At 40.7% G+C, this 53,006-nt stretch carries 48 protein-coding genes and 3 pseudogenes; 15 read left to right on the forward strand and 36 right to left on the reverse strand.

Annotation, left to right across the window (positions count from 1 at the left end; genetic code table 11):
• The first annotated feature begins 409 nt into the window (after positions 1-409).
• Complete coding sequence (locus A4S05_RS10445; RefSeq protein WP_069069766.1) at positions 410-1,789, forward strand: serine/threonine-protein kinase; 1,380 nt, start codon at positions 410-412, stop codon at positions 1,787-1,789.
• Between the two features lie 80 nt (positions 1,790-1,869).
• Here the strand turns inward: A4S05_RS10445 and A4S05_RS10450 are convergent, their stop codons facing one another.
• Complete coding sequence (locus A4S05_RS10450; protein ID WP_069069767.1) at positions 1,870-2,784, reverse strand: Tll0287-like domain-containing protein; 915 nt, start codon at positions 2,782-2,784, stop codon at positions 1,870-1,872.
• Positions 2,785-2,964: 180 nt separating this feature from the next.
• Between A4S05_RS10450 and A4S05_RS10455 the strand changes: the two genes are divergently transcribed.
• Positions 2,965-3,819 (forward strand): phosphate/phosphite/phosphonate ABC transporter substrate-binding protein, encoded by an 855-nt coding sequence (locus A4S05_RS10455; protein ID WP_069069768.1) that lies wholly within the window; start codon positions 2,965-2,967, stop codon positions 3,817-3,819.
• Positions 3,820-3,933: 114 nt separating this feature from the next.
• On the opposite strand, the gene A4S05_RS10460 is transcribed toward A4S05_RS10455, so the two are convergent.
• Positions 3,934-4,704: a hypothetical protein gene (locus A4S05_RS10460; protein ID WP_069069769.1), complete on the reverse strand. Its 771-nt coding sequence runs from the start codon at positions 4,702-4,704 to the stop codon at positions 3,934-3,936.
• An 809-nt stretch (positions 4,705-5,513) separates the two neighbouring features.
• Between A4S05_RS10460 and A4S05_RS10465 the strand changes: the two genes are divergently transcribed.
• The 4 genes from A4S05_RS10465 to A4S05_RS10480 all read left to right on the forward strand — a co-directional run bounded on the left by A4S05_RS10465 (position 5,514) and on the right by A4S05_RS10480 (position 10,598).
• The gene (locus A4S05_RS10465; protein ID WP_069069770.1) at positions 5,514-6,695 is read left to right on the forward strand and encodes an aldo/keto reductase; all 1,182 of its coding nucleotides are present in this window, start codon (positions 5,514-5,516) and stop codon (positions 6,693-6,695) included.
• A gap of 332 nt (positions 6,696-7,027) precedes the next feature.
• Positions 7,028-8,629, forward strand: a complete 1,602-nt coding sequence (locus tag A4S05_RS10470; RefSeq protein ID WP_069069771.1) for an alkaline phosphatase D family protein — start codon at positions 7,028-7,030, stop codon at positions 8,627-8,629.
• Between the two features lie 191 nt (positions 8,630-8,820).
• A complete protein-coding gene (locus tag A4S05_RS10475) occupies positions 8,821-10,065 on the forward strand; it encodes an AAA family ATPase (RefSeq protein WP_069069772.1) in 1,245 nt (414 codons plus the stop codon).
• Between the two features lie 8 nt (positions 10,066-10,073).
• Complete coding sequence (locus A4S05_RS10480) at positions 10,074-10,598, forward strand: hypothetical protein (protein WP_069069773.1); 525 nt, start codon at positions 10,074-10,076, stop codon at positions 10,596-10,598.
• A 45-nt stretch (positions 10,599-10,643) separates the two neighbouring features.
• Here the strand turns inward: A4S05_RS10480 and A4S05_RS10485 are convergent, their stop codons facing one another.
• Together A4S05_RS10485 and A4S05_RS10490 are read right to left on the reverse strand one after the other, a co-directional pair.
• A complete protein-coding gene (locus A4S05_RS10485; RefSeq protein WP_069069774.1) occupies positions 10,644-12,044 on the reverse strand; it encodes an ATP-binding protein in 1,401 nt (466 codons plus the stop codon).
• Between the two features lie 348 nt (positions 12,045-12,392).
• Positions 12,393-13,616 (reverse strand): sensor histidine kinase, encoded by a 1,224-nt coding sequence (locus tag A4S05_RS10490; protein WP_069069775.1) that lies wholly within the window; start codon positions 13,614-13,616, stop codon positions 12,393-12,395.
• Between the two features lie 698 nt (positions 13,617-14,314).
• Between A4S05_RS10490 and mutS the strand changes: the two genes are divergently transcribed.
• Entirely contained in the window at positions 14,315-16,933 is a 2,619-nt protein-coding gene (gene mutS / locus A4S05_RS10495; protein WP_069069776.1) for a DNA mismatch repair protein MutS, read from the forward strand.
• A gap of 324 nt (positions 16,934-17,257) precedes the next feature.
• Here the strand turns inward: mutS and A4S05_RS10500 are convergent, their stop codons facing one another.
• The 12 genes from A4S05_RS10500 to A4S05_RS10555 all read right to left on the reverse strand — a co-directional run bounded on the left by A4S05_RS10500 (position 17,258) and on the right by A4S05_RS10555 (position 30,939).
• Complete coding sequence (locus tag A4S05_RS10500) at positions 17,258-17,827, reverse strand: peptidylprolyl isomerase (RefSeq protein ID WP_069069777.1); 570 nt, start codon at positions 17,825-17,827, stop codon at positions 17,258-17,260.
• 120 nt (positions 17,828-17,947) lie between these two features.
• Positions 17,948-19,930, reverse strand: coding sequence for a primary-amine oxidase (locus A4S05_RS10505; protein WP_069069778.1), 1,983 nt, complete (start codon positions 19,928-19,930; stop codon positions 17,948-17,950).
• A 176-nt stretch (positions 19,931-20,106) separates the two neighbouring features.
• Complete coding sequence (locus A4S05_RS10510; protein ID WP_069069779.1) at positions 20,107-20,631, reverse strand: tetratricopeptide repeat protein; 525 nt, start codon at positions 20,629-20,631, stop codon at positions 20,107-20,109.
• An 83-nt stretch (positions 20,632-20,714) separates the two neighbouring features.
• Positions 20,715-21,530: a transporter substrate-binding domain-containing protein gene (locus A4S05_RS10515; protein WP_069069780.1), complete on the reverse strand. Its 816-nt coding sequence runs from the start codon at positions 21,528-21,530 to the stop codon at positions 20,715-20,717.
• 12 nt (positions 21,531-21,542) lie between these two features.
• Positions 21,543-21,899 (reverse strand): 50S ribosomal protein L20, encoded by a 357-nt coding sequence (rplT, locus tag A4S05_RS10520; protein WP_069069781.1) that lies wholly within the window; start codon positions 21,897-21,899, stop codon positions 21,543-21,545.
• 20 nt (positions 21,900-21,919) lie between these two features.
• Complete coding sequence (rpmI, locus tag A4S05_RS10525) at positions 21,920-22,117, reverse strand: 50S ribosomal protein L35 (RefSeq protein WP_069069782.1); 198 nt, start codon at positions 22,115-22,117, stop codon at positions 21,920-21,922.
• 382 nt (positions 22,118-22,499) lie between these two features.
• Positions 22,500-23,234 (reverse strand): hypothetical protein, encoded by a 735-nt coding sequence (locus tag A4S05_RS10530; RefSeq protein WP_069069783.1) that lies wholly within the window; start codon positions 23,232-23,234, stop codon positions 22,500-22,502.
• Between the two features lie 130 nt (positions 23,235-23,364).
• A complete protein-coding gene (locus A4S05_RS10535; protein WP_069069784.1) occupies positions 23,365-25,818 on the reverse strand; it encodes an ATP-dependent helicase in 2,454 nt (817 codons plus the stop codon).
• A gap of 356 nt (positions 25,819-26,174) precedes the next feature.
• Entirely contained in the window at positions 26,175-27,512 is a 1,338-nt protein-coding gene (locus A4S05_RS10540) for an SCP2 sterol-binding domain-containing protein (RefSeq protein ID WP_069069785.1), read from the reverse strand.
• 53 nt (positions 27,513-27,565) lie between these two features.
• Positions 27,566-28,024 carry a MarR family winged helix-turn-helix transcriptional regulator gene (locus A4S05_RS10545; protein WP_069069786.1) on the reverse strand — a complete coding sequence of 153 codons (459 nt, stop codon included), beginning with the start codon at positions 28,022-28,024 and terminating at the stop codon, positions 27,566-27,568.
• A gap of 592 nt (positions 28,025-28,616) precedes the next feature.
• A complete protein-coding gene (gene aqpZ, locus A4S05_RS10550; RefSeq protein WP_069069787.1) occupies positions 28,617-29,390 on the reverse strand; it encodes an aquaporin Z in 774 nt (257 codons plus the stop codon).
• A 460-nt stretch (positions 29,391-29,850) separates the two neighbouring features.
• Positions 29,851-30,939, reverse strand: a complete 1,089-nt coding sequence (locus tag A4S05_RS10555; protein ID WP_069069788.1) for a RuBisCO accumulation factor 1 — start codon at positions 30,937-30,939, stop codon at positions 29,851-29,853.
• A 342-nt stretch (positions 30,940-31,281) separates the two neighbouring features.
• Between A4S05_RS10555 and A4S05_RS10560 the strand changes: the two genes are divergently transcribed.
• Both A4S05_RS10560 and ubiE read left to right on the forward strand, forming a co-directional pair.
• The gene (locus tag A4S05_RS10560) at positions 31,282-32,226 is read left to right on the forward strand and encodes a response regulator (protein WP_069069789.1); all 945 of its coding nucleotides are present in this window, start codon (positions 31,282-31,284) and stop codon (positions 32,224-32,226) included.
• A gap of 88 nt (positions 32,227-32,314) precedes the next feature.
• On the forward strand, positions 32,315-33,007 hold the full coding sequence (ubiE, locus tag A4S05_RS10565) for a bifunctional demethylmenaquinone methyltransferase/2-methoxy-6-polyprenyl-1,4-benzoquinol methylase UbiE (RefSeq protein ID WP_069069790.1): 693 nt from the start codon (positions 32,315-32,317) through the stop codon (positions 33,005-33,007).
• 83 nt (positions 33,008-33,090) lie between these two features.
• Here the strand turns inward: ubiE and A4S05_RS41475 are convergent, their stop codons facing one another.
• The gene (locus tag A4S05_RS41475) at positions 33,091-33,237 is read right to left on the reverse strand and encodes a hypothetical protein (RefSeq protein WP_176726967.1); all 147 of its coding nucleotides are present in this window, start codon (positions 33,235-33,237) and stop codon (positions 33,091-33,093) included.
• Here A4S05_RS41475 and A4S05_RS10570 point away from each other — a divergent pair.
• Positions 33,223-34,458: a DUF445 domain-containing protein gene (locus A4S05_RS10570; protein ID WP_069069791.1), complete on the forward strand. Its 1,236-nt coding sequence runs from the start codon at positions 33,223-33,225 to the stop codon at positions 34,456-34,458. The genes A4S05_RS41475 and A4S05_RS10570 overlap by 15 nt on opposite strands.
• Positions 34,459-34,560: 102 nt before the next feature.
• On the opposite strand, the pseudogene A4S05_RS40175 reads toward A4S05_RS10570, so the two are convergent.
• Positions 34,561-34,674, reverse strand: a pseudogene (locus A4S05_RS40175) (flagellar assembly protein H); the annotation flags it as partial.
• A gap of 177 nt (positions 34,675-34,851) precedes the next feature.
• Between A4S05_RS40175 and A4S05_RS10575 the strand changes: the two are divergent.
• Entirely contained in the window at positions 34,852-35,322 is a 471-nt protein-coding gene (locus A4S05_RS10575; RefSeq protein WP_069069792.1) for a hydrogenase maturation protease, read from the forward strand.
• 26 nt (positions 35,323-35,348) lie between these two features.
• On the opposite strand, the gene A4S05_RS10580 is transcribed toward A4S05_RS10575, so the two are convergent.
• The 4 genes from A4S05_RS10580 to lysS all read right to left on the reverse strand — a co-directional run bounded on the left by A4S05_RS10580 (position 35,349) and on the right by lysS (position 38,946).
• On the reverse strand, positions 35,349-35,723 hold the full coding sequence (locus tag A4S05_RS10580) for a hypothetical protein (protein ID WP_069069793.1): 375 nt from the start codon (positions 35,721-35,723) through the stop codon (positions 35,349-35,351).
• An 18-nt stretch (positions 35,724-35,741) separates the two neighbouring features.
• Entirely contained in the window at positions 35,742-37,028 is a 1,287-nt protein-coding gene (locus tag A4S05_RS10585; protein ID WP_069069794.1) for a nitroreductase family protein, read from the reverse strand.
• Positions 36,991-37,479 (reverse strand): ankyrin repeat domain-containing protein, encoded by a 489-nt coding sequence (locus A4S05_RS10590; protein WP_069069795.1) that lies wholly within the window; start codon positions 37,477-37,479, stop codon positions 36,991-36,993. Before A4S05_RS10590 ends, A4S05_RS10585 begins: the two co-directional genes overlap by 38 nt.
• Before the next feature lie 327 nt (positions 37,480-37,806).
• Positions 37,807-38,946, reverse strand: coding sequence for a homocitrate synthase (lysS, locus tag A4S05_RS10595; RefSeq protein ID WP_069069796.1), 1,140 nt, complete (start codon positions 38,944-38,946; stop codon positions 37,807-37,809).
• A 420-nt stretch (positions 38,947-39,366) separates the two neighbouring features.
• Between lysS and A4S05_RS10600 the strand changes: the two genes are divergently transcribed.
• Positions 39,367-39,576, forward strand: a complete 210-nt coding sequence (locus A4S05_RS10600) for a TOBE domain-containing protein (protein ID WP_069069797.1) — start codon at positions 39,367-39,369, stop codon at positions 39,574-39,576.
• Positions 39,577-39,626: 50 nt separating this feature from the next.
• On the opposite strand, the gene A4S05_RS10605 is transcribed toward A4S05_RS10600, so the two are convergent.
• From A4S05_RS10605 to A4S05_RS44200, 14 genes and pseudogenes are all read right to left on the reverse strand, one after another.
• Entirely contained in the window at positions 39,627-39,887 is a 261-nt protein-coding gene (locus tag A4S05_RS10605) for a FeoA family protein (RefSeq protein WP_069069798.1), read from the reverse strand.
• Between the two features lie 103 nt (positions 39,888-39,990).
• Entirely contained in the window at positions 39,991-40,290 is a 300-nt protein-coding gene (locus tag A4S05_RS10610) for a 2Fe-2S iron-sulfur cluster-binding protein (RefSeq protein ID WP_069069799.1), read from the reverse strand.
• 234 nt (positions 40,291-40,524) lie between these two features.
• A complete protein-coding gene (locus A4S05_RS10615; protein ID WP_069069800.1) occupies positions 40,525-40,896 on the reverse strand; it encodes a HesB/IscA family protein in 372 nt (123 codons plus the stop codon).
• 124 nt (positions 40,897-41,020) lie between these two features.
• Positions 41,021-41,827 (reverse strand): HesA/MoeB/ThiF family protein, encoded by an 807-nt coding sequence (locus tag A4S05_RS10620; RefSeq protein ID WP_069069801.1) that lies wholly within the window; start codon positions 41,825-41,827, stop codon positions 41,021-41,023.
• Between the two features lie 10 nt (positions 41,828-41,837).
• Positions 41,838-42,155 (reverse strand): nitrogenase-stabilizing/protective protein NifW, encoded by a 318-nt coding sequence (nifW, locus tag A4S05_RS10625; RefSeq protein WP_069069802.1) that lies wholly within the window; start codon positions 42,153-42,155, stop codon positions 41,838-41,840.
• Positions 42,152-42,367, reverse strand: coding sequence for a CCE_0567 family metalloprotein (locus A4S05_RS10630; protein WP_069069812.1), 216 nt, complete (start codon positions 42,365-42,367; stop codon positions 42,152-42,154). The genes nifW and A4S05_RS10630 overlap by 4 nt, the downstream gene beginning before the upstream one ends.
• A 158-nt stretch (positions 42,368-42,525) precedes the next feature.
• Complete coding sequence (locus A4S05_RS10635; RefSeq protein WP_069069803.1) at positions 42,526-43,002, reverse strand: NifX-associated nitrogen fixation protein; 477 nt, start codon at positions 43,000-43,002, stop codon at positions 42,526-42,528.
• Complete coding sequence (nifX, locus tag A4S05_RS10640; RefSeq protein ID WP_069069804.1) at positions 42,999-43,412, reverse strand: nitrogen fixation protein NifX; 414 nt, start codon at positions 43,410-43,412, stop codon at positions 42,999-43,001. The genes A4S05_RS10635 and nifX overlap by 4 nt, the downstream gene beginning before the upstream one ends.
• A 302-nt stretch (positions 43,413-43,714) precedes the next feature.
• Entirely contained in the window at positions 43,715-45,052 is a 1,338-nt protein-coding gene (nifN, locus tag A4S05_RS10645) for a nitrogenase iron-molybdenum cofactor biosynthesis protein NifN (RefSeq protein ID WP_069069805.1), read from the reverse strand.
• Positions 45,052-45,210, reverse strand: coding sequence for a hypothetical protein (locus A4S05_RS41480; RefSeq protein WP_176726968.1), 159 nt, complete (start codon positions 45,208-45,210; stop codon positions 45,052-45,054). Before A4S05_RS41480 ends, nifN begins: the two co-directional genes overlap by 1 nt.
• On the reverse strand, positions 45,211-46,593 hold the full coding sequence (nifE, locus tag A4S05_RS10650; RefSeq protein WP_069069806.1) for a nitrogenase iron-molybdenum cofactor biosynthesis protein NifE: 1,383 nt from the start codon (positions 46,591-46,593) through the stop codon (positions 45,211-45,213).
• Positions 46,594-46,703: 110 nt separating this feature from the next.
• A complete protein-coding gene (locus A4S05_RS10655; RefSeq protein ID WP_069069807.1) occupies positions 46,704-47,051 on the reverse strand; it encodes a Mo-dependent nitrogenase C-terminal domain-containing protein in 348 nt (115 codons plus the stop codon).
• A 195-nt stretch (positions 47,052-47,246) separates the two neighbouring features.
• Entirely contained in the window at positions 47,247-48,782 is a 1,536-nt protein-coding gene (gene nifK / locus A4S05_RS10660; RefSeq protein WP_069069808.1) for a nitrogenase molybdenum-iron protein subunit beta, read from the reverse strand.
• Positions 48,783-49,024: 242 nt separating this feature from the next.
• A pseudogene (locus A4S05_RS44200) lies at positions 49,025-49,192 on the reverse strand (nitrogenase molybdenum-iron protein alpha chain); the annotation flags it as partial.
• Between the two features lie 490 nt (positions 49,193-49,682).
• Between A4S05_RS44200 and A4S05_RS10665 the strand changes: the two are divergent.
• From A4S05_RS10665 to A4S05_RS10675, 3 genes and pseudogenes are all read left to right on the forward strand, one after another.
• Positions 49,683-51,026: pseudogene (locus A4S05_RS10665) on the forward strand (site-specific integrase); the annotation flags it as partial.
• Positions 51,027-51,192: 166 nt separating this feature from the next.
• Entirely contained in the window at positions 51,193-51,990 is a 798-nt protein-coding gene (locus tag A4S05_RS10670) for a dienelactone hydrolase family protein (RefSeq protein ID WP_069069810.1), read from the forward strand.
• A 329-nt stretch (positions 51,991-52,319) separates the two neighbouring features.
• Positions 52,320-52,688 (forward strand): hypothetical protein, encoded by a 369-nt coding sequence (locus A4S05_RS10675; protein ID WP_069069811.1) that lies wholly within the window; start codon positions 52,320-52,322, stop codon positions 52,686-52,688.
• The last annotated feature ends 318 nt before the right edge of the window (positions 52,689-53,006 follow it).

Below are 53,006 nucleotides of genomic sequence, written 5' to 3' on the forward strand. Positions count from 1 at the left end.
CAATGCTCATTGGTGTCAACTTAACGCGAAACCGCACGTCCGCCAGGGATTGTAAATCCCTGTCTCATAGCTAAAGTCATCTGAAGATGACTAGATATCCCCAAAAATATTCAGTCTACTTCAGTAGACTTTAGCTATGAGCCAGAGAATTCATTCTCTGGCGGGTTATGAAGCCCGCATCGAAGCTATTTCTCGCTTAAGTTGACACCTATGAGCAATGTGCTTTACCCCTACGACAGACGTGCTTTTTCAAGCTCTAAATGCTTTGTCTTTGGTGTCAATGCGTAAGTCCTAAATTCTTAAAAAACTTGAAATCTCAGCACTACCTACCTACTTTCCCTCTCCACAAACCTTACTAAAGCTGGTAGTTGTGCCAAGATGAATTTGAGGAATTAAGGCTTGTGACACAATGTTAGGACAATTATTAGACGGTCGTTACCAAGTCCTACAGGTTTTAGGTGGAGGTGGATTTGGTCAAACCTACATAGCTCAAGATACTCATCGGCCAGGTTTCCCGAAATGCGTTGTCAAACACCTTAAGCCCGTCACTCGTAGCCCTGAATTTCTTGAAACTGCCAGACGGCTATTTAGCAATGAGGCAGAAACACTAGAACAACTGGGCAACCATGACCAGATTCCTCGGCTTTTAGCCTATTTTGAAGATAACCAAGAGTTTTTCTTGGTGCAAGAGTTCATTGAAGGGCAAACTCTGAAAGCAGAACTGTTCCCCAATCAACATTGGACGCAAGATCGAGTAATTCAACTCCTCCAACAGGTTTTGGGTATTCTGCAATTTATTCACAGCCACAATGTTATCCATCGAGATATCAAGCCGGATAATATAATCAGACGGCAACAAGACGGCAAGTTAGTGCTGATTGACTTTGGCGCAGTAAAACAAGTCCAAACTCAACTGCTTACAAGTCCAGGGCGCACGGGGGCTACTATTATCATTGGCACCCCAGGATATATGTCTACAGAACAAGGGCAAGGTAAGCCCCGCCCCAACAGTGATATTTATTCCTTGGGAATTATTGCTATTCAATCGCTGACGGGGTTACATCCTATAAATTTTGAGGAAGATCCAGATACAGGAGAAATTTCTTGGCAGCATCAAGCTAACGTCAGTTCTGAATTGGCATCTGTGCTATCTAAGATGGTGCTACACCACTTCAAACAGCGCTATCAGTCTGCGGCTGAAGTTCTACAGGCGCTTAAACATCTCGATACGAAAGTAGAAACGCCATTACCTCAACCAGCATTTTTTACACAGCCGCCTCAAGCTTCACTTTCTCAAGAAAACTCAATTGGGTATCAGTCTGCTTCTATCTTGTCTGCGGAAAACTACAACCGCCTAGAAAAAATTCTTTTAGAATTTGTTGGCCCTGTTGCCTCAAGATTACTACGACAAGTTGCGGCATCAGCGCCTAACCTTGAAGAATTAATTAATCAATTGGGTCTTCATCTCAGAGGAAATCAACAAATTGATTTTAAGAAGAAAACAACTTTCCTTCTAGAGAAACCTACTCTACTACAAGAATTTACTGTTAAATCTGAAATTAAGTCAAATATTTTACCAAGCCAAGAGCCTCAATTAATCAGTGACAGCTTTGTGCATCAGTGTGAGCGAGAGTTGGCTGATTTAATTGGCCCAATAGCTAAGTTCTTAGTGCAAAAAGCTGTTAAATCTTCTGGACAAATTTCTCGTGCAGAATTTGTAAAAATTTTAGCATCACAAATTCCCGAATCTCAAAAAGCTTTACAATTTCAGCAACGCTTAATCTCTTGATTTTTTAAATATTGCGTTTTTCTCTCAGTGAATTACGAATTACGAACTTGTACTGAGCGTAGCCGAAGTATTACGAATTATTAGCTCTGGTTATTCAACATCTCCATAGCTATTTTTAAGCTAGCTTTCATCCGATTAAATGCCTCTGCTAACCCACCAATTTCATCATTAGAGGTTTCTTCAAAATCAGCGCTCATATCACCAATACTAACCTTTTGGGCTATTTTCTCTATTCTTCTGATGCGCTGAATTACATATTTTTTGATTAAGAAGTTAATTAAGAAAACTACGATCGCAAAGATCGTAATTAAAAGTCCCATTATCAATATCCAAGTCCGTTTGGCATTGGCAAAAATTTCTTCAGAGGGAACAGAGATGATTTGAGCAGAAACAATCTGATTGAGTTGCCAGCCAAAACCATTTTCTGAGCCATAAGTTGCCAACTGACTCTTAGGAGCCTGATCTGGTGTAGAATGACATCGCAGACATTGCTGCTGTGTAATCTTTAGTGGTCGCGCAATGTAAAATACTTCGTTTTCTGACAAGTTACGAAAGCCCTTAATTTCTAGAGTGTTGGGTTCGTTGCGAAAACGCTCTACAAGTTGAGCTTCAAAACTATCAGCTTTATCCGCTAAGTTAGTGGGATTAAGTGTTGCATCTTTATGAAAAAAGTTTTTATATTCCGGCTTTTTCCGAAAATTTTCAAAAACCTCTTTAGAAGAAAAAGTTGGTACTACTTCAGGCATGAACGTTGGATTAGTTTCTAGTCTAGGCGATAATAATGGGTCTATGCGATTTTGTGTATAGTTTCTAACTGCGTTTACCATTTGGATGAGAATCTGCGCTTGAGAAACCACTTCATTTTGCGCTCTCCCTTGAAGTACACTGGATAAGGCAACGCCACTTCCTAAAATACTGACTATGAAAACTAATATTAAAAGTAAGTTAAATTTAGCACCTATTTTCAAGTTTCTTAACGTAATTTTGTTCAACATAACCTAACCAACGAAGGTGGTATCTGAGTTTGTATAATATTTATTTATACCTGTTAAAAAACAACTTAACAATATTTAAATAAATATTAATTTTTTGCCGTAATATAAGCTATTTAGGCAGTATTCAAACTTATCTAAATTAGTCCTGAAAGCCAATTTATTTTCTTACCATAATTAGTGATGTCTTTGCGATTTCCCCGTCGTTTCTTTCTGTTTAATCTGCTAGGCTTAACATTTACTGCCTGCCAATCACCCAAGAAATTTGAGGGTGCTTTAACTGTTGGTGTTATCAATTATGGTGGTGGTGAACAGATAATTAACCAATATGCTAGGTTTAATAATTACTTAGGTGAAAAAACAAAGTCATATATTCAGCTAGAGCCTGTTTTTAATGAAAATAAAGCAGTTGAGCGCCTTGCAGCTCGTGCTTGGTCATTGGTATTTGCGCCACCGGGTTTAGCGGCTATTGCGATCGCACGGTATCAATATCTTCCTCTATTTCCTTTAATCGGTATTAATAATCTGCGCTCAATTTTCGTTGTTCGCAAAGAGAGTCCGATCACCGAGTTGAAGCAGTTACAAGGTCAAATAGTGGCTTTAGGGCAGTTAGGTTCAGCTACAGGATATTATTTTCCACTTTACAATCTTTATGGTACAACACTAGCTGACATCCTGTTTGCACCCACACCCAAAGCTGCGCTGGAGTTGGTCGCCCAAGGAAAAGCGATCGCCTGTGCTGTCTCGGAGGCGGAATTGAGTCTCCATGCTTCGCAGTTGGCCCCAACCGAATTTCGCATACTATTTAAAGACCCTCACTATGTACCATTAGGCGTGGTCTTGATTGGGCCAAATGTAGAGCGGAACCGTCAAGAGTTTATTCGCAAAGTAATGAGTGATGCGCCTTCAGATTTAGCTCAAGAAGTGGGCTATGTACCCAATGGGCAAGTACCAGATTACAGATACATGATTTCTGTTGTTGATCGGGTAAGCTCGATTACTTCTCTACTAGAAAAAAAACCTGTGCGTTTATTTTAAGATTTGTCATTTGTTATTTGTCATTTGTCATTTGTCAATAAATGAAAATGATCATCTAGCATAATCCAATGCCCCATGCCCAATGCCCCATGCCCACAATACCTATCACCTTGCTCAAAAAAACAATTTAAATCGTGCTAGCTGGCTTTCAATTGTTCCTGTCAGGATTTTATTCAGTTCTGTGGTGTCTTGGAATTGCAAAATCTGCTGTGTGGGTAAGTCGAAGGGAAATTGCCCTTCAAAGTCTGGACGTTGCATTTGTGCTAGTAGAATCTGTTCAGAACGCTTACTTTGGATGGCATAGCCAATTTCAATACAGACATTCGGACTGGGAATTAATTGGGGGGTTTCTTTCCCATCAATACTAGCAATGGGGGTGGTGTCAGCGACAAATAATAAACTTTTACGGATTTTTCGCATGATCGTGCGGTTAATTCGGAAAGTAGCACCGCTGGGACGAGATGATTCTACCAATGTTAACGGAAGGCGCGATCGCAAGTTTAAACTGTCCAAACTTTCTCGCAGTTCTTCTCTAAGAACATTTGTCGCTTCGGCATACTCAGTTTGACAGGATAAAAAAATCGTTGGTTCTAACTGAGCCAACACCGCTTGCTTGGTAAAATAAATTTCATGACTAATTAAGTCAATATTAGAGACGCAATAACCACCACTACCTTCTACATAAAATTCAATATTTTCCCCTTCCAGATAGCGCCCAAACCAAGTTGATTTTTTAACTTCGTCACTTTCTTCCAAAAAGTCTGCTCGCAATGCTGATTTCAGCAGACTTTTTTTGCTTAAGCGAATGTCTGGCGGACGTTTTTCCAGTTCTGGAATCGGCTCATAATCCTGTAGATACCACGCTCTGAGCGCAATAATTGACATAAGGCGCTATTTAAACTGTTTCTCTTATTAAACTTAGTATAATCTTACACCAAGAGTAGTCACTATTTCAGACTTCTCTTTAAACACAACAACACCCAAACCTCTACTCGCTGAACCATCTCCTCTCATTGTTTATCATAGCCAGGGATGTACTAACTTTCATTGCTTGTGTAAACAAGTTATGAAAACCAGTCACAGCGCCCCCTAATCTTCCATATTTGAGGAAATAGCAGTTTTCGCGTTGGGTGTTGCTGTTTTTTGACGAGACAGATGTAAGTTAAACAGCGTCTTTTACCTCTTATTACATTCCATACGCAGCTGTTATATCTGCCAGGGAAGCTTATTTAGTAGCTTCAATAATTAAAATATCACTTTATAGATAGGAGGGATTCTTTTTGCAACTAAACTTTACGATGGGTGAGGAAGGTAAGTTTACTAGAATCCCTTTGATTCAAGAATCCCACGGCTTTCTTTCTAAATGAGGCTTGCGCTATATTTGGGCAGTCGTGGGAATGTCAATTGTGTAAATTCTAGCTAAGAACTTGGTTGTGATTGTTGAACAAAGGAGATTGACGTATTCTTTGTTCACTGCCCACGCAAGTAAATTCAGGAATTGTTATAGGATGAGATAATGACTCTGTGGAACTGGAATACTGATCACAGTCAAATAAACAAAAGACTTGACCGATTTAATGATGCGATGAATCTTGCTTGGTCACAGATTAAACAGAGGTAATTATTGTGCCACTAAAAGCTCGAATGACTGTCGTTTTTAGATTTGAAGTTGATAAGCAATCCACAATCCACTGATGTTATATAGACGATTTGGACGTACAGAATTACAGATGCCAGTGTTTTCCTGCGGTGGCATGAGATATCAGTTTAAATGGCAGGATGTTCCCAATGATGAAATTCCTGCCGATAACCAGGCGAATCTCGAAGCGACTATTAGAAGGGCTGTCGAGGTTGGGATTAATCATATTGAAACTGCTCGTGGTTATGGCACTTCCGAAATGCAATTGGGAAGGGTTTTACCTCAATTTCCCCGTGAAAAATTGATTGTTCAGACGAAAATCAGTCCAACGGCAGATGCGAAAGAATTTCGCCAGACGTTTGAACAATCATTGAAAAATCTCCAGCTAGATTATGTTGACCTTTTAGGGTTACACGGCATCAATCATGCGGAGTCGTTAGATTATAGCATTCGTCCTGGAGGTTGTTTAGAAGTAGCGCAGCAGTTGCAAGCTGAGGGAAAAGTTAGATTTATTGGTTTTTCTACACATGGCTCAACAGAGTTAATTGTGGAGACAATTAATACCAATCTATTTGATTACGTTAACCTGCACTGGTACTACATAAATCAATGGAATTGGGCGGCAATTGAAGCAGCTAAACGCCACGATATGGGGGTATTTATCATTAGCCCATCGAATAAAGGAGGTTTGTTGTATGAACCTCCACAAAAATTAGTAAATCTTTGCGCTCCTTTGAGTCCAATGGTGTTTAATGATTTGTTTTGTTTGAGTCATCAAGAGGTGCATACTCTAAGTTTGGGAGCAGCCAAACCACAAGATTTTGATGAACATCTGAAGACTTTAGAATTAATAGATCAGGCATCGTCAATTTTGCCACCAATTTTAGCAAGGTTGGAGTCAGAAGCGATCGCGACTTTGGGAGAAGATTGGGTAAAATCTTGGGAGACAAATCTACCAACCTTTAAGGAAACCCCTGGTGAGATAAATATTCGGGTGATTTTGTGGCTACGGAATCTAGCGATCGCTTACGACCTGGTAGATTATGCTAAAATGCGCTACAACCTGCTTGGCAACGGCAATCACTGGTTTCCTGGCAATAAAGCTGAAGGACTAGAAGAATTAGACTTGCGGCAATCTCTCGCCCGCAATCCCCACGCTGATAAAATACCAAAAGTTTTGGCACAAGCCCATCAGATGTTAGTGGGTGAAGAAGTGCGGCGTTTATCTCAGCAGTAAGTGTGAAGTTAGGGACTTTGAATGTTTTTATGCAATTCTATCCCTAACTTGACGGCTCATTACTGTACCTATCAATTAAATTGAGATTGTAGGTGGATTTACATCAATTATGCAAGACAAACACATCTAACTCTAGATGTGTTTGTCTTATTGGCAAAGCTTATAAATTATGCAGTCGAGAATAAACCAGACTAAGCAAAGTTTGATAAATATTTTCTAAGGTTAAATTGTTTTATTAACCCTTAGATAACTCAATCTTTACTTATTGCCATAACAGAATATGGTAAACACTTATCCTGTAATACCTTAGTTTAAGCTTGCTATTATTTAGTATGGAATCTCATCACCCATTAAAGCTAAACCGTCGTCAGTTTTTGCTACGTTCGGCTATCACAGCCGGTGGAATTATTTCCACAAATCTTGTATCAAAATCACCAGTTTTTGCCCAAGCACCTGCAATTATCACTTCTGATAAAATGCGTCCTGCCATACCTTATGGCGTAGCTAGCGGAGATATATCTAAGGATAGCATCGTCATTTGGAGTAGGAGCGATCGCCCTGCAAAAATGATCGTAGAATATTCTACCAGCGAATCTTTTCGCAATGTGCAGCGAGTTGTGGGGCCCAATGCTTTAAAAAATAGCGACTTTACAGCACGACTTTATCTGAAGAATCTACCCCCAGACCAAAAATTATTTTATCGGGTGATTTTCCAAGATTTAGATTATCAAGGTACTTACAGCGCTCCCTTTTATGGCACTTTCCGAACTCCCCCCAAATATGGACGAGATATATTCTTTGTTTGGGGTGGCGACACAGCCGGTCAAGGATGGGGGATTAATCCTGATTTTGGTGGGATGAAAATTTATGAAACTATGCGCCAACTTAATCCCGACTTTTTTATCCATTCTGGCGATAATATTTATGCCGATGGTCCAATTCAATCAGAAGTTATCCTAGACGACGGCACTATTTGGAGAAATATCACTACACCAGAAAAATCAAAAGTAGCAGAAACTCTCACCGAATTTCGTGGAAACTATATTTACAATTTGCTGGATGAAAACATCAAGCGTTTCAACGCTGAAGTTCCCATCTTGGCACAGTGGGACGACCACGAAACCACAAATAACTGGTATCCTGGTGAATTTCTTTTAAACGATAATCGCTACACAGTTAAGGATGTTAACTTGCTAGCCCAAAGAGGAAGACAAGCATTTTTAGAATATTTACCTATTGGGTATCCAACCAATAATCCAGAGCAAGCAAGAATTTATCGCTCTTTCAACTATGGCCCATTATTAGACATTTTCATGCTGGATGAGCGCACCTATCGGGGCCCAAATACTCCCAATCGTCAGCCAGTACCAAGTGAAGAAACAGAATTTTTAAGCAGAAAACAATTGCAATGGTTGAAAAGGCAATTGCTGTCATCAAAAGCAACATGGAAAGTGATTGCTAGTGATATGCCTTTGGGTTTGATAATTCGAGACGGTAGCACTGATTTTGAAGCTTGGGCGAATGGAGACGGCCCGGCTTTAGGAAGAGAATTAGAACTTGCCGATTTATTACGATTTATCAAAAACAAAAATATCCAGAATGTTGTTTGGTTAACTGCTGATGTACATTACGCAGCAGCCCACTATTACAACCCCGCCAAAGCACAGTTTACCGACTTCAAGCCTTTTTGGGAGTTCGTCGCTGGGCCTCTTAACTCTGGCACATTTGGCCCCAACCAATTGGAAAATACTTTTGGCCCACAATTAGTATTTCAAAGCCTTCCTCCAGGTACGAAAGCAAATCGACCTCCAAGTGAAGGTTTGCAATTTTTTGGAGGAGTCAAGATTAATGCAAATACAAAGGTGATGACGGTAACATTGCGTAACTTGGCAGGCGAAATTGTTTACAGCCTAGATTTACCGCCAGAAAAATAAATCGTCAAAATCACAGCAAAATATAGCCAGTTGGATAGAGTAATTACGCAATTTTTTACTCTGTCTGCTGGCTTTGCTGTTTTTTTCGGACATATTGAGGGATGAAAAGACTTTGTGCGATGCCTGGGGCGGGCTTTGCCAACGCCATTGATAGGAGGTAAATTTAAGTAGTTAGAGTTTTGGAGTTGATCATGCTTAAGCAACTCATCTTAGAAAATTGGAAAAGTTTCCGTTATGCCGAGCTTCCACTTGACCCATTGACTGTTTTGATTGGGACAAATGCGAGTGGTAAGTCTAATGTAGTTGAAGCTTTAGAATTTTTACAAATAACCTTTACAAGGCAGGACGTTAAACCAGCTTTAGTAGGTGATTCAATACTCACTTCAATTCGAGGAGGTGTAGAATGGGCTGCATTTAAACCTGAAAAAAAATTTACATTAAAGGCTGTTATACAAGGTCAAGATATTAATACTGATTATATTTATGCTATCACAGTAAAAACAAAACCTTCCCTTCAAGTTTTAGAAGAATCTATAATTTATCAAGAATATAAAATTAATTTCGAGGAAAATATTGTCAGAGATTTTGTCAAAGCTTTCTATTTGAACAAGAAAGAAATAGGTATTAATAACAGTTATAAAAATTATATTTCAATGGGTAACTTTTTGCCTACTCAAACATACCTAACTGATGTTCTATCTGTTGAGGCAGATATGAATTCATTTGAAATGAAACGTGAAAATATATATGATTTTTATCATTTTATTAGAAATATTTTTATTTTAAACCCCATTCCCTCTAAAATGCGATCTTACTCCCCAATTGGGGAAAAGCTAGAAACTGATGCTTCAAATATAGCTGGTATACTAGCTGGATTATCTAAGAAACGGAAAGCAGAAGTTGAAGCAGCTCTATCCAACTACATTAAAGAGCTACCAGAAGGTGATATACAAAAAGTCTGGGCGCAAAAAGTAGGTAGATTTCGTACTGATGCAATGCTCTACTCTCAAGAAGAATGGAAACCTGGTCACATTACAGAAATAGATGCTAGAAGTATGTCAGATGGAACTCTCCGCTTTCTAGCAATTATTACAGCATTACTTACTAGACCAGAAGGTAGTCAAATAGTAATTGAAGAAATAGATAATGGTCTTCATCCCTCGCGTGCAGGATTGCTGGTAAGAATACTACGAGAAATTGGTCAGAAAAGAAAAATTGATATTTTACTTACTACCCATAACCCAGCTTTACTTGATGCTTTAGGCCCAGAGATAGTTCCTTTTGTAGTTGTCGCGCACCGCGATAAAGAAACTGGAGAAAGCAAGCTTACTCTTTTAGAAGATATTGATAATTTTTCTAAGTTATTCGCATCATATTCTTTGGGTGATATGACAACTAAGGGTGCAATTGAAAGAAGCCTTTCTCATAATGAATAGTTACTAATATGAGAAAGGTGCTACTCATCGATACATCGCTTTTATGCGTTTGGTTAAAAGTTCCAGGTAGAGAAACTGCTGGTAATAATGAATGGAATTTTGAGCGTGTCGAACAAACAATTGAGTCAGAAAAGACCAAAGGAACAACGCTGGTACTTCCTTTAGCTGCTGTTATAGAAACAGGTAATCACACTGCACAGGCTAAAACAGCAAATTCAGAAAGTAAACGTATAGCGGCTCAAAAATTTGCCGAAATCATAACTTATGCCGCTGATGAAACAACACCTTGGGCTAAGTTTCGTGAGCAAATTGTTCTTTGGGAAGAGGAAGAATTGAAACAGTTAGCCGCTAAATTTCCCAATCAAGCTGTAGAAAAGACTTCTATGGGTGATGCCAGTATTGTAATCTTGGGTTGGCACTACCACCAAAAAGGTTTCTATGTGGAGTTTTTGACTGACGATGATAAGCTAAAATCTCAAGAACCGCCTCCACCACAGCCGCCTACACGTCGTAGCAGCCGAACAAAAGGGTAAAATATCCTTATTCATCTCTATTTAACCAATCAAAATAGAGCTTTTTCAACTAACTTGTGATGAATTAATTTGGACAGGAATTGTGATAATAAACTCAGTTCCTTCTTTTGCAGTAGATATACATTGCAGTTGACCACAATGTTTTTCTACAACAATTTGATAGCTGATAGATAGCCCCAATCCAGTACCCTTCCCGACGGGTTTTGTAGTGAAAAAGGGATCAAATAATCGCTTTTGTATATCCTTGGGAATTCCCATACCGTTATCGGCAATGCGAATAACTACTTGCTGATTATCTGTGACTTCAGTCTGAATACGAATTAAGGGTAATTTGAGAGTTGAAGAAGCTGATTCAGAACTCAAGCTTGACTCATCATCGCTCTCAAATATAGCATCAATTGCATTTGCTAAAATATTCATAAATACTTGATTTATTAATCCAGCGTAGCATTCTACTGGGGGGATATTTCCATATTGTTTATCAACAGTAATTTTTTGACCTGTTTGCTGATTTATTAAACGGCTTTGTAATATTATTAGAGTACTATCAATACCTTCATGAATATCAACTATTTTTTTCTCAGATTCATCGAGACGAGAAAAATTACGTAAAGAAAGAACTATCTCTTGGATACGCTCAGTACCAAATTTCATAGAATTAAGAAGGTTGAGGAAATCAGTAGTTAAAAAATCTAGTTCTATTTCTGCGATCGCAGCTTTAATTTCTGCTACTGGTGTAGGATAATGGTATTGGTATAGGCTAACTAATTCCAGTAAATCTTGAGTGTAGTTGATTGCATAAACAAGGTTGCCAGCAATAAAATTGACAGGGTTATTTATTTCATGTGCAATGCCAGCAACGAGTTGTCCCAAAGCAGCCATTTTTTCATTTTGAATTAATCGGGTATAGTTATTCTTAAGGTTACGAAAACCTTTTTTAGCAATTTTAGATTGTTCTTCTACTTGCTCTAATTGAGCTAGTGTTAAAATATGAATTTGGGAGTGGGCTAAAAGTAACTGATGAAAATCTAATAGTTTATAGGTACCTAACTGAGTTTCTATCAAAATTGGCTCATATACAAATTGAGGTTCTCGTTGCAAGGCTACTTTATTTGCTTCTACAATGAGCGTGTCTTCAGAAATTACACACACATCTGCCTGAAGAAAGTTAATCAAATTGATCACAGGTCGTTTAGAAAATAGTGGGAAACTATAGGGACGGCTCATGTGTTCAAAAAATCTTTGCCGGGAAATCATCCCTACATAGTTATGATTTTTCACCAGGATAATACCTGGTAGTAAAGGCTCTTGCTTAAAAAGTTTATTCAAATCATTTGCTGGACTATTTGCATCGAAGTAAACAGACCAGAGTGGTAATTCTTGCAAAGTAGACTCTAATCGCAAGTTCAGATTATTAGCATTTGTCATGCTATGTATAGCCAACATATTTTCAACCCTTAACCTTTAAATAACCTTTCTGCTAACACCCCGAATAAGCATTGCAATAATTACAAAGTCAACCAAACTTATATTTCCCTGATTACTGCTTAAAATCACAGTTGTGCTATAAAAATATTGGTATTAGGGCATCTCATAGTTTTCTAGACTGGAGAAGTGATACCAATTAAGAATTATGCAAAAATTGCTAAAAAGCTTTATTTATCAGCTTGAAAGGAAGTTTATGCACAGTTGAAGGAGGTTACAGAGGATAAACATTAAGGCACAAGCTTAGAAAAAAATATCCCACAGGATATTTTATTTTGTACAATGGAAATTATTACGATAATTGCTATTTTATACTTGTTTAATCGGGAGTCTAATATCGATTTTAGTTTCCTGGTTTACAATGGAAGTACATTTGATAGAGCCACCATGTTGCTCAACGATAATTTGATAGCTAATAGACAAACCTAAACCAGTTCCTTGCCCAACGGGCTTAGTAGTAAAAAAAGGTTTGAAAATACTCCGGCAAATCTCTTCACTCATGCCACAACCATTATCAACGATTGAGATAGTGATTTGATTTTCCTGAGAATGAAATGTGCGAATCAGAATAGTTGGTATTTCATCTGTAGTTTGACTGAGAGTAGCTGCTTTTTTAATCAATGCATCAATTGCATTATTAATTAAATTTAGAAATACTTGATTTAAACTACGAGGATTACAAAAAATCTTAGGAATATTTCCGTACTCTTTAATCACTGAAATAGGTTTGCTATCACTAGCAGAAGCATTAAGCCGATGCTGCAAAATCACTAGTGTACTATCAATCCCCTGATGAATGTCAGCTTTTTTATAGTCAGCTTCATTCAAACGTGAGAAATTTGAGAGCAATTCTACAATATCCCCAATACGAGTAGTGCCAACCTGCATCGAGTTCAGTAGCTTTGGCAAGTCACTCTGGATAAAGTTCAGGTCGCTGTTAGCAAGAGCTTTGACTATTTTTACATCTGGATTTGGATACACAGAAGCATAAGTTTCTAGAAGGTTTAGTAAGTCATGGCTATACTGATGCAGATATTTTAAATTCCCATGAATAAAACTCACTGGATTATTAATTTCGTGGGCAACTCCAGAAACCATTGTTCCCAAAGCTAACATAGTTTCGCGTTGAATTAATTGCATTTGAGCTTGCTGAGTTTCTTGTAATTTAAATAAAGCTGACTCTGCATTTTCTTTTGCTGTGCGGTATTTTTCCTGTATTAGAAACAATCGTTGCAGTGTGAGGTAGTAGATGGTAACGCTAAAAAAGACGAATAATGATCCGAAAAAGAAAACCATGCCAGTGAGCAATGGTATCCATTCAATCAGCCTCTCAATTGTTAAATAGATGCATAACAAATAACCACCAAGAAAAAACATCATTAGTAAAAACATGATTCTCCAACTCAGCTTCTCTGGTTCTGTCTTGAATAATTGGAGAATTTGTTGAGTCTTGAGAATTGATAGTCCCATTATCCAAGCACCAAGAGTAATCAGGATGATAATCAAAGATAGAAAAATTGGAGAACTTAACATGGTATTGAGCCAAAATAGACGTAAAAACTGATAAATGGTCTATAAAATGTTGCTATATCTACGTTTTATCATTTTTTGTGTCACAATTATTTTGTGCATTCATGCGCTGCCTCTTTTCACTCTATAATTGCTTTTTGTCTAGAAAGCAGAAGCCAACATACTGTTGAGTTGAATCTCTTGTACTTTTGAGGCATTCCATGCTTTTCTAGACTGGGTAAGTGTTACCAATTAAAAATTATGCAAAATTGCCAAAAAGCTTAGTTTGTTAATTTGTAAAGTGTGCATAAATCTTATATCAATTCTTTATGAACACTCATAAAAAGCTGACTTTTTACGGTATCTGGAAAACCTCTCTCTAAATCTCTCTCCTAAAAGGAGAGAGACTTTGAAATTTTTCCCCTTCCCTCTCTTCTCTACGAGAGGCTTCGCCAACGAGACGCTGCGCGAACGTAGGGAAGGGGGTTAGGTTTTTCGTGGCTTTTCCACATAACGTGAAAAGTCAGGAGAGGTTGGGAGGGGTGAAAATAAATAATATACAGCTTCATATAGAATTGCTATTAGTCCTAGCAATGTTAGGCAAATGTCTCAGCGCCATTTTTAAGATCAAGGTAAAATATCCTTGAGCGATCGCAATTCAACTTTCACATCACGTTATCATCGGATATTGTGGAATTTCTGTGCGTAACTCGATAGCATCTATGACCGCCTCTCACTCCGAAACTCCATCTACCAAGCCCGATGCAAGTACTTTTATTTCTGACCATCAACAGGTGGATCGCAGTAAGCTAAGTCAAATGTACTTGCATTATGTCGAGACGAAGGATAAATATCCTCACGCCGTATTGCTGTATCGGGTAGGAGATTTCTTTGAATGCTATTTCCAAGATGCTGTAAAACTCGCGCAAGAATTGGAATTAGTCCTCACTAGCAAGCAAGCTGGGGAACAGGGACGGGTGGCGATGTCTGGTGTTCCGCATCATGCTTGGGAACGCTACGCGACGATGCTGGTAGAAAAAGGCTACGCGGTGGTAATTTGCGACCAAGTGGAAGATGCTTCTGAAGCTGCTGGGAGATTGGTGCGGCGAGAAGTAACGCGCATTCTGACACCCGGCACTTTGCTAGAAGAAGGAATGCTCAAATCCAGTCGCAATAATTACTTAGCAGCAGTGGTAATTGCCGCAAATCATTGGGGTTTAGCCTATGCAGACATCTCTACAGGGGAATTTCTTACTACTCAAGGTAGTGATTTAGAACATTTGACACAGGAATTAATGCGTTTGCAACCATCAGAGGTGCTGGTTCCGACAAATGCGCCCGATTTGGGTAGTTTGCTGCGTCCGGGAGAAAGTTCGCCCCATCTCCCCCAGTGTTTACCACCATCATTTTGTTATAGTTTGCGATCGCAACTTCCATTTTCTCAAGGCGAAGCTAGACCTAGATTATTGCAGAAATTTAAGGTGCGATCGCTCGAAGGACTCGGTTGCGATCATCTTCCCCTCGCTGTCCGCGCCGCTGGTGGTCTTCTAGAATACTTGGAAGATACTCAAAAAGAAAACCCTGTCACCCTTCAAAGACTCCGCAGCTACACTGTCACCGACTACCTAATTGTTGACAATCAAACCCGCCGTAACCTAGAAATTACTCAAACCGTCCGGGATGGCACTTTTCACGGTTCCCTACTTTGGGCGTTAGATAAAACTAGTACAGCAATGGGTGGGCGGGCTTTACGGCGGTGGTTATTGCAACCGCTACTCGATATTAAAGGCATTCGGGCGCGGCAAGATACCATTCAAGAATTGATGGAAAATACGCCCCTGCGTCAAGATTTACGGCAGTTATTACGCCAAATTTATGATTTGGAACGCCTCACCGGAAGGGCGGGTTCTGGTACAGCTAATGCTAGAGATTTAGTAGCTTTGGCAGACTCCCTCTCACGCTTACCAGAATTATCCAATTTAGTAACTGAGACGCGTTCACCTTTCCTGAAAGCTTTGCAGAAAGTCCCAAGTGTATTGGAAGAATTGGCACAAAAGTTACACGCACATCTTGTAGAGTCGCCACCCATACTAATTAAAGAAGGCGGATTAATTCGCCCCAGTGTAAATCCCTTGTTGGATGAAAGGAAGGCGACTGTAGAAGCAGACCAGCAGTGGATTGCCAACTTGGAAGTTGATGAAAGAGCTAAGACGGGAATTTCCACACTGAAGGTAGGATTTAACAAAACTTTTGGTTATTATATCAGTATTTCCCGCAGTAAAGCTGACCAAGTACCCGCTAATTATATCCGCAAGCAAACCCTGACCAATGAGGAACGTTACATCACCCCAGATTTGAAGGAACGAGAAGCCCGGATTTTGACGGCGCGAGATGATTTAAATCAGTTGGAATATGAGATTTTTACGGCGTTGCGGGAAGAGGTAGCACAAGAGGCGGAAGTAATTCGCAATTTATCTCGTGCAGTGGCGGCGGCGGATGTGTTGTGTGGTTTGGCTGAGTTGGCGGTGCATCAAGGTTACTGTCGTCCAGAAATGTTGTCAGGACGAGAGATAAATATTGTTGACGGTCGTCATCCGGTGGTGGAACAGTCTTTACCTGCGGGTTTCTTTGTGCCGAATTCGACTCAATTAGGGAGTAGGGAATCGGGAGTAGGCAGTAGTGAAGAAGAAATTCCCCCACTCCCCACTCCCCACTCCCAATTCCCTGACTTAATCATCCTCACCGGGCCAAACGCAAGTGGCAAAAGTTGTTATTTGCGTCAGGTGGGATTGATTCAGTTAATGGCGCAGATTGGTAGTTTTGTACCAGCGAGGTTTGCTAGATTGGGAATATGCGATCGCATTTTCACCCGTGTCGGTGCAGTAGATGACCTTGCAACTGGTCAATCTACGTTCATGGTAGAAATGAATGAAACGGCAAATATTCTCAACCATGCCACATCTAGGTCATTAGTATTATTAGATGAAATTGGTCGCGGCACAGCGACATTTGATGGTCTTTCTATAGCTTGGGCGGTGGCGGAATATATAGCAGTTGATATTCGGTCACGCACAATTTTTGCCACCCATTACCACGAGTTAAATGAACTGGCTAGCATTATACCGAATGTGGCTAACTATCAGGTGACGGTGAAAGAATTACCCGACCAAATTATCTTTTTGCACCAAGTTCAACCAGGAGGTGCTGATAAGTCCTATGGAATTGAAGCGGGAAGATTGGCGGGTTTACCAGCCGTAGTTATTCAACGCGCAAAACAAGTTATGGGGCAAATTGAAAAACACAGCAAGATTGCGATGGGACTACAAAATCTTGATGGTTAAGCAAGTTCGTAGTAAGGACTTTAGTCCTTATTTTCTAAGAAGATGTTTTAAAAGTAGTTAGCTGTGATTTTAACCGAATTATTACCCCCCTTAGTCCCCCTTATAAAGGGGGGAAATAAGAAATCTCGTTCCCTCCCCTTTATAAGGGGGGAGGGTTAGGGTGGGGTAAAACTGACGCGAAAAAGCAGGTGAGTAAACTATTTCAGACTTGTGTATACACCGTAAATACATACGGGGAGGGTTAGGGAGGGGTATTTTTGTACTTCATTAACTTGCAATCTGTTGTATAAGAACTAAAGTCTTCACTACAAACCGAGATGTTAATTACTGGCGAAAAATTTCTACTTTTTGTAAAACTACCTCTTGATTCGGACGATCTCTAGTTGTACGCACATTAGCGATCTTGCTGACTATATCTAGACCTTCGACAACTTCACCAAAAACACTGTGTTTGTTGTCAAGGTGAGGCGTTGGTGCTTCTGTTATAAACCATTGCGAACCATTAGTACCGCGTCCAGCATTAGCCATCGACAGGATACCTGCACGAGTGTGTCTCAATTCAGGATGAAACTCATCCTCAAATTGATATCCTGGGCCACCAGTACCCCATCGGCTGGCTGTATCTAGATAACGACTTAGAGGATCGCCACACTGAATCATAAAATCAGGGATGACGCGGTGAAAACGAACCCCATCGTAAGCTGGAGTTCCCTTGCCAGATTCACCAGTTTTAGGGTCTTTCCAGTCGATTGTTCCGGTTGCTAGACCGACAAAGTTTTTAACGGTATTAGGAGTTCGTTCTTCCTCCAAACGAACTACAATTTCACCCAAGGAAGTAATTAAACGAGCGTGCAGCTTGCCATCACCGGGAATATTAATTTCTGGAAAGTTCATTAGATATCCTACTTTTAACAAGTGCCAGTATTTGAACTATATAAGTTTATCAGCATTCAAGTTACCGCCTTTAGACATAACAAAAAATCTGAAGTCAGGAAACTTGAGCCAACAAATATTTTATTCAGGCAAATTTATCGCTGGATTCCGGCTAAAGAATCCTCTAGGGACTAGCTTAAAGCCAACTCGGTGAACGGGCATCACCGGCCAATCTTCCGATCGCGGAATATGAGTTACGCCCATTGTGTACCACAGTACGATATCTTCACCCATCAAGGCTTCATCGTCTGCAATATATTTTGGTAAACCCTGCCCTGGTTGAGTTTGGTTGGGATAATCTCCCCCAGCATAAAGTTCAGTAGGTTTATATTTTGTTACCCAAACGTGATGAGTCGCAAATTCTGCCCTTTCCCGGATTTTCGAGCCTTCCACAGGGAAAAATATCGAATTTCCTTCAGGCATCAGCATATATCCAGGTGTAGCATCCAGAACATTCTTTTTGTCTGCACTAACAATCATCCATTCCCGACTGCTTTTCATATCCAAATCGCGCACAGCAGCCGTTTCTTTGGCTAATGGGGTTTCTGTAACTGCGATCGCATTTCCTAAAGGATTTTTCTCATCCATCGGCAAAGCTTTCACATTCATTTCCATCACAGAATTAGCCTGACCATCAACATCGAAATCTAGGCGATAGTTAAAAAAGTGTTGGTGATTTACTCCGAAGATATTCTTAGCAAGTAGCCGACCAGATGAATCATCGTCAGATTGCTTTTGGGAAGCCGTTCCCTGCGCCAATACGATACCCGTTAACTCATTTTGGACTTCCAAAGTCCCATCCTGGTGAAAGATCCAATTGATGCTGTAATCATAGTTATCAATGGCCGCATTCATCGTCATGATTAATTCTCGACTGCGACGGACATCATTACGCTGCGTACCATAGTCATAGTGCTTCCAGAGCATACCGTTATTTCGCTCGTATATGCCGATCGCTCCTGGCATCACATAAGGTTCTCCGTCACCATTAGCAAACACAGCATCCAGCAAAAGACCATTTTCAGGAATTTCTTTACCTAACTGCATCGTCGTTGCTAGGGAACCAAAATTGTATTCCCCAACATCAAAGGCATTTCTGAATGACCAAGTGGGATCTGGATCGCCGTAAGGTACTACCGTCTCTGATAGGCTAGCGCGGTACAGCACTGGTCGGATATTTTCCCCGTCGCTGTGTGTCACTTGGTACAACACTAATCCACTGCGGGGATGCATTACATAGCGAAATTGCCAACCTTGCCAGCTAATTTCATTGCCTTTGATCTGGAAACTTGCACCATTTGGTTGAAGAATTTTTAATGCTTTAAGTGGTGAAAGTAATTTACCCAAGGATTTTACATCATAGTTCCAGTTCTCTTGAGAAAAAGGAACTATCCCTCTATCCACGAAACTAGAAATTTTACCTGTGTTCAAATTAACAGTTGCCAGTATTCCTTCAATTGGACTGCCGTAAGAATTCCAGTGTTCGCCTTTGTAGTAAAATAAGCCCCGACAAAGACGGTTTCCTGCTGCTTCTTCCTGTTTACTCAGGATTCCGGGGGCCCAACAACTAATTTTGACTTGGTTGAAGTCTGTAATTCCCCGTTTTTGCATCGCTGTTTGCCATCGGGGATCGGATTTAAAAGCTTCAGTTGCCAATTGATATTCTGAAGCGACGATCGCAGGTTGAACAGAGGGTATTTCTTTCCAAGAACTTAAGGTATTGCTTGTCAGGTCAACGATACCCTCATAAGTTTTGTTTTGCGATCGCTCATAAATTACCAAAAAAGCTTTTCGCTGGAAAACTTTACCAGGTGTAAAATTTAGAACTTCTTTTTTATCTGGTTCTTGTAAAGCAATCAGTGGAAAAGCTGCCATTTCGCTCAAAGTTTTTTCTCTTTGGATGACCGAAACAGCTGTATTAATTTCTGCCTCAGTTAGCGAAGTGAGAGGATGGGAAATAGAAGGCTGTTGAGCCGTCAATGTTTCTATTAATCCGATTGAAATAGAAATGATGGAAATGATCGCAATAGATAGCCACAAAAAACGCTTTAGCCGCTTAATCATCTTTTACATTTTTACAAAAGACTTATAGTTATCTATTTCCAAGCCTAAGATTGAAAACCGATAAATTAAGAGGCTAAAGCTAAATTAATTTGTTAATCGTTGGGGACTGGGGACTGGGGACTGGGGAAGAGTTTTTCTAAAATTCAATTCCCAATCCCCAATTCCCAATATCCAATTTACGCAGAAACCAAACGGCGTAAAGACTCAGCACGACGTTTAGCAATAGGGTTATTTGGAGACAATTTGAGTGCTTCTTCGTAACTTTGTAACGCCTGAGTAGTTAATTTTTTCTTTTCGTAGGCGTGACCGAGATTATTCAATCCTGTCACGTAGTCTGGTTTCGATTTTAGAGCTTCTTTATACTGACGAATTGCTAAGTCATATTGCTCTTGGATAAAATAAATATAGCCCAGCCCGTTGTAAATGGGGGCGATATCTTCTTCTTCCTCTTCTTCAGCAGCTTTGAGAGCTTTTTGAAATAGCGCGGTCGCTTGGGAATACATTTTTTTTTCTGAATAAATACTGGCTAACTCATAATATTCTTGAGTCGTACCCTTTTCTTTCTCTAACTTCTTTCGCAACCTTGCAAAAGCGCCTTCAATCTTGCGAGTTTTGAAAATCTGGCGAAAAACACTCACGGCTGCAATTGTGAGTATAACCACCAAAATTGAGAGATAAACAACGGCTAGACTGTTATCCATTGGTGCAAATACAAATATTATAAAGTTTGTTATTTGTCATTTGTCATTTGTTATTCGTTAATGACCAATGACCAATGACTAATTTATGGTAAACCCCAGTATTGAGAGCGTTGCTGGAGCCAACCTTCTTCTAAATAACGAGCGATCGCTTGATTCACATTTCGTCTAAACTCATCGTACTGCAATCCCTTGGGCATTACTACAGACAATGGTTCAGTTGATAGCTTAGTTGGCAGTAGCCGATATTGAGGATATTGTTGCACCCAACCGCTTAGAACGCTAGCATCTGCGGCAAAGGCGGCGGCGGCATTATTTTCTATTTGCTCTCGCGCTTCTTGATATGAATTCACTCCTACTAACTCGGCATTTGGCACATAGTACCGTACTTGAGCAATAGTACTGGAGTTGTTGAGTACGGCAATTTTTTGTTTTGCCAAATCACTCAATTTCTGTACAGAGGCATCTTTTGTAACTAATACAGTGCCATCCAAATAGTAGGGAACACTGAAACTAACTATGCGGCTGCGAGATTCGGTTGCGGTGACTCTAGCGATCGCAAAATCAACTTTCTTGTCTAAGACTACAGATAGGCGATCGCGATTCGCTACAGGTTTTAATCTGATAGCCTCGGCTTTACCAACCAAGTCAGTTGCCAAACGCTTTGCCAAGTCAATTTCTAAGCCTTGCAAATCTCCGTTGGCATCTTTAAATCCCAAGGGACGCAAGTTATCTTTCACGGCAATATTTAAATATCCCCGCTGCTGAATTTCTGACATTTCGGCAGCAGATGCAGTTAATCCCGTCCCCACTATGGAAAAGCAAAAAATCAAAAAAATAGTGGCGGATAATACCAGATGTAACCGAGTAATTACTTGCCATCTGTTACATCTGTTATACATCCCTTACCACCTTTATCCTTTAGCTTGATTTGCCAATTCAGCAACTTTGCCGAAGCTAGCTGGATCGAGGACTGCCAATTGCGCCAACATCTTGCGATTTAGTTGGATATCAGCTTTTTTCAAGTTACCGATCAACTGGCTGTAGCTCAAGCCGTGTTGTCTTGAAGCAGCGTTGATGCGGGTGATCCAGAGGCGACGAAAATCGCGCTTTTTCTTTTTGCGATCGCGGTAGGCACTCCGTAGCGCCTTCATCACTTGTTGGTTGGCAGTTCTAAACAGAGTTGAATGGGAACCGCGAAAACCTTTAGCTAGTTTGAGAATTTTATTGCGGCGCTTCCGAGCTACATTACCGCGTTTTACCCGAGTCATATCTTAATTTCCTAAAATACTTACAAATATGGGAGCATCAAGCGAACGTTAAGTTCATCACGTTCATGTACAAGCGCACTTTGGCGCATACCACGCTTTTTGTCAGAAGATTTGTGTTCTAAAAGGTGGCTTTTGAACGCTTTACGACGGACGATTTTACCGGTGCCGGTGGCACGGAATCGCTTTGCCGCAGCTTTACGAGTCTTTAGTTTAGGCATGGGTCTAGCTTTGATTCGACACGATCCATTATTATATACTATTAAAATTGCTATAACTGCAATTAAATAAAGGATTTAATCAATCGCGATCGCTATTCAGGAGTCAGAATTCAGGAGTCAGAATTCAGGAGTCAGAATTTTGTACAAATGGTGGATACCGTAGCATAAAGCCTCTCTTCTCCTTTGGAGACGCTAGCGCGTAGCTTGCTTCTCCGTAGGAGTACGCTTAGAGTTAAGTCCGCGATCGCCTGAATAATCGGGTTTAAAATTTCACCAAATTTACGATTTGGTGTTACAACAATTCCCTGGCGAGTCTGAATACCCGACTGCTAGCGCAAACGTCTTGATTCTGAATTCTGAATTCTGAATTCTGAATTCTTCTTCAATAACTTTTTCCAGTGGCGCTGACTTTAGGATCTAAAACAATTTGCGAACCGGATTTATTCACATGGTAAGTCCAAGATTGCTCTTTAACCTTGACAATCACTTCCCAGCCTTCAACAGGGTCGTACTGCTGGGTGCAGACTTCGCCAAAGTTAAATTGACAGGGGTTTCCAAAGGTTTTTGATGTAGCTTGAGTGATTTTTAAATCGGAAATCCTCACCCCAGAACGCTTTGAGGCATCCTTTAAAACTGCATCTGCGATCGCTTTCGGCAATGTCTGTAAAGCACTCACCTGCGGATCTAAAACGATTTGCTTTCCAGATTTATCTACACGGTAAGTCCACGAATCTTTGCGGACTCTGACAACTACTTCCCAACCTTCAACGGGGTTATATTCCCTAGTACAAATTTCTCCAAAATTGAACTCACAAGGATTACCAAAGGTTTTCGATGTAACTTGAGTAATCCGTAATTGCCGTTTAGGTATGCCGGAACGCTTGGAAGCATCCTGTAAAATTTGATTAGCGATCGCCTTCGGTAACTTATTTCCTTGCGATTGGGGTCTTTGGGACAATTGAGTACTGTCTGGGCGAGGAATAGCCCCAGCGAAGTTGTTTTCAGCAAGCCCAAACCCACAAGAGAGCAAGCTTGTCAACGCCAGCGTCAATAAAACTCCTCTGGGTGACTGAAAGGTGCTTTTGAGTAAAGCAGATGCTTGGATGATTGATTTCATATATTTTTTTAAATTGAACAGTTTGTTTGACGTTGCACTCTCAATTCAGTTTCTTTGTAACAAGTGGGGACAAGGGGAACACCAAAGATTTCTTCCCAATGCCCAATGCCCCATGCCCCATGCCCAATCCCTATTTGATCATTGCCGCTAAATTCATCACACATTCAGGAAACTGGCGTTTTAATGCCGGAAACACGGGACAAGGCGCTTGTTCTTGTAAATTATCTGGTTTACTCCAAGTAAAGGGCGCTTTCTGCGCCGCAGACATCCACAAAAGAAGCTTCGCTCGTGTCATGGCAACATAGAGTAAACGATATTCTTCAGATGTTTTCAAATTCTTTGCCACCTCCCATGCCTGACTAACATCCGGTATGGTAGATTCTTCGTGGAGAGTAGCGCGAATTTGAGCGCGGGCTACTTCTGATAAGGTAAAGTCGCCTAAAAATTGACTTTGGGGAGGAACCCAAAACCTGCCAGGAATCAAGTTTTCGTGGAGAAAGGGAAGAAACACATAGTCCCAATCCAGCCCTTTGGCTTTGTGCATGGTAATAATTGTCAGTTGACCGCGACGAGTGTAACGTTCTTCCGAATCCTCGGTTTCCACTGGTTCAAACCGTTCAGAACTGACGATTTCACTTAAGGCTGAAAGCATCCCACTCATTGAACTATTGCCAGCTATCTGCTGGTTAACCCGTTCTGCGAGTTTGTCAGCAGTTGCCAATTCTGCTTGGTCGTAATTTAAGGTCAAGGCGAGAAAGGAAATTAGCTGATAAAGAGGCAGTTCTAGGCGAGCGCGAAGTAAATTGCGACACAAACGAGCAGCTTTTTGTACTGTTTCTGATTGGGGTGCTGCTAGTGGACTAGGATACAAAAATTCTTCTGGTAGACTAGCAAGGGCGTTGAGGTCTTGGGTAGGAATTAATTGGCGCTGGACTAAGGCTTCTAGGGCGGCTTTGAGATAATCGGGGGAGTGGGGGCGATCGCAAAATTGCAATAATGCCAAAATTTCTTGGGGGACATGGGAACGGCGATCGCGTTCTCCCACATCGTAAAGTGTAATATTATGCTCTTTGCACACAGGTGCTAAAGCCTCTCCTAGCCAGCGTCCTTGACGATTTTCTCTGACTAAAATCGCTGCACTATTTTTTGTTGGGTCTTCGCCAAATAACTCAATCACCCTTTGAGATAACAATTCAACGGTCTGATGAATATCACGCGGTGTATAAAGTTCTAAACCTCGTCCTACTGGTGCGGGGTTGGCGTTAGTTTGCGGATCACCAGCATTAACAGGGCGAATTGTCTGCAAGCGAAATGGGACTTGTCGGTTGTCAGGAATCTGTTGTCCGTTATTGGTTTTTGCTAACCACTGATTATTGATCCATGTGAGGGCAAAGTTAGCAGCTTCAATGATAATTCTAGTACTGCGACCAGCTTGATCCATCGTTGCCAATCGTTCGATGCGATCGCACTCTTCGCAAAATTGCCGGAAATAAATCGGATCGGCTGGAGTAAAGGTAGAGTTAATCGCCTGATTAGGGTCGCCAACTCGGACTAAGTTGAGTGGGGAGTTAGGAGAGACGCGATGAATCGCGTCTGTACAAGAGTCACCAGTAGAGACGCGATTCATCGCGTCTGTTAGGAGTGAAGAATTATCCGCATCACTCGCCAAAATTTCTAATAACTGCGTTTGAAGCGGGCTAGAATCTTGGGCTTCGTCTTCAAAGACGGCGAATACTTGATTTTGCTCGATGCGACGGGCGCTGTCATTTTCTAAAACCCGCAGTGCGGCTAAAATCATATCGTCGTAATCAATGAAGTCACGCGATCGCATTAAGTTTTGATATTGCTCATACAATCCCGCCGCTATACTCAAAATTGCATATTCGTCTGTGGTTTGTTGACTCCACTTCCGCAACAATTCTGGCGATATTCCAGAACTTTTGGCTTCATGAATTACCGTATTCGCTAATTCTGGCAAGACTTCTGTTCGCAGCACTGATTGACGACGTAACCTTTCTGTCTCTTCTCCGTCAAATTGATGACCTTCCAATAACCGCAAATATCTATCTTGATTATTTCCAATCCATTGTTCTACAGCAGTTCTGATAAAACGATGACTTTGGGTTGGTGTAATTAATGTGACATTTTCTAACTGCAAACCCGACAAATCAGAATGGCGGCTGGCAATGTTCAATGCTAGACCATGTAAGGTATAGACAAAAAAGCCCATCTGAGGTAGGGATAAATCATCTCGTAAGAATTTACGAATCTTGGCTTTAATATTGGCAGCAGCAGAGCGAGTAAAAGTAACGACTACCAATTGACGGCGCGAGGATGAACGTTCATATTGACGGGCGATCGCGATCGCTGCCGCCGCCGCCATACCTGTAGATTTTCCTGCACCAGGAACGGCGGAAATCGCCAAAGGGCCAGATTGCCAGTCAGCCATTTGCTGTTGTCCTGGGCGTAAACTGTCGCGGATTGCGAGAATTTTCTCTTTTAAAGAAGGAACTGGCGATCGCTCAGACAATTCTGAGTCAAGTAATTCTTGAACAACAGGAATAGTAAATTTAGAGTCGGACATATAAAATTTGAGATTTGAGATTTTGGATTTAATTCAAAAATCACATACATAAATAATTTTAGGTGATTATTAATCTCAAATTACTAAATTGTTGATAGTAGTCTGTCTAGTTTTATTGGATTAGTAAGTTATTTCGTAGTTAGAAGTTCAGGCATTATTTTTTAACTATAGAAATCCGCTTTGATTTCTGAACGAATTTGCGTAGACAGGCAATAGGCAATAGGCAATCTTGGTACAGTCAATAAGGCTTCTTAGTTGTACTGAGTTTTTTCAGAAATCAAATATTAGTCCTATACTAAAGTGCTTACTACAAACCCTGGAAAAAAATTTTGTAAATATTCGATTACAGTAATTCATCAGGGAAAACATTTTCCAAAAGCCTGAAGTAAACGTAACGATCCTCGAACGCGGATCTTCCTCCTGATTAGCGCCCAAACAATATTCTGTTCCTTGGCTAGAAACTGAAGCCAGGTGTGGCTGTCGGCAGAAATGTGAATATTGGCTGTTCCAATATGACTATTTTCCACCTGAATTGTCTTATCTTTAATTATGACTGTCGCCTGACATTGTTCCTTTCCAGTGAATGTGAAGTGGTAAATAGCATCCAGTCCTACTGATTGATTCCTTTGAAATACCAGAGGCAACCCGAAAAGAAACCCTTGAATAGAATTAGGGCGAAGGCTGTTGCTAACTTGCTTAACTTTTTTGTGTGGAAATCTTCTCGCTACGTAGTCTTGGGCATCGGAACCTGGAACAACATAAATAGTTTCTTCTTTATCTTGTAAGGGTCGGACTACTTCTTTAACAAAGCCTTTCTTATTCCTCAAAAATTGACCAATTACATCTTCCCCAGCTGGACAAGCAGCTACACAATAAGCTGCTTTATAGTTTGATTTGAAAGCAAGACTCTGCCACATTGATGCTGATTCCGAATCATTCACTTTTTGACGGTAGTCATGGGCACTTTTACTTTCGGCAATATCTTCTACCCAATCGGTGAATCCTCCCAAAAACTCTCGATAATTGTGAGTGTAACAAGCTGAGAAGTTGAAATGTCCATCACCACCAATAGCTCCTACTGGACAAGCTACTACACATAATTTGCACTCCAGGCAGGGGTTATAGTCAATTGGTTTGTTATATTTAATTACTTCAGCTTCGATCAAAATCGTCCCAAGTAAAATAAAGTTGCCAAATTTGGGATGAATAACGTTGCGGTGAATCCCCATGTGACCTAAACCTGCGGCTACAGCTACAGGTTTGTGGGAAACAACCCAAATTTTCCCTGGAAAGCGATCCATTTCCATTGGAAAACCCATTGCTGGATTTAAAGCTCGAATTCCTTTTTGTTCAAGGGTAGCAACAATCTCATGAGCAATTTGGTTGACTTCATCGCCTGTAGTGTGAAATTCTACGTTAGCTAGCGATCGCTCTGAACTACGAACATTCTCCCGATTCATGCGACACACAAAACTAACTAGTGTCTTCGTCGGTGGAAAAGCTACAAGAATATCCTGGCGTTGAGCAGCAATCTCTGGGCGATCAATCTCTACAAAGCCAACATCATCCGCTCCTAGCTCCAAGCACAGACTACGTAGCCAATCAGCATCTAAAGGAGAAGCGATCGTGGAATCATCGATAGTCCTTTGCTCGCGATACTGTCTGACTGTTGGATGATCGTCAAATTTAGACATAGAGGTTTCCTAATTCAGAAATATGTGTATATACACCTTTTTGAGAAAAAAAATTAGCCTTTATGCAGCAAGGATACAGTATCAGACAAACCTGATAACAAAGTACTCCATCGTTCTTGCCCTAATTGTTCTAATACACGAGTTTGGGCTACCTCCCATAAAGGTAAAGCCTCGGTCAAAGCGGCTTGTCCTTTATCTGTTAAACTGATCACCCGCATCCGTTGATCCTGTCCTGGCTGAATCTGGAGCAATCCCTGCTTTTCTAGTGGTTTGAGGTTACGTGTCAGAGTGGTTCGATCCATAACTAATTCTTGAGCTAGGCGCGTGATTGTTACTGAGCCAGCTAAGTTGATTGCAGTCAGCAAGGTAAACTGGTTAGCCAAAACCCCACTTGGTTGCAAAATCTCATCAAAAAGTTGTGTAACTGTGCGAGATGCTTTGCGGAGATTAAAACAGGTACAGGTAGCTGCAACTTTTTTAAGTAGAGCTAATTGAGTAGTTTGGTCTTGCATAAATTAAGTGTATATACACTTAATTATCCTGTCAAGCACTAAGACGGCGATCTAAGCGTTTCTGCTAGAAATAAAATTAATAATCCCCCGACAAAACAAACTTTGCTTGGTTCATTTGCTCTCTAAGTCGGAGGATTATTAAGGAATCTCAAAACGAAATGTCAACAAACAGGGACTAGGGAACAGGGAGTAGGGAGTAGGGAAGACGGCATTGGTCGGGGCTTGAAACCACAGGCCTTTGCTCTCGTCTTGAAAGACGGGGCTTGTAACGAAGCTGGTTGTTGGGGCTAGTTTTTCCCCTACTCCCTACTCCCTACTCCCGCCCCAACGGGGCTTGGTCACCCGCCAGGGAATAAATTTTCAAGCTAATAGCTTAAGTCTGCTGAAGTAGACTGGAGATTTTTGGCGATATTTAGTCATCTTCAGATGACTTTATCTATGAGGCGGGAAGTTCAATTTCCGACGGACGAGTTGTTTCGCGTTAAGTTGACACCAATATAATGTGGATTGCACCTACGCAACTTCAACTGAACATTGATGAACTGCCGATAAAAGCTAGAAATACCGGGGCAAATTGTACAGAAAATGACTTTTACACTAGTTCTTTGATAGTTTGCCGTTCATCCACAGTTGATTCACTAAAAACAGCTACATACAACCATCCGGCTAAAATCGCCCCCAAAATCGGAGCTATCCAGAACAGCCAGACTTGCGAAAAAAGTTTTACACCTGCAAATATAGCAACTCCCGTACTACGGGCGGGATTAACCGAGGTGTTGGTTACAGGAATGCTAATTAAGTGAATCAAGGTGAGTCCAAAACCAATTGCTAATGGTGCAAATCCTTTAGGAGCGCGGCTATCAGTCACACCCAGAATAATTAGCAGAAACATGAAAGTCATTACAACTTCTGTAATCAGGCAAGAAAATAGCGTGTAACCACCTGGAGAATGAGTACCGTAACCGTTGGTAGCCAATGGGTTGGAGCCACTTAGGGTAAATCCAGTTTTGCCGCTAGCAATCAGGTAGATAATGCCCGCAGCAACAACTGCACCGATTACTTGAGAGACGATGTAAGGTAGTAAGTCAGAGGCCGGAAAGCGCCTACCTGCCCACAATCCAAAAGAAACAGCTGGATTGAAATGCCCACCAGAAATATGACCAAGAGCATAAGCTCCGGTGAGGACGGTAAGCCCAAACGCCAAAGATACACCGACTAATCCAATACCCAATGGAAAAGAAGTATTTTCACTGATTTTTGCAGCATCCGCTGTATAGGCTGCGGCTAGAACAGCGCTACCACAACCACCTAAAACAAGCCAGAATGTACCAATAAATTCAGCCAAGCAACGTTTAGTGAGAGACATTTTCGGAAAACTCCTTGTTCAGCTACAAACGAGCGATCGCTATGTTGGGCAATGCTTGAGTTATTAATTTCAACAGGAAATGCATCGTGTTTGTTTCGTTATCAAACTAAATCGAAACAATAGGAAATTGTTTTTAATTCAATAATTGGGGTGATAAAATATGAAGATAGCGGAAAAGCGAAAATAACAAAAAAAATACTTAATTTCTTAAGAATTTTGCTTCCCTGATATATTGATTTATTAAGATTCTTGTTCTAGCTAATATAATCTTCAAGACTCCCACACCTTGCGGGTGCGGGAGTCTAAAAATTGAATCAATAGGGTTCGGTTAAGGTTTTTTGATGAAAATTATAAATCGCAAAGACGCGATAAATCGCCGTCAAGACAAAGGACTGAATTCTTGTAAAGACAGCGATTCATCGCGTCTCTTTCCTTAACCGAACAGTATTGAAAATTGAATTTATTCGTCAATCTGCCAGGAATCTTTAGTTAATTCTTCATCCAGAATTTTCTTAGGACGCACAATAATGATAATTTGTCCTAATAAAGGAATTTCTGGTTCAGTTTCAAACCACTGAAAATCTAATTCACCACCATTTTCAACAACAAAGTAGCTGGAGGCATCCCATTCTCGTTGGGCACGATCTATCACTACTACGACTGGCCCTATTTGGCTTTGAGTTTGGATGGGGAAGCGATCGCTATTCGCTAAAATCACAACTGGATCTTCTGCCGCTAACAGCACTTGCCAACCTGGTAAGGGAACCCAAGCTTGTTCTCCAGAAAACTTGACTAGGCGAAATGGTTCAATTTCTGTGAGTATAGGCACTGCTTGCAAGTCTTGGCGTGACAATGGCAACTCACCGACTACAGGCAAGATTCGGGGTAATTGTTCTTCAAACTCCAGGCGGTAAAAGGGTAAAATTGGCGCTGGACGTTGGGGAACAGTAGTAAAATCAGTCAGTAGTTGTTCAATTTTTTGCCTTGCTGCTGGCGTGTGAGCAAAACGCAAACCTTTGGCAATTAGGCGCGATCGTTGTTGTAAATCTGCATTTTGGCGTGCCAGTTTCCAAACTTGATGAGCAACAGCATCCCCAGGATGGGCAGAAAACCCTTCTGGTAAACTGCGGTAATAAGAGAACTCTTTCAGGGCTTTGGCTATTTCCCGTGCCTCATCGGCATCAACATTGTGGACGAAGATGAGTTCGGCGGCGGCGGCGCGTTCTTCTTGGGTGAGCAAACGCAGTTCGTATAAAACATCACTTCCACGTGTGGCGTAGTGCGATCGCGTTGCTTCCGATACTCCAAACTTTTCTAAAGAATTGTAAACTTGAGAACCAACAACCACCTGATTTTGTTGAATTGGCTCAAATCCAGTCGCCTCAAAAATGTCTTGGGGATTGTAACCGGCTTTTAGCAACGAGGCGATCGCCGTTCCCCATTCCACCCAGTTGCCTTGTTTTTGCCTCAGCCTTCGCAGTAACTCTTGTGCTACATCGTTAGTAGCATTGTCTTCGGGATTCTGAGCGTTGGGTGGTAGATCAGTCATAATCGGAGTGCGAACTTCAACTTGAGAGGTTGGTTAATACCTCATGAGCAAGTCTTATTCTAATCTATGAACTACCCCAGACAGACTGCCTTAAGTTCATCTGTGGAAACTTACAGCAGTTTTCTTTGACATGAAGTACAAAGCTACGGGTTTTGAGGCAGGAGGTGGGAGATAGGAAGCAGAAAGAAAGAATTCCGCAGCAAATTTACTCTGTAGCGCCCACTATTAGCGTTTTAAAATATGCAAAATAACTCCGTATAAACCCTTGGCAATTTTCGGCTATTCTCAACTAAACTTGGTATGGAATATAACAAGAGAGTAAATATTTAAAGGAAATATCTTATGGATAATCCCAGTGTTGAAATTGATAAAGTCCAATATCAAGTAATGACTCTCGAACGACCAAAAAAGCTGAAAATCCTGGTAGTTGACGATGAGCCAGATAATCTCGATCTGCTTTATCGCACATTTCGACGCGACTTTAATGTTCTAAAAGCTGATAGTGGAGTGAACGCCCTACAAGTTTTGGCAACAGAAGGGGAGGTAGCGGTAATTATCTCCGATCAACGGATGCCAGAGATGAAAGGGACTGAGTTTCTCAGTAAGACTGTACCTCAGTTTCCCGATACGGTGAGAATAATTCTCACTGGATTTACTGATATTGAAGACTTGGTAGAAGCGATTAATGCGGGGCAAGTCTACAAATATATCACCAAGCCTTGGGACCCAGGGGAACTGAAGGCAGTGGTGCAAAGAGCAGCAGAAACTTACGACTTGCTCAAGCAACGTACAGAAGAATTACGCCGCGCTCATGCTCAAATGGCGCTGCTGAGTGTTTTGGTACAGGTAACTCAAGCTGCTTCTAGCTTAGAGGAAACACTTGCTCCCATTGCTAGGGCTGTGAGTGAGACTTTTGGGGCAGAAGGCTGTATTTTACAACTTACAGATGGAAATACTCTGGTTGCGACTCAAGGAACTTACAGCGAAACAGGTACAATAGAAAATTGGTTATCTGAAGACCCGCTAACAAAAGAAGCGATCGCCACTGGGCAAATCCAAGTTTCTTTAAATGTAGTTAAAGACACTAAATTAGTTGATGCTATTCACTACCAAAATACGGGTGTGCAAGCACATTTAGTGATCCCGATTAGCTACCGGAACGAACTTTTGGGCGTATTATCACTACAGTGGAAGCAACCCTGCACTTTGCGGGAAGATGAATTAACCCTAATTAATTTATCAGCGCAACTGGTAGCGATCGCTCTCACTAGTAGCCGCTCTCATTAAACCATTGTGTAATTGTCATTAGTCATTAGTCAAAAACCAATGCCCAATGCCCAATGCCCAATGCCCCATGTCCAATGACCAATGACTAATGACTAACGAAATTAAGTCCATTTTTAACCGTATTGCTCCAGTTTATGACCAGTTGAACGATTGGTTGAGTCTGGGACAGCATCGAATCTGGAAGGAAATGGCAGTAAAATGGAGTGCAGTTAAACCGGGCGATACTGCATTAGATTTGTGTTGCGGCAGCGGTGATTTAGCCTTACGTTTGGCGAGGCGTGTGGGAGCGACAGGCAAGGTGTATGGAGTAGATTTTTCCCCAAACCTGCTAGAAACTGCTTCATTACGTTCCCAAAAGCAGTATCCCCAACCTGCGATCGCCTGGGTAGAAGCCGATGTGCTAAACTTACCCTTTGAAGATAACCAATTTGATGCCGCAACAATGGGCTATGGTTTAAGGAACGTTAAAGATATTCCTCGCAGTCTCCAAGAGTTACACCGCGTTTTGAAGCCGGGTGCTAAAGCCGCAATTTTAGACTTTCATCGACCGAGCAATCCTCAGCTACGCGCCTTTCAGCAGTTGTATCTGGACGGTTTCGTGGTGCCAGTTGCCAATTATTTAGGCTTAAAAGAAGAATATGCTTACATCAGTCCCAGCTTAGACCGTTTTCCCATCGGCAAAGAGCAAATAGAGTTAGCTCATCAAGTTGGTTTTGCTATTGCCACACACTACCCCATTGTGAACGGTATGATGGGAATGCTGGTAGTCAGCAAATTTTAGATTTGGGATTTTGGATTGGGGACTGCGGAATCGTTAATGGCTAATGGAAAATCGTTAGTAGTTAGTGGAAAAATAAATCATAACTAATAACCGCCAATTACCAATCCCCAATCCCTAATTTCTAATCTAAAATCCAAAATCCGTCTTGGTGCAGTCGCCTGCGGAGGGAAACCCGTCCGCAGCGCTGCACCGCAAAATCCAAAATCCAAAATCCTGTGGACTGGTTTCATCTTTGGTTTTATGTCGCTCCCCCGGTACTGGGTGGAATTATTGGCTATTTCACAAATGATATAGCCATTAAAATGTTGTTCCGTCCTTACCGAGCAATTTATATTGCTGGACGAAGAGTACCCTTCACCCCTGGATTGATTCCCCGCAACCAGGAACGTCTAGCTAAGAACATTTCCAATACAATCATGGGGTCACTGCTGACACCACAAGAATTGCAAAATCTGGCCCGGCGTTTGTTGCAAACAGAACGCGTGCAAGCAGCAATTATCTGGTTGTTGCGGCTGGCGATTGAACAAATCAAAACAGATAAAAATCAGAAAAGTACCAAAATTGTAGCCGGAATTTTGCGGGATTTACTAGGGGAATCCTTACCACGGTTACTCAAGGTTTTGGCGCGACGTGAAGACTTTTTAGAAGCGCAAATAAATCAGATTTTTGACCAGATATTGCTGGAATTTCAACTGAGTGAAGAACAAGCCACGCGGCTTGTTGATTGGTTGTTGGAGGTAGTTTTACCACCGGATCTGCTGCGCCAAGCGATAGTTGATTTTTTGACCGATCGCACGATTCAAATTATTGATGAAGGATTCCGCGAAAAAACCAGTGGGACTTATTGGGTAGTAGCAAATTTGTTTGGCTTACGTAACACTCTTACACGGCTACGGACTTTTTGCTTGGATGAAAAGGAGGCTACCAATACTCGCTTGCAGGAATTGACTCAAGAATTGCAGGTGCGCGATCGCATTCGGAAATTCTTGCAAAATTTATCATTACAAAACTTGCCAATTGGTACGGTGCGCCAACTAAGAAAAACCACCCGCGAAAGTGTCCGTCATTACCTGCAAAACAGTGGTAGCGATTTTTTACAAGGATTAACTGATTCTGTTGATTGGGAAAATATTGCTGTAGTACTGCTGAATCGCCTTAGTACTTCACCAGTTGTCAATACTTCTTTAGAAGTAATGAGTCAAGAATTGGCTCTAATTTTAGAGAAATATTTGGAAAAAGATTTAGAAGCAATTGTGGCACAGGTAATTCCAATTTTGTCAATAGATGAAGTGATAGTTGACCGTGTGAAATCAACTTCACCAGCTGATTTAGAAAATGCGATTGAGGGAATTGTCAAAAATGAATTGCAGGCAATTGTGACTTTAGGTGGTGTCCTGGGTTTTGTTATAGGGTTATTGCAGACAGTGTTTTTAATATTAAGTCAATCTTAATTGTCTGTTTTTGTCTGTAAATTTATCAAATTATAGTGAGAAATTACTTATATTTTGAAGCAACTGAAATTGAGCGATCGCCTTCTGAGAAAAGGTGTAAACCAACGAGAGTTCAGAAGGACTTAACTCCGTAAGGGAAATGGGTTCTCCCAACAGCCAAGTGGCAAAGTCAGTGGAAAAGTTTTCGGCGAGGAATTTGCAGATGTTATCAAACATCCAAAAATCCTACCATTCCAAAACTTCAAATTGGGTCATAGTCACTAAAAAACATTTTAATAACGTGGATTATTCAAGCCAGGGTTTACCAAAAGTAATATTACGTTAGCTTTTAAACCTCAAAGTGAATGTGCTTTAACTGAATTTACAACTGTTTAAATAATTAAATATCATCTTATGCTAACTATTATTGGTTGCGGAAATCTCAATCGCAGTGACGACGCAGTAGGTGTAATCATCGCCCAACGCTTACAAAAATATCTAGCTGAAAACCCTCACCCTGATGTGCGAGTTTATGACTGTGGCACCGCAGGGATGGAAGTAATGTTTCAAGCTAGAGGTAGTAAACAATTAGTAATTATTGATGCAAGTTCAACTGGTTCTGAACCTGGTGCTGTGTTTAAAGTTCCAGGAAAAGAACTGGAAGCTTTGCCCGAACCTAGTTATAACTTGCACGATTTTCGTTGGGATAATGCTTTAGCCGCCGGACGGAAAATCTTTCAAAATGACTTTCCCGAAGATGTGACAGTTTATTTAATTGAGGCGGCAAATCTTAGTTTGGGACTAGAGTTAAGTCCTGCTATTAAACATTCTGCTGATTTGGTTTTTGAAGATGTAGCTGCACTTATCAAACAGAATATTAACTAATCCAAAATCCAAAATCCAAAATTTAATTATGCCCAATCCCGATAAACAGAAAGTTCATCTACCCTCATTTCAAAAGGTATACCTTGACTTTCTGGGGGACAAACACGGATTTTCGCACTGCTGACAATTCCGTAGAGTAATGTCCCCATTGGCACAATTTTTTGTAAAATACGCCAATTAGTAACCTGATCGGGACATTCAATTACCAATGTTAGAGCATTAGCATGGGTTGTCACATACCACCGGCAATCAGATAGAAGATTTTGAATCGTGCGATCGCAAGCGTCATAAAAGTATCTGCTAATAGAATACTCTAGTTGCTGCCGCAGTATAATATCCGCAGATGTCGGTTGCATAGGATGTGAGTCATCACCATTTAAGTAATACATCTTTCTAGCCATCTCTCTTTAGCTTCCTGCTTATATTCCAATCACCATTCCATAAAGTACATCTTTATTTGTTTCTAATAATTCTTGGGTTTCATCATCATAATAAGCACCAATTCCACTACACTGAATTCCCAAATAATTACTAGTTAAATAAAGTCTCTGTCCGAGAAAACCAGCTATTTGCATAGCAGTTTGATAATTTAAATAATCTGACACAAAAAATAAAGTTACAGCGCTATCTTTAGCAATAGCCTGATTAATACATAAGTAACCTGTCTTTTCACTAAAATTACCTGTCTTAATCAGATTTGTTCCTTTATATAACCCAGGTGTCATTCCATTAACTCGATGCACCACTGAGTAAATTTCTATTTCTTCATAGTTTTCTGTCGGTATTGACTGTTGAAGTTGTTGCACTACATATAAATAATCTTCTTGAGAAATAGCCTCTTTCCGGAAACGTCTAATAGAACGTCTATCCCAAACAGTTTGATAAAATTTATCCTTGTCAAAATCAAATTGAGGATACTCTAATTTTTGCTGGCGACTCTTTTGTAGAGTAGTTGCTTGATAGGCATCTTCAATGAATTGATTGGATTCAAAATAATCAGTACCACAGACAAAAGGAATTTTCAGCCTTAAGTGTCTGATTTTCTTGTCTTGTACTTCTCCTGACACCACACAAGCGGTGATAAACTCTTTATTCTCAAATCCCAAATCGGAATTGAGGGTAAGTTTATCAAAGTCAAAAATTAGTTGTATATCTCGTTTGTGGAGAAAAGCTGAAGCTGCGATCGCACCTAAATGGTGTCCGCTATCTAATAAGCAATATCTTATGCTTCTGTTTTGATATTTCCAGCTAGACCTATAATAAACACAACTAATTAAAAAGATGAATCCGTTGATACTTTTACCCGGTATAATATAACTCTCTAACCCATCATCAATTAATTCATAGATGAGAGTTAGACAATTATTCTCAACTTCTAGATGGTATATACCATTTACTATTCCCTCAATGCCGCGAACCTGTACGTAAACTTCTGTAGGATACAGAGCGCCTGCTGATGGATTCACCCGTAATTTGTAAGGGCCATCTTTATATACTTTTTCCAGGGTTATCGCACTGGTTAATGAGATAAAAGAATGAACAGGATTATTGAGATTTAATTTCACTCTCCGATAAAACTTGGGATAAATTTTAAATGAAGATGGCTGTGTTGAAGCATCTACATAATTTGGATCAAGTTGTACCGATAAGTAAGAATGCTTGGTAGCGTTATGATAAGCTTTGCCCGATATCTGACTTGATGGCATTTTTAAGTAACCTTAAAACTTCTACGTTGCTAGCAAAATCTATCGCTTTATAATCGTCTAAGTTTTTTAAATATAAATTAGGATGGTGTTGCAAAAGTAACTTGACGACTTCTGTCTTTCCGGCTGATGCTGCGTACATTAAAACAGTTGCACCATTATCATTTTGATTATCAATGTTAATGTTGACAGCCAGCAGCAAATTAATTAAATCGTAGTGATTACCAAAACAAGCAAACCACAAAGCATTATTGCGATCGCTATTTCGAGCATTGATATCCACACCTGCATCAATTAGTTCTTTGACGACTACATAAACTCCTTCTCTTGTAGCTTTCATCAAAGCTGTATCGCCATTTTCACCTGTCTGATTTAAATCACCAGGATGATAGCCTTTTTCTATTAGCCATTGGGTTGTTACGTCACTCAATTTTTGACTGTTGCTTCGATTCATAACTACTCCTCAGTTAACTTTTTTACTAATATAAATTTGCTTGGCAAATAGAATGGTGAGCAATGCTCACCATTTTTGCAAAAATGTTATTTAAATCATTTTAACTTACATATATGCTATCAATTTTATAAGTTTAAATTATGAATCATTTATAAAGAACAGCAAACATTCTTCTTAAAAAAGCTTGAAAAATAATGGAAAAGCAGTAATTTTTACAGTTTTCTTCCATAAGATAGATTAATAGCAGATATAGATGGATTTAGATCCCCTACTTCTTCAAGAAGTCGGGGATCTGCACTTGGAGATTAAGTGCGTATATTTTAATATTTACTGGCAATGATAAGAATATAAAATATTGTCTACATCTTCGATGGTAAGACTTTGTTTATCAGCTAAAGCTTTCAACCTATGAGTAATATCTTTAAGCTGGGATAAATTAAAGGAAAGTCCTAATTCATTAGCTCGGTGATTAATCGCTTGTTTACCAGCTAATTTATGATTGATTAAAATTGAGCGAGTTACACCAAAACTCCGGGGGTTAATAGCTTCATAAGTCTCAGAACTATTGAGCATAGCTTTAGTATGAATACCAGCTTTATGACTAAAAGCACTCTCCCCAAAAATACAGTGATTAAAAGGAATAGAAATTCCAACTTTTCTCGCAACTAATTCATGCAAGTAAGCCAGTTCTTCCAAGCGATATTTACACTTAATCTGCTCCGGATTTGCAGCATATAACCTAGCGATAAATCCGGCTAGTGAGGTAATACCATTGCGTTCACCAATACCAAGCACACAAGTATCGATATGAGTTGCTCCTGCTTCCAGTGCTGTATAACTGTTAGCATTTGCACATTCTGTATCATTATGACCATGAAACTCAATATCTAAATTGGTGAATTGGCGCAAAGTCTTCACTAATTCAAATACTTGCATTGGGGTACTAATTCCTACTGTATCGGCAATTCCTATGCGTTTGACAACTCCTAATTTCTCAATCGCCGAGTAAATTTTTATTAAATCTTCTGTGGAAGTGCGTGACGAATCCTCAGCAGAAAAACGTAACTCAATATTGGGAGCTTGCTGATGAATAAAAGTTAAGACTTCCGATGCTAAATCAATAATTTGATTAATATTTTTACCATGACTGAACTGACGCATCAAAGAAGAACTACCTATAGTTAAATTAATCCCAGCTACACCTGTAGCTAAAGCAACTTTAGCATCTTCTAAGTGACAGCGAATGTGAGTTAAGATTTTGGAAGGTAATCCTAACCCAGCCAATCGTTCACAGTCTTGTCTAGATTGAGGTGAAGCAATTGGTGAAGTTAGCTCTATATATTCAACTCCAAATGCACCAAGCGCCTCAGCAATTTCGACTTTATCATCTGAGGAAAAATTGGCTTTTATAAATTGTTCACCTTCACGGAGAGTACTTTCTACAATTGCAAATTCAGATAGCGACATCGAGCAATCCTTGTGTTAATTATTGCTAAGGATATTTACTTGTTAATTTTTATATTAACAGATTTACATAATCGAGAAATAATTACTTTGGCTGATTATTGGGGACTGGCTATAGTATCAATTATAAGATAGCGATCGCTTGTATCCATCGCTTCTAAAATCTGTTTCCTAGGAACTGAATCATAATAATAACAGCTATACTAATATTGATAATAAGATCCATCAATATTAGTTTTGTTTAAATTGTTTTATTTTATGCTTTGCAGTAAATGACCACGCATTTTTGTAATACTCGTCAAGTAGAGGCATCAACATTAGATAAATGATAATTATTTCAAAAATATTAAGATATCTTAAAGAAAGCTAGTTTTAAAATCAAAGCTTGCTACTTTACTATAGTTAAGTTTGGTAAGTAAAAACATGGAAATTAGCGCTCGTAATTCTCTTAAGGGTACTGTCAAACAAGTTGTACATGGTTCAGTTAATACTGAGATAACTTTAGAACTAGCACCAGGAGTAGAGCTAGTGTCAATCATCACAAAATCATCGGCAGAAAAGCTAGGGCTTGCAGAAGGGAAACAAGCTTATGCCGTAATTAAAGCATCAGATGTAATAGTTGCTGTTGATTGAAAAATAGAGTGGCTTGTAGAGTAAGCCACTCTATTTTTAATATCCAAATGTTAATTAATTGTATTATCAACAATACGAACGTAAATGGCGCGAACACTTCCTATATCTAGTGCCAAATCTGTGTTTCCAATTGTGATAATCAAAGAGGGTAAGTTTTGTTTTAAAGTGATAGTAGCCCCTGATATTATTCCCATTGATATAAGTTGGCTTAAGATTTTTTTATCCTGACTTTTACAGAAAGTGACGATTCCTTGCTCTCCTATTCTTAATAATTCTAATGAACAGCCAGTTACACTAAAACGAGTAAACATTTTAATTATAAATTAGGAATTGGGAAGGGAAGAAGGAAGTATATTTTCATCCTTCATCCTTCATTTTTCTTTGGTCGCTAAAGGCAGCAACCAAAGTAATACTTTATACGAGATACGCTTCTTGATGTGTTTTGATTGTGCAATTAGAACGAGGATAAGTTACACAAAGTAGAGCGTATCCTTTAGAAACCTGATCGTCATCTAAAAAATTTTGATCGTCTTGATTCACTTCACCTTCGACAACTTTACCAACACAGCTAGAGCAGGAACCTGCATGACATGAAAAGGGCAACTCAATACCATTTTCTTCTGCTGCTTCCAAGATTGTCGTTTCTTCGTCAACTTCAATTGTGGTGTCGATGTCTTCTTTTTTGTTGATTAATCTAACTTGGTAGGAAGCCATTTTCCGATTCTCCTCAAACGTTATACAGTTGGTGTAATTTCTGAAGTTTTTGAGCAACCTATCCTACTTTTTGCTTCCCTTCTTCTTACAGAGATACTAAGTTTAGTCGGCTTCTCTATATGGGTAAGGGATACAATGCGAACTAGAAGCTACCTCAAGAGCATTGAAACTCTGCGGAGTGTGTCTATGAAAAATCTCTACAATTGACTTAGCACTAACGAAATGATATTAGCTTTAGCTGCAAGGTACACCAGTAGGCGTACCGTCGTCTGTTTTGAAGGATTTTCCACAACCGCAGGTATCAGTTGCATTGGGGTTGATGAATTTAAAACCGCTTTCCATCACTCCCTCAACGAAGTCAACAATAACTCCATCTAATAAGGGCGCACTTTTGGCATCAACGTAAACTAGCACTTTGCCTTGCTGGCTTACCAAATCATCTGGTTGGGGCTTGCTGGTGATATCGATCGCATATTCGTAGCCACTGCAACCACCATCTCTTACCGAGATGCGGACACCTTTAGTTGCGCCATTAGCGTCGGGTGCTGAACCTTTGAGGAATGCCCGCAGATGGAATTCTGCTTTTTCTGATAAGATAACGGCCATGAAGTCTCCTGATTTGTAGCGATTAGTTGTTCTGATTTCAGGTGGGGGTTGTCATTTGTCAGTTGTTATTTGTCCTTTGTTATTCACTAATACTTCGGCTTCGCTCAGTACAAGTGACCAATGACTAATGACTATTCTGTGTAATACCTGTGGGTTCCATCGAATTAGCTTGTGCGTGTCTCCAAGGCGCACTATTGCCGCATACTGGACAAGAGCGATCGCGGTGAGAACGGCGTTTAGCAAATTCCATCCGATTTAGGTCGATTGTCAGCAATTGCGATAATAGAGGCTGACTAAACCCGGTGATCAACTTGATAGCTTCCAGTGCTGTTAGACAAGCTAGGGTTCCAGAAACAGCGCCTAGAACTGAAAAGCCGCGCTGATCCCAATCAGGCTTTTCTGGAAACAGACAGGATAAACAAGGAGTCACACCAGGAATAATCGTTGTTAGGTAAGCCTCCATCCCATTCATTGCAGCTTCCACCATTGGCTTGCGCGATCGCACACAGGCTTCATTTAACAAATTGCGCTCTGTAAAATTGTGGGCGCAATCAAGAGCCATATCAGCAGATTGCACTAACGAATCTACATTTTCCGGGGTGATGTAATCATGAACAATTTCCACTTGGACATCAGGATTAATCGCATCCAGAGTTTCTTTAGCTTTGAATACCCTTGGCTTACCTACCCAATCATCAGTCATGAGAACCTGACGATTCATATCATCTAGCCGCAAGTCACCACCCCGGACTAGGATTAGCCGCCCAACGCCCGCTACTGCTAAGTAAAGCGCCGCTGTACCGCCTAATCCTCCCACACCTGTAACCAAAACTGTCGCTGACTTTAGGCGTTTCTGTGCTGTTTCGCCAAAATTTGGAAGCATCATTTGGCGACGATAGCGTTCTAATTCGGTAGGCGTTAGGTTAACCAATTTATACCTCCTAATCAGAAGTGATTTCTGTCAGTGTGACTACATTTTTCGGCTTGTCGTTAAACACTTTGAACAGCTTTTGTTCATAAGCTGTCGATTCGATAAATAGCTGATAAGCTTTTTGCAAAGCCAAAGAATATTGATTTAGTCTCTCTTCTTGACTCAAGTCAGGAGAATTATCATCAATTTCCTGCATGTGTTGAGAAAACTTTTTCAGAATATGTAGACGATGTACATTTACAACTTCTAAGTCGTAGGACATATTAAAGAATTGAAAAAATTCTTCTGCATCTACGAGCTTCTTGAATTCATCAATAGTTCCAGTCATTTAGCATTCTCCAATTGTTTAAGATGTTGCTTAAGTTCATCTAACTGGCGATAGATTTCATAAGTTGCGGCGGCAACATCCATTAGTTGTTTGTAATCTGTTGGCAGACCTTCAGCTAAATCATGCAGATCCATTTTCATTTGACCTGCTTTACTGTTGAGGCGTCTGATTTTTGCTTGTAGTTCCTCAATACTCGTTTCTTCTGCTTGCACAATCAGCCACTCCACATTGGATTTTGGACTTCGGCTACGCTCAGTCGAACGATTTTAAATTTTAGATTTTGGATTGGATGATATTGTTTTAATCAAATGGTGAAGAAGCTAATGATTAAAACTTGAATCCAAAATCCAAAATCCAAAATCTAAAATTGTTAGATTTTTCCAACTTCAGGAAAACGTTTCGCCAAATCAAGACCTTTTTTGACGTAGTTTTCTCCCTCTTCTGCTAATTTCTCTACTGAGTCAAAGCCAAAGCGATGGGCATCTCGCAGGGTTTTCACGGTTAGCAAAAGACGACCAGAAAAGACTAGCGCCCAGCCAAATCCTTCATGGCTCAAATCAACTACAACCTGGGATATTAAACCTGTTTCTTGTTCAATCCCAGCCGCTACAGCCCGAAAAAATGCCATAATCCGGGCTTGAGTTACCGGATCAACTTCGCCCTCAACGGAGATTTCCCGTTTCTTTTGTTTGGTGACAATAAAGGGTTTGAGAATCAACTCATCCGACCAAGTACGATAAACTCCATAACTGTCTTGACCACGGATTTGTTTGATTAATACCTTAAGAAAAGGTGAGTTCAAGACTTCAGTTGTAGCGGTTCCGTTCACACTGTTATTTGCGGTCATACTGTTGCTTCGTCTTCAATTTCATCAGCAAAGTTTGTGGTTTTGGGCTGCAAAGCTTTACGCAACCAAGGTGGAGGATTACCTTTGAGGGTTTTCACTAGCTTATTTAGCACTTCACTAATTTCTTCTTCTTCCGATCGCGCCTTCACTGGGGTGACACCTTTCTTGATTAACCGAGCGGCGGCACTACCACCAATTGCTGTTACGTAAATAATCGTACAGTCGCCTATTGACTCAAGTTTTGGGGTGATTTTGTCTTCGTTACCATCTTCTTTGAGTTCACCTTCAAAGGTGAGGGTTTCTACGAAGTGATATCCCTCATCGGTAATTTCGTAAACATCAATCATTTTTGCCCATCCGAAGTGAGCATTAATATGAACTCGGTCGCTCGTCGTGAAGGCTATTTTCATTGTAATTCTCCTCTCTAAAGTTTTGAATTTTGAAGCAATACGGTTCAGTTAGTGATATTTAGCCTCGGAAGATCCCCCTTGAAAAGCTACGATATACAAATCTGAAATAGCTGATTAACCAAGGTTTTACCCCACCCTAACCCTCCCCTTATAAAGGGGAGGGAACTAGATTTGATTTATTGTTTCCCCCTTTTATAAGGGGGGATTAAGGGGGGTAATTCGACTTGTATATACACGCCTTAAAAAGGAGGGTTAGGGAGGATCAACTCTTAACTGAACTGTTTTGAATTTCAAGTGTGAATTCAAAACTCTGCGCTCACAGTTCCGAACTCTTGGAACTGTTTAACTCTCGCTTCTTCTGCCTCTAAAAACAGGTTGCCTATGCCAAACAAAAGTTCCATCGTGCCTCGATAGCCAACTTTAGTAAATTGGCCGTTACCTAAGCGGTCATAAATGGGCAATCCTAGACGATAAAGAGGAATCGAGAGGCGTTTTGCGATCGCACCCACATTCGAGTTACCAATCAGCAAATCAGAACCACCCGCTAGACTCTCAAAGTCTTCCAAGTCGCCAATGGTGATGCTTTTAACCGGGAGTTTTTCTAAGAGAGGCGATCGCGTGGTTGTCACCACAGCATGAATTTGACTACCCATCGATTGCAGGAAATGCACTGTTGACCACAACAAGTCTGGTTCCAATGCTAAAGAAACTCGTTTTGCACCGAAGTAAAAGTGGGTGTCCAGCATCGCATCTTGCAACTGACGACGTTGGCGGCGGTATTTTTCGGGTACGCTGTTACCGCTCAGAATCGCCAATGCTTGGATAAATTCATCTACTGGTTCTAATCCAGTCAGTTCGCCAAACACCTCATAAGGTGTACCAAAGCGTTCTTCCAGAATCTTGGCAGCCCCCCGCATACTTTCACCCAATGCCAGGGTAAAGGCAGAACTACCGACTTCTCGTAGCTGTTTTAAGGTAGTTCCACTGACTGTAACCGCACTATAATTATCCTCTAAATGACCATCTAGAGAAGCGCCAAGGTCAGGTACAAAGATCGGCACTAATCCAAAGGACGTTACCATTTCCTTGATTTCCTGTACATCCCCAGGTGTGAAAGCAGAACCCGCCAAAATTGTGACTTGTTCAGTTCTGAGTCCACCCGCGCGAGGAATTTCCTTAACTATGCTTTCTACAGCAACGGCAAAGCCATCTTGCAACGCACCTTTAAAATCTGGGGTAGGTGCAAAAACGATCGCTAAATCATTCAATTCGGGATGGCGATCGCGGATTTCCTTCAGAAAACCCTCAATGTCATCGCCTCTGGTTTCAGTTAACCCAGTACTACATAAACCAATAATTTCTGGGTTAGCCTTTTCCACCAGAGTCAGAATTGCTTGCTCCACATTCTCTTCACCACCCAAAATAGTAGTGACTTCCGTCATCGCCGTCGTAGCTAGGGGAATCGCTTCCCGGAAATGCCGCACTAGGACAACTTTGGCGAAAGCAGTACAACCTTGAGAACCGTGGAATAAGGGCATTGTCCCTTTCAATCCCAAAAAGGCTAAGGTTGCGCCCAAAGCTTGACTTTGCTTGAGGGGATTAACTGTCAGTGCTTTGTTAGAAGCGGTAACGATCGCCATTAAACTTCCTCCTCATTCCACAGGGCGGACTTTCTCGTTCCCTGGCTCCGCCGGGGAATGCTGACAGTGAGGCTCTGCCTCATCTGCTCTATAAAGAAGGCAGAGCCTTCAGGAGTGCGTTCCCAGCCTGAGTCTGGGAACGAGGGTACAGCCGCCATTTAAACTTCCTCCTCTTCTTCCCAAGGAGCGGGTTTGCGTATTTGTTCCCAAATCGGGCTATACAAAGCTTCGTAAAGTTCCCGCGCCATCTCAATCATTCCCACATAACCTGCATAAGGATGATGGCGTTCTTGGTTGATATCAAGGAAAGGAATTCGAGCTTTCAAAGCCGTGTATTGGTTACGTCCACCAGCAATCAGCATATCTGCGCGAGTGTCTTTAACCAGTTGTAGCAATTCTTGAGCGTTGCCTTTCTCCAGCATGATGCCATCGTTGCCAATCAACTTCTTGATTTTGGCTTTATCTTCCTCAGTACTTTTCCGAGTACTGGTAGCAACAACTTCAATGCCTAAGTCTCTAGCAGCCGAGATAATCGACCAACTCTTGACACCACCTGTATACAACACAACCCGCTTACCTTTGAGTCGAGCGCGATAGGGAGCCAATGCCAAATCTAAAGCAGCCGTTTCTTCTGCAATTAGTTTTTCTGTCCGCTCCTGTAAATCAGGATCGCCTAATTTAGCGGCGATGTTTCGCAGACAGCGATTCATATCATCGATGCCGTAGAAAGACTCTTCAATGTAAGGGATGTTGTAACGCTCCTCCATCTTTCTCGCCATATTCAGCAACGCTCGTGAGCAGATCATGACGTTGAGCTTGGCGCGGTGGGCATAGCGAATTTCATCGTAGCGAGCATCGCCCGTAATTTTAGACAGAATACGGATGCCTAATTTTTCTAGCAGTGGTGTTACTCCCCACATTTCCCCGGCGATGTTGTATTCGCCGATTAAGTTAATATCATAGGGCGTTGTATGTTCCGGTTCTGCTGTTCCGACAACATATTCTAATAAAGCTTCACCACCGAAACGGTTGCCCAGATTTTTACTGCCAATGAATCCTGGGGCAATAACGGGAATAACAGGAATACCAATTTTCTCAGCCGCCGCTTTGCAGACAGCATCCATATCATCGCCAATTAAGGCTGTAACGCAAGTGGCGTAAACGAATACTGCTGCTGGTTGGTAACGCTCTTTGAGTTCTAGAATCGCTTTGTAGAGTTTCTTTTCGCCACCAAAGATAACATCATTTTCACCCAAGTCAGTCGTAAAGCCCATTTTGTAGAGTTGCGGGCCAGACGACAGACTACCACGACTGCCCCAGGAATTACCAGCACAGGCGATCGGCCCGTGGACTAGATGCGCTGCATCTGCGATCGGCACTAAAGCAATCATTGCACCATCAAAGGCACAGCCCCCTTGAGCCGCGCCAGGTTGTGCCTGTTGAGCGCATGATTTGTTTTTCTTTTCTGCTTGTTTGTGCTGATTATGTTCGCATCCTGTCTCAGTCAGCAGCTCGTTGATTTTGCCTTGGGTGCTTTTCATCTCTCTTCTCTTAATTGTTAATTGTCCTTTGTCATTTGTCATTTGTCCTTTGAATAACTAACAACTAATGACTATTGTACAGACGCGATTCATCGCGTCTCTACCAATGACTAACAAATGTATTTTGTGACATCCTCTCCACATACATCAGCGAGGTAAGATAGAGCGCGAAAACGCAATCCTACAAATTCGTCATATAAAGGATTGAGTTTACATAGTGGTGGGATATCAATAGTCTTCCCAAATAATTTAATTTGTCGCTCAAAGGGACAACAACAAGGAATTGTTTGACAAATTAGATGAGCGATGCGATTATTTTTAACCTGAATTCCATCCACTACACTACGCAACGGATTAAGAAGATTGTGGAACCATCCTGGTTTTTTTTGATTAGGTGGATGGTAATTAGGATGAGGATGAGTGTGAGTATGTTCGTGAGTGTGATTGATGGTTTCCATCTATAAATTCCTTGGGTAAATGCTATCAAGAAAAAGGGGAGTTGGGGATTGGGAATTGGGAATTGGGCATTGGGCATTGGGCATTGGGCATTGGGTGTTTTCCCAGTCTCCAGTCCCTATTCCCTATTCCCTATTCCCTATTCCCTATTCCCCTTCTTTACCCTTTAATTAACACGTTGTGTTTCTACGCAATTTCTAACGAATCAAGTCGTAGGAAATATCTGTCTTAGAAGGAATGTTGGTGTTGCGATCGATTTCTTCAAACAGGGTGTTTACAGTCCAGTTGAGGAGGTTGATCACACCTTGATAACCAATAGTGGCATAGCGGTGTAGGTGGTGGCGATCCATGATGGGGTAGCCGATTCTCACGAGGGGAATCTTGGTGTCGCGCCACAGGTACTTACCGTAGGTGTTACCAACTAAGAAGTCTACTGGTTCGGTGAACAACAATGAACGCATGTGCCACAAGTCTTTACCAGGCCAAATAGTTGCATGTTGACCGAAGGGGCTAGAAGCAAGCAGTTCTCTCATTTCTGCTTCAAATACTTCGTTGCTGTTGTGAACCAAGACATGCACAGGTTCAGCACCCATTTCTAGCATAAAGCCAACTACGCTGTATACTAAATCTGGTTCGCCGTAGATAGCGAAGCGCTTGCCGTGAATCCATGAGTGAGAGTCAGTCATGGCATCAACTGCACGACCGCGTTCGATTTCCAATTCTTCAGGAATGGGGATACCGCTCAATTCGCTGAGTTTCATCAAGAATTCATCAGTACCCTTAATGCCCCAAGGACGGGAAACTGAGGTTGGTTGCTTCCACTCTTTTTCGATGTATTCGCGGGTTTTGGGTGTAGAGTGTGCTTGCAGAGCGATCGTAGCTTTCGCATTGATTGAATCTGCTGCATCTTCTAACTTTGTACCACCTGGGTACATATCGAATTCACCTGTGTTTGGTGAATCGAGGTAGTCGCTGTTGTCGGCTAGAATTGTGTAGTCAAAGCCGAACAAGGAAGCAATCCGCTTGATTTCGCGGTTGTTACCTACGTAGGTGTCAAAACCTGGGATGAAGTTGATTTTACCATTGCTGGTTTCTTTCTTATGACCTGCGGTCAAGTTAGAAAGAATTCCCTTCATCATGTTGTCGTAACCAGTGATGTGGGAACCGACAAAGCTAGGGGTGTGAGCGTAAGGTACTGGGAAATCTTGAGGAACTGAACCAGCTTGCTTAGAGTTGTTGATGAAGGCTTGTAAGTCATCACCAATTACTTCTGCCATACAGGTGGTGCAGACAGCGATCATTTTGGGCTTGTAGAGTTGGTAAGAGTTCGCCAAGCCGTCAATCATGTTTTGCAGACCACCAAACACGGCTGCATCTTCAGTCATTGAAGAAGATACACCAGAGAATGGCTCTTTGTAGTGACGGGTTAAGTGGGTGCGGAAGTAAGCAACGCAACCTTGAGAACCTTGAACGAAAGGTAGAGTACCTTCAAAACCAACAGCAGCAAAGATTGCTCCCAATGGTTGACAACCTTTAGCAGGGTTAACGGTTAAAGCTTCACGAGCGAAGTTCTTTTCACGATAATCCCAACCCTTTGTCCACTCTGCAACCCGTGTTACTTCTTCGGGGTCGTGACCGTTTTCAAACTGCTTTTTGTTTTCAAATAGCTGTTGGTACTCAGGTTGGTGGAATAACTCTACGTGGTCTTGAATTTTTTCTGGATTCTGAGGCATTTCTGGATCTCCAAGCTTACTGAATTCTTTACTAATTGAGGTGTGAGTGGGATAGAGACGCGATTAATTTGTTACAGACGCGATGAATCGCGTCTCTACAAGGGAGTGGGAATATGATTCAAAATTCAAAATGCAAAAATCAAAATAAATTTTTAATCTTTCAATTTTGAATTTTGGATTCCCAACTCCCCCCTGGGGTTTTAGCCCCAGGTTATCCTTACTTATCTCACTCTCCCATTTCCCTAAACGGCAGCCTTAGCCTTAGCTTCAGCCTTCTTAGCCTGAGCTTTTTCATTCCAAGGAGCGCCAATTAATGACCAAGTTGGGCTGTTGAGTGCCAAGTCCATATCACGAGCGAAGATGGCAAAGCCGTCATAACCGTGATAAGGGCCGGAGTAATCCTTTTGGTGGTTTAATTCTTTTTAACTGTCTAATGTTTGCAGTAAACAGTGTCAGCGATAAGCATTGTTCGTTGATAACACATTTATTTTTAGCCTAAATATAGGCTAAAAACACAGCGATGCATAATCAGGTTCAGGACTCATATCATGTCCGCTAAATTACCCATAAAAAAAGAACCTCACCCCTTAATCCCCTCTCCGCTTGCGGCTACGGTTGTTCACACAAGTCGAATTACCCCCCTTAATCCCCCCGATGCATTGGGGGGAAACATAAAAATCCAGTTCCCTCCCCTTTGCAAGGGGAGGGTTAGGGTGGGGTAAAACCTTGGTTGATCAGCTATTTCAGACTTGTGTATACACCGTAGCGCAAGCGGGGAGGGGAAACAAGGCGTAGCTTTGGCGGGGTGGGGTTCTTCGGGTTTAATAAGCAATCAAGCGGATATGATATTACGCATCATCTAAATGTTGTCCTGAGCCAAGGCGATTAAACAATCGCCCGTTTTTTTGCTCATCTCTGCAAGCACAGCAGCAAAAAGAACACATGAGAACGAAAGTACTATTGGAATTAGAGAAAGTTAATCTGCGTTTGAAGTCTGCAAAGGCAAAGGTGACAATTAGAGAATCGAATGGAAGTCTGCAATTACGGGCGACGTTACCAATTAAACCGGGAGACAAAGATAGTAATGGTACTGGGAGAAAACAATATAATCTCAGTTTGAATATTCCCGCTAACTTGGATGGACTCAAGACGGCTGAGGAAGAAGCCTATGAATTAGGGAAGTTAATCGCTCGTAAAAGTTTTGAATGGAATGATAAATATTTAGGAAATGAAGCGATTAAAAAAGAATTTAAGACTATAGGAGAATTACTCGAAAAATTTGAAGAAGAGTATTTTAAGACTCATAAACGAACTACTAAAAGCGAACATACTTTTTTTTATTACTTTTCCCGAACTAAACGATTTACGAATCCCAAAGATTTAGCGATCGCTGAAAATCTTATAAGCTCAATTGAGCAAATAGATAAGGAATGGGCTAAGTATAATGCAGCTAGAGCGATCGCAGCATTTTGTGTGACATTCAATATCGAAATTGATTTATCTAAATATTCCAAAATGCCTGAGAATAACTCCCGCACTATCCCTACAGATGTGGAAATAGCTGATGGAATTCTCAAGTTTGAAGATTATCTGAATAATAGAGGGAATCAAGTTAATCAAAATCTTCAAGATAGCTGGCAACTTTGGCGCTGGACGTATGGAATGTTAGCAGCTTTTGGTTTACGTCCACGGGAACTTTTTATTAATCCCAATATTGATTGGTGGTTGAGTGAAGATAATGCTGATTTGACATGGAAAGTTCATAAGGATTGTAAGACTGGTGAGAGAGAAGCCTTACCTTTATATAGACAATGGATTGATGACTTTGATTTGAGAAATCCTAAATATTTAGAGATGTTAAAGGGTGCGATCGCTAAAAAAGATAACACAAATCATGCTGAGATAACGGCATTAACACAGCGAGTTAGTTGGTGGTTTCGTAAGATAGGATTGGATTTTAAACCATATGATTTACGTCATGCTTGGGCAATTCGGGCGCATATTTTGGGAATACCAATTAAAGCGGCGGCTGATAATTTAGGGCATAGTGTGCAAGTTCACACGCAAACTTATCAGCGTTGGTTTTCGCTAGATATGCGGAAGTTAGCGATTAATCAGGCTTTGAGTAAGAGAAATGAAGTTGAGTTGATTAGAGAGGAGAATGCTAAATTGAGAATGGAGAATGACAAGTTGAGATTAGAGATTGAGAAGTTGAGAATGGAAATGGTTTATAAACAAAGTTAAACTTGCCCAAATACTGTTTATTAGGAGAGGGATAAGGTAATGTCATCCACCTCATGTCTGCCAGTATACAGAATTTTCTGTAGGGTAACTTTGAAGCATCAATTTACATATCTGTGTCAAAAGCAGTCAAAATAGATGAGTTGGTATAAAAGCAGCCGAAACAAAGATGGTAGAAACAACAAACATCGAAATTAACACTTGCTATGTCAAAGTACCCAACAATGACTTAGAAATCGATGCTTACTTAGCTCAACCAGCACAAAAGGGAACCTTTGGCGCAGTTATAGTTTTTCCAGAAATTTTTGGAATCAACAGTAATATTCGAGATATCACCGAACTAATTGCTAAACAAGGTTATGTAGCGATCGCACCCGCGCTGTATCAACGTATTGCTCCCGGTTTTGAGGTTGACTATAGCGAAGAAGATGCTGGCTATAGTCCAGAAGGCTATCAGCTTGGTTTACAATACTATCAACAAGTTAAGTATCAGGAAATTTTAAGCGATATTCAAGCTGCGATCGCATACTTGAAAACTTTACCCAATGTCAAAGATGATGCGATCGGTGTGATTGGTTTCTGTTTTGGCGGTCATGTTGCTTACATGGCTGCAACTTTACCCGATATCAAAGCCACAGCTTCGTTTTACGGTGGCGGCATTACCAGTTCCAGTTATGGTGAAGAAACTCCAACCGTCAATCGCACCTCGCAAATTCAAGGTACTATTTATGCATTTTTTGGTACAAGAGATGCATTAATTTCCCAAGAGGAAAATCAACAGATAGAGGCAGAATTAAAGAAATATAACATTAATCATCGTGTATTTCGATACGACGCAGGACACGGATTCTTCCACGGATTTTTCAAAGACAAGTACCCATTCATCACCCAGAATCCAAGTTACAATCCCGCAGCGGCCCCTGATGCTTGGAAACATGTTCTAGAACTGTTTCAAAATCACTTGTAAAACCTAAAAATTCAGGAGTAATAATTCAGAATGTTTAGAAAATTAAGGATGCTATCGCTTTTTAATTATTAAGCTTTAGCCTCAAAATCTTCTGATTGTTTCTGTAAAACTAAATGATATAGATTGTGGTGTCTTGTCGCCAAGTCAATACACCACAATTTTAGAGATAATTCGTAAATAAAATCTAAAGACAACTGAATCTGATTTTACTCATAATATAGACTAAATCAGTGCATTTATACAGTTATGGCTGCCATAAGAGTTCATAAATTTAATAAACATTATATGGTCGATAGACATTTTCAAATACTCTAAAAAAGGATTTATAAATGATTTATTCTCTTATTGTATTCTTTCTATTATTGCTAACTATTCCTTTTGTTATTGCTCAGATTATGCCTAACAAAAAGTGGCTAATAGCTTATACTATTTTTTTTGGAACCTTAGCTATTGCGCTGTATTATAATCACTTAACAACGCCAACCTATCGGCAAGGAAATGGTTTCTCCTACGCGTTTGGAATAGCTGGTGCTTGTTTATTTGATACATCAATAATTGTAGGAATTATTAATAGAGCTATTGTATTATACTTTCGGTCAATAGGTTATACAATCAAAATCTGGTTTATAATTAGCTTATTTTTCCTTGATCTAATGCTTATTGCACTTATTTTTCCTGCATTGTTAACAGTCTATTGATAAAGTAAATATTAAGTAGAGTATGTTACGGCTATGCAAGGATTTGAGAGTTTGAGAAAGTCATGATTAGCCGTAACACACTAAATATGTTGGTGCGTTAAGCGTTGCTATATGGCGTTTACCAGTCTAATAAAGTACACTAATTAAGATAAATTCAGTGCATCTACTCAAGGGTAAAAATGAAACCATATTCCCTCGACTTTCGCCAAAAAATATTGGATACATACTTGTCAGGTGGAATATCACAACGTCAATTAGCAAAGAGATTTTGTGTGAGTTTAGGTTTTATTGAGAAAATACTAAAGCAATATAGAGAAA

Source organism: Nostoc sp. KVJ20 (assembly GCF_001712795.1).
Lineage (GTDB): Bacteria > Cyanobacteriota > Cyanobacteriia > Cyanobacteriales > Nostocaceae > Nostoc.

Coding starts and splice junctions, on each gene's coding strand:
- A4S05_RS10480 (WP_069069773.1), top strand. CDS start 10,074: ATGAGAAAGGTGCTACTCATCGATACATCGCTTTTATGCGTTTGGTTA.
- nifW (WP_069069802.1), bottom strand. CDS start 42,155: ATGACTGGAACTATTGATGAATTCAAGAAGCTCGTAGATGCAGAAGAA.
- A4S05_RS10555 (WP_069069788.1), bottom strand. CDS start 30,939: ATGACTGATCTACCACCCAACGCTCAGAATCCCGAAGACAATGCTACT.
- A4S05_RS10465 (WP_069069770.1), top strand. CDS start 5,514: ATGTTATATAGACGATTTGGACGTACAGAATTACAGATGCCAGTGTTT.
- A4S05_RS10460 (WP_069069769.1), bottom strand. CDS start 4,704: ATGTCAATTATTGCGCTCAGAGCGTGGTATCTACAGGATTATGAGCCG.
- A4S05_RS10490 (WP_069069775.1), bottom strand. CDS start 13,616: ATGTTAAGTTCTCCAATTTTTCTATCTTTGATTATCATCCTGATTACT.
- A4S05_RS10615 (WP_069069800.1), bottom strand. CDS start 40,896: ATGGCCGTTATCTTATCAGAAAAAGCAGAATTCCATCTGCGGGCATTC.
- A4S05_RS10510 (WP_069069779.1), bottom strand. CDS start 20,631: ATGGATAACAGTCTAGCCGTTGTTTATCTCTCAATTTTGGTGGTTATA.
- A4S05_RS10600 (WP_069069797.1), top strand. CDS start 39,367: ATGGAAATTAGCGCTCGTAATTCTCTTAAGGGTACTGTCAAACAAGTT.
- nifN (WP_069069805.1), bottom strand. CDS start 45,052: ATGGCGATCGTTACCGCTTCTAACAAAGCACTGACAGTTAATCCCCTC.
- A4S05_RS10590 (WP_069069795.1), bottom strand. CDS start 37,479: ATGAATCGAAGCAACAGTCAAAAATTGAGTGACGTAACAACCCAATGG.
- A4S05_RS10540 (WP_069069785.1), bottom strand. CDS start 27,512: ATGTCTAAATTTGACGATCATCCAACAGTCAGACAGTATCGCGAGCAA.
- A4S05_RS41475 (WP_176726967.1), bottom strand. CDS start 33,237: ATGAAACCAGTCCACAGGATTTTGGATTTTGGATTTTGCGGTGCAGCG.
- A4S05_RS10605 (WP_069069798.1), bottom strand. CDS start 39,887: ATGTTTACTCGTTTTAGTGTAACTGGCTGTTCATTAGAATTATTAAGA.
- A4S05_RS10580 (WP_069069793.1), bottom strand. CDS start 35,723: ATGGCTAGAAAGATGTATTACTTAAATGGTGATGACTCACATCCTATG.
- A4S05_RS10515 (WP_069069780.1), bottom strand. CDS start 21,530: ATGTATAACAGATGTAACAGATGGCAAGTAATTACTCGGTTACATCTG.
- A4S05_RS10530 (WP_069069783.1), bottom strand. CDS start 23,234: ATGAAATCAATCATCCAAGCATCTGCTTTACTCAAAAGCACCTTTCAG.
- rpmI (WP_069069782.1), bottom strand. CDS start 22,117: ATGCCTAAACTAAAGACTCGTAAAGCTGCGGCAAAGCGATTCCGTGCC.
- ubiE (WP_069069790.1), top strand. CDS start 32,315: ATGACTAACGAAATTAAGTCCATTTTTAACCGTATTGCTCCAGTTTAT.
- nifE (WP_069069806.1), bottom strand. CDS start 46,593: ATGAAAAGCACCCAAGGCAAAATCAACGAGCTGCTGACTGAGACAGGA.
- nifK (WP_069069808.1), bottom strand. CDS start 48,782: ATGCCTCAGAATCCAGAAAAAATTCAAGACCACGTAGAGTTATTCCAC.
- mutS (WP_069069776.1), top strand. CDS start 14,315: ATGACCGCCTCTCACTCCGAAACTCCATCTACCAAGCCCGATGCAAGT.
- A4S05_RS10470 (WP_069069771.1), top strand. CDS start 7,028: ATGGAATCTCATCACCCATTAAAGCTAAACCGTCGTCAGTTTTTGCTA.
- A4S05_RS10475 (WP_069069772.1), top strand. CDS start 8,821: ATGCTTAAGCAACTCATCTTAGAAAATTGGAAAAGTTTCCGTTATGCC.
- A4S05_RS10675 (WP_069069811.1), top strand. CDS start 52,320: ATGATTTATTCTCTTATTGTATTCTTTCTATTATTGCTAACTATTCCT.
- nifX (WP_069069804.1), bottom strand. CDS start 43,412: ATGAAAATAGCCTTCACGACGAGCGACCGAGTTCATATTAATGCTCAC.
- A4S05_RS10635 (WP_069069803.1), bottom strand. CDS start 43,002: ATGACCGCAAATAACAGTGTGAACGGAACCGCTACAACTGAAGTCTTG.
- A4S05_RS10505 (WP_069069778.1), bottom strand. CDS start 19,930: ATGATTAAGCGGCTAAAGCGTTTTTTGTGGCTATCTATTGCGATCATT.
- A4S05_RS10545 (WP_069069786.1), bottom strand. CDS start 28,024: ATGCAAGACCAAACTACTCAATTAGCTCTACTTAAAAAAGTTGCAGCT.
- lysS (WP_069069796.1), bottom strand. CDS start 38,946: ATGTCGCTATCTGAATTTGCAATTGTAGAAAGTACTCTCCGTGAAGGT.
- A4S05_RS10560 (WP_069069789.1), top strand. CDS start 31,282: ATGGATAATCCCAGTGTTGAAATTGATAAAGTCCAATATCAAGTAATG.
- A4S05_RS10670 (WP_069069810.1), top strand. CDS start 51,193: ATGGTAGAAACAACAAACATCGAAATTAACACTTGCTATGTCAAAGTA.
- A4S05_RS10585 (WP_069069794.1), bottom strand. CDS start 37,028: ATGCCATCAAGTCAGATATCGGGCAAAGCTTATCATAACGCTACCAAG.
- A4S05_RS10610 (WP_069069799.1), bottom strand. CDS start 40,290: ATGGCTTCCTACCAAGTTAGATTAATCAACAAAAAAGAAGACATCGAC.
- A4S05_RS10500 (WP_069069777.1), bottom strand. CDS start 17,827: ATGAACTTTCCAGAAATTAATATTCCCGGTGATGGCAAGCTGCACGCT.
- A4S05_RS10655 (WP_069069807.1), bottom strand. CDS start 47,051: ATGGAAACCATCAATCACACTCACGAACATACTCACACTCATCCTCAT.
- A4S05_RS10535 (WP_069069784.1), bottom strand. CDS start 25,818: ATGTCCGACTCTAAATTTACTATTCCTGTTGTTCAAGAATTACTTGAC.
- A4S05_RS10445 (WP_069069766.1), top strand. CDS start 410: ATGTTAGGACAATTATTAGACGGTCGTTACCAAGTCCTACAGGTTTTA.
- A4S05_RS10575 (WP_069069792.1), top strand. CDS start 34,852: ATGCTAACTATTATTGGTTGCGGAAATCTCAATCGCAGTGACGACGCA.
- aqpZ (WP_069069787.1), bottom strand. CDS start 29,390: ATGTCTCTCACTAAACGTTGCTTGGCTGAATTTATTGGTACATTCTGG.
- A4S05_RS10485 (WP_069069774.1), bottom strand. CDS start 12,044: ATGTTGGCTATACATAGCATGACAAATGCTAATAATCTGAACTTGCGA.
- A4S05_RS41480 (WP_176726968.1), bottom strand. CDS start 45,210: ATGGCGGCTGTACCCTCGTTCCCAGACTCAGGCTGGGAACGCACTCCT.
- A4S05_RS10450 (WP_069069767.1), bottom strand. CDS start 2,784: ATGTTGAACAAAATTACGTTAAGAAACTTGAAAATAGGTGCTAAATTT.
- A4S05_RS10455 (WP_069069768.1), top strand. CDS start 2,965: ATGTCTTTGCGATTTCCCCGTCGTTTCTTTCTGTTTAATCTGCTAGGC.
- rplT (WP_069069781.1), bottom strand. CDS start 21,899: ATGACTCGGGTAAAACGCGGTAATGTAGCTCGGAAGCGCCGCAATAAA.